The organism is Cytobacillus sp. FSL R5-0377 (genome assembly GCF_038004385.1).
In the GTDB taxonomy this organism is placed as follows: Bacteria; Bacillota; Bacilli; order Bacillales; family Cytobacillaceae; genus Cytobacillus.
Genome location: NZ_JBBORA010000001.1, coordinates 2,979,045 through 3,036,715, shown reverse-complemented (window position 1 = coordinate 3,036,715; position 57,671 = coordinate 2,979,045). Strand labels below are relative to the sequence as shown.

The window sequence follows — 57,671 nt, the reverse complement described above, 5'->3', positions numbered from 1 at the left end:
AACACATCGTACTTGCCTAGACGCAGTTCGCGGATAATTTCAATCCGCTCGAGAGTCTTCACTTCTGAGTGCAGATACTGCACTTTAATGCCGATTTCTTTTAAGTAGTCTGTCAAGTCCTCAGACATTTTCTTTGTTAATGTCGTGACAAGTACACGTTCATTTTTCTGAATGCGATCCTGAATTTCACCAATAAGGTCATCAATTTGACCTTCGATTGGCCGGACATCAATTGTAGGATCAAGCAAACCGGTAGGGCGGATAATCTGCTCAACCATTTCTGGAGTATGCTCAAGCTCATAAGGACCAGGAGTTGCCGAAACAAAGACAGCCTGCTTCACATGCTTTTCAAATTCGGCAAACGTAAGTGGCCTGTTATCCATAGCTGATGGCAAACGGAAACCATGGTCCACAAGCACGGATTTTCTTGCCTGGTCACCATTGAACATCCCGCGGATTTGCGGCAGAGTTACGTGCGACTCATCTATGACAATTAAAAAGTCTTCCGGAAAATAATCCAGAAGGGTATAAGGTGTTGACCCAGGCGGTCTTAATGTAAGGTGGCGGGAATAGTTTTCAATGCCGGAACAAAAGCCCATCTCCCTCATCATCTCAAGGTCATAGCGGGTCCGCTGCTCGAGGCGCTGGGCTTCAAGCAGCTTATCGTTTTCCCTTAATTCAGCAAGGCGCACTTCCAGCTCTTTTTCAATGTTTTGGATGGCGATCCGCATTTTTTCTTCACGCGTAACGAAGTGGGATGCCGGGAAAATCGCAACATGCTCACGTTCACCCATAATCTCTCCGGTAAGGGCATCCACTTCACGGATCCGGTCTATCTCATCTCCGAAAAATTCCACACGGATACAGTGTTCATCCCTTGATGCCGGGAAAATCTCGACAACATCTCCGCGTACACGGAAGGTGCCGCGCTGGAAATCGATATCATTGCGCTCGTATTGGATGTCAACGAGCCTGTGAAGAAGCTGATTCCTCTCAATCTCCATGCCGGTTCTTAGGGACAGCACCATTTCACGGTATTCTTCAGGAGAACCCAAACCATAAATGCAGGAGACACTGGCAATAATGATGACATCTTTTCGCTCAAATAATGAAGAAGTAGCCGAGTGGCGGAGCTTATCAATTTCATCATTGATGCTTGCATCCTTTTCAATAAAGGTATCTGTAGAAGGCACATAAGCCTCAGGCTGATAGTAGTCATAATAGCTGACAAAATACTCAACCGCATTGTTCGGAAAAAAGTCCTTGAACTCACTGTATAGCTGCCCTGCGAGTGTTTTATTATGGGCAATAACAAGCGTAGGCTTATTTACTTCTTTTATAACATTCGAAATTGTGAAGGTCTTACCCGTTCCTGTTGCACCCAGAAGTGTCTGGTGCTTCTTGCCGGAATTGATTCCCTCCACAATTTTTTTGATGGCCCCAGGCTGGTCGCCCTGAGGGGAATATTTTGAAACTAATTCAAATTGATCCTTCACCTAAAAGCCTCCCGTTCAAATTACTTTTATCTATATAGTAAACACAAACCAGCATTGAAATAATTTAAGATCCGGGATGCACGCTGATTTGTCAGTTTTTTACTCAAAACTCCTATCATCATTCTACCACAAAGAGCCTAAAACAAACCAATAATATGCGAACGGATATTCGTTTTTTTATTTTACTGAGTAATTATTGCTTGGGAAATATGCCGAATTATCGAGGGGATTGTCGAAGAATGGTTAATCAAACGTTTGATTGACTGCCTTGAGTTTAATCAAACGTTTGATTGAACTCAATTAAAAGCTGATAGGACGTATGCCTAAAAAATAGCTAATAAATCATTAAATAAAAACCTGTCGATAGTTTTTTTCGACAGGTTCTGCAAAATTTATTCAGCACTTGGCTTTATTTGCTTTAATTTTTGGGCATACCAAAAACCAACCGTCAGCGAAAATGCGTCTATAACAATTAAGGCAAATGAATTGGTATAGCCTTTATATACAGAAGCAGCAATAAGCCCCACTGTCAGCACCAGCCCAATTACACGATTATAGCTGACTCTCGTAAAAAACAATACCAGCAGTCCAGGAAGCAAGAGAGCTGACAAGTATTTTAATGCCATTTTTAAACACCTTCTTTTGGTTTTTCACAAAAATTCAAGGTTTCTACCATTAGAATAGCTGTTCACAGGAGGTTGTACAAGTTTTTTCAGGGTTATTCCAAGCGTACTTTTACATAATAAGAAGAAGAACATTTTATGGAGGAATGAATCATGGCCAGAAGAAAAAGACGCCCGATAGTACCGGAATCAAGAGGCGCATTAGATCAGCTGAAAAATCAGGTAATGGCAAACCAGGGGTATCATGTTGACAAGGAAAATCCTGATGCTGTGAAATATGAAATTGCTGAGGAGGCAGGTGTACCTTTGAAGCAAGGTTACAATGGAAGGCTTACATCCAAACAGGCAGGAACAGTCGGGGGAAAGATTGGCGGCAGTATGGTGAAGGAGCTTATCCGGATGGCACAGGAACGGATGAAGGAACAGTAGTTATATGTGAACTTCGGGAAAAGAATGAGGAATTTTCGGAAACTTAATACTTAATTAAAGGAAAAAACTCAGCAAATCAGGGAAACACCCACCAGTGAGAGGAAAACACTCACAAAAATGAGGAAAAGCTATCCCGCAAAAGGATAGCTTTTATTTTCTATTCAGCCGTTTTCCGCTCCAGAAATTCCTGTTTAATGGCTTTAAGCAAATCCGGTTTCGTTATCAGCTGTAAGGCAGTGAGTGCAAGCCCTTTTGCTCCGGTTACCAGCGCTTCGTCTCCTTTTGCAGATGCTGCTGCTTCCCGGAATGGAACAGTATGGGCAACGAGATCATCAGCACCGATTTTGATATAAGGGTGAATGGTTGGCACCACCTGACTGATATTGCCGGCATCCGTAGAACCGATTCCATCTCTGTCCCCTTCTACAACCTTTTCTCCCAAGTCCTCTATCACTTCTTTAAACACCTGGTCATATGTCTTGTTTAACAGGAGGTTATCTACTTCATTTTGAAAAGCAATAACATTCAGCTTTGCTCCTGCTGCCAGGGCGGCACCTTCCGCGACAGCTTTCACCTTTCTAGTTACCTCATTTAAACTCGTTCTGGTGGAAGCACGAATAAAGAATCGGGCTTTTGCATATTCAGGGATAATATTCGGCGCATCGCCGCCGTGAGTAATTATTCCATGGATACGCACATCATCCTTTAATTGCTGTCGGAGGGCATTGATTCCGTTAAAAAGCTGAATAACCGCATCCAGTGCATTTATTCCTTCCTCCGGTGAAGCTGCTGCATGGGCAGGCTTGCCGATAAACTCAAAGTCAAGCGGATCAACTGCCAGTGATGAACTGGTCAGGCGGGTATGGTTTGAGGGATGAACCATAAGAGCCGCATCAATGCCTTCAAGCAAGCCATGTTTCACAAAGCTGCCTTTGGCACTCCCATTTGGCCCGCCTTCTTCTGCGGGGGTCCCCAATACGACTGCTTCTCCTCCCGTATCATCAATAACCTTGCTTAACGCAATGGCTGCTGCTGCACTTGTCGTGCCAATAATATTATGGCCGCACCCATGGCCCAATCCGGGAAGGGCATCATATTCTGCAAGGAAAGCAATGGACGGTCCCGGTTTAACGGATTTCTTTCGGGCCAGGAAAGCAGTTTCATGCCCGGCTACTGCCCGATCTACTTCAAACCCTTCCTTCTCAAGGATGCCCGCTAGCAAGCCAGAGGCAAAAAACTCCTCATTCCCTATTTCCGGATTCGCATGAATCTGATGGCTCGCTGAAAGATAAAGTTCTTTATTATCCTCAACATTTTTCTTGATTGCTTCTTTCAGTTCAACTAATGCTTTTACAGGTGCCGTCATCATTTTTCCTCCTTTGTATATTAATTACCAGCCAATATCACTTAATGGAATGAAAGTCGGAATCATGCTTCCGTCATATTCTTTTGTGATGAAATCAGCTACATCATCTTCCTGGTAAAGTTCAGCAATTCTCTTAAGCGTTTTGTTATCTTTGTCTTCTGTTCTGACAGCAATGATATTTACGTACGGCGTAGCGGTTTCGCTTTCAATAAAAACAGAATCCTTAGTTGGGTTCATGCCTGCGTCTACGGCAATTCCGTTATTAACGACTGAAGCAGAGACATCTGGAAGAGCACGAGGTGTCTGCGCTGAGACCATTTCTACAAATTCAAGGTTCTTTGGATTTTCAACGATTTTATTCAGATCAAGATTTCCATCATAGTCCTCGGATAGTTTGATCAGGCCGGCTTCCTCCAGTAACAGAAGCGCTCTTCCCCCATTTGAAGCATCATTTGGAATGGCAATTTTGCCGCCTTCCGGAATGTCTTCGACTGATTTTACTTTTTCCGAATAAAGGCCCATTGGTGCTAAAACAGTTGTCGCGATCGGTGAAAGATCCATATTATGCTCTTTAATAAAAGTGTCAAAATAAGCGACTGTCTGGAATGCATTTACATCTAGATCACCTTCGGCAAGGGCAACGTTTGGCTGTACATAATCAGAGAATGTCACAACCTCAATTTCAATGCCTTCTTTTTCAGCCTTCTCAGCAATAAAATCCCAAATGCGTGTATCTGATCCGCTGACACCCAATTTAACTTTCTTTGTTTCTTCTCCGCCTGTAGTACTTGAGCATGCGGCAGTAAAGACAGCCAATGCTAAAATAATGAATGATATAAATAGTTTGTTCATGATGTATTTCCCCCTATGTTATCTTCTTCTGATTTTTTTGGATAAGAGATTTCCGAATGACTGAAGGCCCTGAACCATGACCACTAAGATTGCAACAGTAATCAGCATGACGGTTGTATCGAATCGCTGATAGCCGTATGTAATGGCAAGGTCACCAAGGCCGCCTCCTCCAACTGCCCCAGCCATGGCAGATGCTCCTACCAGACCAATTGTCGCAATGGTAAAGCCCAATACCAGCGAACTAAGTGCTTCAGGAATCAGGAATTTTAAAATGATCTGTCCTGGTGTCGCTCCCATTGCTTCTGCCGCTTCAATGACGCCTGGATCCACCTCGAGCAATGAATTTTCTATTAATCTCGCAATGTAGGGTCCTGCATAAAAGACAAGAGGCACTACGGCTGCGGCGGTTCCAATCGATGTTCCGACAATCATCCGGGTAATTGGGATAATGGCTACCATTAAAATGATGAAAGGAACTGATCTAAAAATATTAATAATGCTGTTTATGATGTTAAAAACAACGGTGTTTTCCAGCAGATGCCCTTTCCTGGTCACAACAAGCAATATGCCAAGCGGGAGTCCGATAAGAGCTGAAAACAGCAGTGAAAATGCCACCATTTGGACCGTTTCGATTAAGGCTTCAATGATTTTTTCCTGGTTAACTAGCACGTGCAGTCACTTCCTTTATTGAAACTTTTTCCTGGCTGATGTACTGAATCGCCCTTCTGATTTCACTGTCCTGCCCCTGGAATTCGACAATGAGATTGCCAAACGGGGTTCCCTGCAGTTCTGTAATATTTCCAAACAGAACGTTGAAGTCAATATTAAACTTTTTAGCAACCTGTGAAAGCAGCGGCTGGCCGGCAGAATTCCCGACAAAATTGATTCTGAATACCTTTTGAAGCCCCTGCTGCTTTTCAATCACTTGCTTAATGGATTCAGGTATTTGATCATTCATAACCGTGCTGACAAAGTTTTTCGCTGTTGGGGTTTGGGGTGAAGAAAAGACATTGAAGACAGTTCCTTCTTCAATAATCTTCCCTGCCTCGATGACAGCGACACGATCACAGATCTCCCTGATAACAGACATTTCATGAGTAATGATCAGAATCGTAATGTTGTATTCTTTATTTATTTTCTTCAGCAGCTGCAGGATCGAGCTGGTTGTCTGCGGATCCAGAGCAGAAGTTGCTTCATCACATAATAGAATGGAAGGCTGTGTTGCGAGCGCCCGGGCGATTCCGATCCGCTGCTTTTGTCCGCCTGACAGCTGATCAGGATAGCTGTTCGCCTTGTCGGCAAGCCCCACGAATTCTAATAGTTCATGGACACGCTTTTTTATTTCACCCTTCGAGACCTTAGCCAGTGTGAGCGGCATCGCCACATTGGCAAACACTGTTTTCGAGTTTAAGAGATTGAAATGCTGAAAGACCATACCTATGTTTCTTTTCACTTCGCGAATTTCTCTAACAGATAAAGCCGTCAAGTCATGGCCGCTGACAATGACCTTTCCTGAAGTCGGCTTCTCCAGCCAATTGACACAGCGGATCAAAGAGCTCTTTCCCGCACCGCTGAAGCCGATCACCCCGAAAATCTCCCCCTTATTAATCTTTAAATCTATTCCATCCAGAGCAGCTACCTGCTGACCTCCGCTTTTATAGACCTTCTTTAAATTCTGAAACTCTATCATGCAGCCTCTCTCCTTTGTGGTGGTTGGTGACAGGCACCTATACCAATTTGATGAACTGGTATAGGTACCTGTCACCTTTCATTGTCTAACTATTCCAATCCGAAAACTAAGAATTATATCCTGAAATTTACCCCTTCCATCAGAAGAGGTTTTTTAAAGTCCTCTCCTTATCTTCCAGGCTTTTGCCTGCTGGATTTGGCACAGTGCAGTCTGCCTGCTGCCGAAGCTTCATTGGGCCAGGTCCCTCTGCTTCTCTTGATAAGAATTATTCATATGTTTATGAATAGAATCTTGATGCAATATTTCCGCGTAAAACAAAAACCCTCTTCTAAAGAAAGAAGAGGGCAGCATTTATCAATGGTCCTCTTCTTATCTTTCAAGCAATGCTTGCTGGATTTGGCACGGTACAATTTTGTCCGCTGCCGAGGTGTCATAGGGCCAGTCCCTCAACCTCTCTTGATAAGAAGATTTTTAATATGCGGTTGTTAATATGCTTAATACTTTACCATCTTAAAGTAAAGAAAGTCAATATAAAGTTTAAATATATTTTATTTGATTACCGCCTCCTGGTCTGAATCCGCTCTGTCATTAACCCGTATGCTATGTACTCTTCTAAAAAATGATAGTTAAATCCTATGTGTCTATACCTCTATCTCATGTATAATAATGGAAAAGTGTCATTTCTCAATAAAGGAGGGACAAAATGATTATGACCGAGAATCCGGCAGATTTATTCGCCGACAAAGTCGAAGCGAGGAATCTGCAGCTGGCCATTCAGCATTCCAGCGATGTGATTGCAAGAGTGACAAAAGAAGGCGTTGCTTTATATGTCTCCCCTTCCTGCCTATCAATGCTGGGGTATACGCAGCAGGACTTTTATCGAAGCAGCCTTTATACATACTGCCATCCCAATGACCGGGATCTTCTTAGAGATGCATTGGCAGATCTTGAACAACTCCCGCATAAACGGGAGACTTTTCGTTTCAGACATAAGGAAGGCCATTACCTATGGCTGGAAGCCAATTTTACAGTCATTAATGAGGATAAAGAAATGATGTGCATCATCCGGGATATGACACAGAGAATTATCATGGAAGAGGAAATTCTTGAAACACAGGAGAAGTACCGCTTTCTGGTGGAGTACTCCAAGGATACGATCGGAATGGTGACACAAAAGGGGATTTGGACCTATATCAATAATGAAGGAAAGAAGCTCTTTGGGTTCACGAGCATCAAAGAGATAATCGGCACCTCCCTCCACGACTACATCCCTCCTTCAGAACATTCCACCCTCGATGATTTTCTGCAAACAAAGCTGAGCGTGAATTTTGAGCTTAATCTGATCCGGACCGATGGACAAGTAAGAAAAGCTGAAGTCCAGCTGATTCCAACCACCTTCAAGAACAGAAAGGTATACCAAATCATTATCAAAGATGTAACCGGACAAAAGAAGACTGAAGAAAAGCTGCAGAACGCTGAAAAACTTTCCGTTGTCGGTCAGCTTGCTGCAGGCATTGCCCATGAAATCCGCAACCCGCTTACAGCCATTAAAGGCTTTACGCAGCTATTATACGAAGAACATAAGGGTAATTTCGCAGAGGTCATTCTAAATGAGCTGGAACGGATTGAAGGCATCGTCAATGACCTGCTCGTTCTCGCCAAACCTCAAATAACCGAAATGGAAGAAACCTGCCTGACAAACGTTGTAAAAAGTGTGATTACCCTTTTAAACAGCCAGGCGGTTATGGAAAATATCCTGATCGAATTAACTCAATCACCCGGCGAGTTCTTTGTGAAATGTGAAAAAGATAAAATTAAGCAGGTCCTGATTAACATCATCAAGAACTCAATTGAAGCCATGCCAATGGGCGGCAAAATAAACGTCGATATCCGTCAGGAAGACCAATCTGTCATCATCAGTGTCGAGGATGAAGGAATCGGCATACCGGAAGAACGCCTCGCCAAACTGGGTGAGCCTTTTTACAGTACAAAAGAAAAAGGCACCGGCCTTGGCATCATGATCTGCAAAAAAATCATTAAAAACCACGGCGGAAACCTTTACATCCACAGCAGGGAAAAGGAAGGAACAACGGTCCGCATTACTTTACCGATTGCCTAAATAAAAGAAGCCAGCCGCCTAAACTGGCTTCTTATTCTTGGAGAATAAATTCCTGTTCCGCTCTTTCACCCCCAATATGTACCCTCTCCTTGTAAAAAATCTCATCCTCTGACACCAGCAAAACGGTTGAACTCCTTGTTCCGTAGCCATCGCTTTTGATAAATAAAGGAGACAGAATCCGTTCCCATTCAAGTGAAACTCCTGTTTTGGGAAGCAAATCATCGGGTACAGGGTCTGTATTCCGGAGAAGTGTGAACAGGTCTTCTGTTAAGTCCCCGGCTGGATTATCTATAATCTCTGATAAACCCTCCTTCCCCTTTTTCACCTTCGGCCATTCGGTGTTCAGCACATGATTACTGACTCCGTATATTCCCGGCTGAAGCTGCTCTATTCTATCTTCCACATTCGAATAATAATAAAGCTCCTCCATATTTCCTGCCAGCAGATTGTAGCCGGGATAGCTGCTCCGCCGTTCAGATGCCCTGTGCATAAAGTCAGCAGGCGAATCACTGCCCTTCAAAAAATCAGCCACCAGATCTCCTCTTGACCTCTTGTCTTCTGTCACTTCATTCGGATCGCGGTAATTTGTCAGCGCTGCAAAACGACCATTCTTTGTGACCCCCATCCATGTTCCCAATTTCCTTAAATCCCGGCCGGCAAGAATGTGGGGATGATCCTCCCAATAATGCGCCGGGGCAGTTGGACGCTCATAAAATTCGTCCCGATTGGCGGCCAATATCAGCTTGTATTTTGGATGTACTTTGTATCCAAAGAGGATTAAACACATGCAGATCACTGCTTTCATTTTTATTTTTATTTTATACTTAAGGAAAAATAATACCAATATGAAAAAGCTCCTTCATGCAAAGGAGCTTTCAGACCGTAGACAAACCCCAGTTTCATTTTGTGAAACTGGGGTTTTATCATATTTTTCAGTTGGCATACCTCAATAATTAAGCTGGACATGGTCCTCGCCATGTCCAATTTGCCAGTTTCTTAAGGTTCATAGCAGCGAAAGTAAGCATCGCCTGCATTGAAACTTTTTTAAGCCCTCTTAGGGTCGTCCAACGCATGCCATGCTTTTCTTTTGCATCCGCAAAGACACGTTCGATCGTTTCTTTGCGCTTTGCATATAACGTTTTATTCAGTTCGGTATGTCTCAGATGTTCCACTTCATCTATGTAACCCTGCCATAAATGCCGATGAATCATTTTAGTGTGATTTTGGCTTTGAGTACAACGTTCTAAAAGAGGGCATTCTTTACACTTTTGTGGATTTGAAGTGTACTGTTTGTAGCCATCTCTAGTCGTTGTGCGGTAAGGAAGGATTTGTCCTTCAGGACAAATATAGCAATCAAAATGTTCATCATATACGTAGTCGTACTTTTTAAGATATCCGTCTTTTGTTCTCGGACGAGTGTAGGGCATAACGGGTCTAATCTCTTGATCCATAAGGAATTTTGCTATGTGGGGTGTCTTATATCCAGCATCAACTGCGATAGATTCAGGCTTTCCAACTTTATCCCTGACTTGAGTGACGAGTTGGTCTAACATGCGACTATCATGAACATTTCCACCAGTGACAAGAGAACCTAAGATAAACCCACGAGAATCACATGCTGTATGAAATGAATAAGCAAATAATTTCTCCCGTTCATCTTTTACATAATAGCCACTTTCAGGATCTGTTGTACTGACCTTTATTTCTTTTGACTCTTCTTTATTCTGTGGGGGGAAGGGCTTTTTTCCGTGTTCCTCACGGTCGATATTAATTTCTTCATCTAGCTGAGCTTGGTAACTTCTTGTTTCAACACGAGCTATTTTCTTCTCAAACTTCTTTTTATTCGCATTCGCTTTTACATGGGTAGAATCAATAAAAGCAACTGATGGGTCGACCAATCCCTTTGTCATGGCTTCTTTTAAGATACGATAGAAGATTTGTTCAAAAAGGTCCGTATTGTGAAAGCGTCGTGCGTAGTTTTTACCGAAGGTTGAAAAATGAGGAACTTTCTCTGTGAACCCATACCCAATAAACCAACGATAGGCTACGTTGGTCTCAATCTCTTTAATTGTTTGACGCATCGAGCGTATGCCAAATAGATATTGAATGAACACCATTTTAACAAGGACAACAGGGTCAATACTAGGTCTCCCATTGTCTAAGCTATACTTATCTTTTACTAGGTCATAAATGAATTCAAAATTAATAGCTTGTTCGATCTTTCTAACCAGGTGATCTTCAGGCACTAATTGGTCAAGAGCGACCATTTCTATTTGATTTCTTCCATCTTCTACGTGTTTTGATAACATTTGAATCCCCCACAAAAAATCTTTTCAATCTAATTATACAAAAAAAGCTTGTAGACGTGGTCTGCAAAGCAGACTTTGTCTACAAGCTGAAAGCTCCTTCATGCAAAGGAGCTTTTCCATCTTTACGTAACCCTCTCCTCGAGCCGTGCTGCTTTCCTCGCCCTTAGGAACCTTATTGTATTTAAAACAATTGTTTTGGTCACAGCATAGGTAGGGATCGCAAGAATCATGCCGAGTATTCCGGCAAGATTGCCTGCAACCAGCAACAGGATGATAATCGTGGCCGGATGTGTGTTTAATGTTTTTCCGAGAATCAGCGGAGAAAGCACATTCCCTTCAATCTGCTGGGCGATCACGATGACTACGACAACCAGGAAGGCTTTTGTCGGCGAGTCAAAAAGTGCAACGATTACGGCAGGTGCACCGCCAAGAAACGGTCCGACATAAGGTATGATATTAGTTATAGCCACAATCAAAGCCATAACCAGGGCGTACGGCAGATCGATGATTAAATAGCCGATAAATGAAAGAGTACCCACAAATAATGCGACTGTGATCTGTCCCTGAATATAGGAAGAAAGGGTCTCACCTGTTTCCTTAAGCGTTTTAACCCCTTCTTCTCTGTAAGAAGCAGGAAGAAACTTCGAAACAGCTGCAGGAAATTTATCACCATCTTTAAACATATAGAATAACAGGAATGGCACCGTTACAATCGTAATGGCAATATTCGTGACCAGGCTCACAATGCCGGCTACTCCCTGAGTCAAACGGCTTGGGAGCGTATTGGCGTAATCCATAATGCGTGCTTCAATTTCTTGTATCGATACGTAATCCTGTGCCAAAAACCATTTGAACTCTTCCGTGTTAGACATTGTATTAACAAAATCTCTTGTCGTTTTCGCATATTCCGGCAGATCATTGAATAATTCTGTAACCTGTCTGCTGATAAGCGGAGCAATATTGCCAATGACGAGCATGACTAAACCGATCACCGCTGCATAGATGATTAAAATTGCTGCCGTTCTTGGAACTTTATAGCGCTGCAGCAATCTAACCAGCGGGTTCAATAAGAAATATAGAAATCCCGATATAATGATTGGAAAGAATAGAGTAGATACAAAGATGCCGACAGGTTCAAACAGAAATGAAATTTTTGTTGATACATAGATAATGGTTAAGATAATCAGCAATTGCAAAGTCCAGTAGTGCAATTTTTTCTTTGCCACAATGTCACCTTTTTCTTTAAATGGATTAACTAAAGAATATCATATTCGCCTGTATACTCCTACGAAGATGCTACCTCTATTACGATTAGGAATTGAAAAGGTTTCGGATAGTTTCATAAACACACAATAGATACATTCACACAAATATATCCCATTTTTTGTTTAAACATACCCCCGAAAGGGTACAAAGAACTATAATCCGCAAACTCTACTTATAAGCCAGGAGTGAACAACTTATGAGTACGATAGATATTTTCAAGAAAGAACTGACTTTATTGATAGCTGAAATGGATCGCTGTAAGAATGCAAAAATAAAAAAACAAATTCTTAATGATATTCGCCACATACAGAGTGCCGTCCAGAACTTGCTAAACGAGCCAGAACAAAAAACTGCCACTTAGGCTTAATCTCTTATGACTAGCTTGATCACCCGCCTTTTACAAAGATACAACTCTTTCTATTAATGCTTTATAAAAATAAAAAGGCATCCCTTAACTAAAGTGGATACCTTGATAACTTATTTCAACTTTGACATAGTAATGATTACATCAGAGCAAAAGTGCAGTGCCAAGCCATTCAACTGCACATTGCTTTATTTAAATGCCGTCCCGAATCCAAAATTCACAGCATAAATTTTCTATACCGCTTCACTATCCCACTTCTTCTCATTCTGCACAAACAAAAGCCCCAGTTCGTGATGGTCCCCTTCGTAAAGAGCACGCTGAACGAAACGAACCTGTCCGTTCACATCAAATACCTCTAGCTTGCAGTGAGCCCCATTCTTTTGCAGAGCTTCATAGAAGCCTTTCTCATCATGGATTTTTACACCATTGACTTTTGTAACAATTTCTCCCACTGAGAGAGACATTTTATCAGCCGGGGAATCGGGAACTACTCCAAGTACCATGATTCCCTGATTGCGCTTGGAAAAGAAAAACGGTGCCTGATCCTCTGCCATTCTCTGGCGGAGGGAAATGAATTCACGCCCGATAATAGCAAGGGCCGCTACACCTACTGCTGCAAGCGGATACCAGAAGCCTGCAGATGAAATCAGCAAAAGCAGTATGCCAAACACAGTGACTCTTTGTCCATGCAGCGCTGTTGCTTCTTTAGGAAGTGTTCCCTGGATTCGCTGATGAAACCCGATCGAAAAAGGAACAAGAATGAGCGAATACGTTTCGCCGCCCATCGGGATCAGTGGCCACCACTCAAACGGAAGCTGCAGAGCTTCTCCCGGAATCAATAGAAACACAGGCACCATCCAAATCCTTTTGGATTCGTGAATGCCTATTGTTTGTCCCCGTTTACTCCTTACAAGGCGGGGAGATGTGCTTTTTCGGCCATTTCTTTTAATCAGGAATCCTTCCGTAATTACAAGAAGTGCAAGAAGAACAGTGATGGATGGGAAGATGGAAGAGCCAAGATCTAATGACGACTGGGCGAATGACGGCAATGGCCATTGCTGTTCAAGAGCGAACATTGTTGCGAAAAAAGCAAAGCCCAGCGTATAAACAGGAGCCATCCATCTTACTTTCGCTGTAAAGCTCCACAGGAATGTAAGAGCTGCGGTAAACACAATCGTCTCCAATGGCAGAACAAGACCTGCACCCACCATTACCACGCTCACTGCAAGACCAGCCAGAATTCCAAGCGGAAGAAGCTGCCTCAGCTCAAAATAGGCATTTTCAACGCGGACAGAAAAGTCGTTGCGCTCACGCTTTATCCGGGAAACCCCCAGAAAGGCAGCCACAAAAAACAGGTAATAAAATACCGGATTCAGCAGCAGCTTTCCCATTCCTTTAAAAAACTCAAAAATCCACTCCTCTATCAAACTTGCCACCAGCCTCTATTAATAAATTCTCATGAATTATGTAAACAACAGTAAACTCTATTACTCTATATTCTACCAAAAGCATCTTACAAAACCTATTACAATCTCATTTTAAATAAAAAATAGCAGAAGGAAAATTCCTCCTGCTTTAATTCGACAATATTCGGGTGGTGCCTGTCACCAATTTTATTTTGCGATATATTTCAGAGCTGTTTGCAGCTGAAGGTCATTCTGGTCTTTTTTTATTTCCTCGATCGCGGCCGCTTCAAGTGCTGCTGCGGTTTTTTTGTCTATCCGGCCGGTTGCTTCCATTTCTCTTTGCCGTTGAAAGGCTTTGACTGCTGCTGCAGTGGAATCATTGAAATAGCCATCTGTCCTGCCCGGTGCATATCCAAGGCCAGCCAGGATTTCCTGTGCATTCTTCACCATTTCATTATTCATATCGATTTCCAAAGGCTTTTCCACCTGCAAAGGATGAGTTTGATAGATGTCCGGCTGTTTCACCTCCAGGGTAGGCTTGATTCCTTTATTATGAATCCAATTTCCGTCCGGCGTCAGCCATTTAAATAAAGTGAGCTTTATATTGCTGCCGTCACCCATCGGAACAGGCTGCTGAACAGTCCCTTTTCCAAATGAGTTTTCACCGATAATCGTATAACCCTGAGCTTCCTTTAATGCACCGGCAAGAATCTCAGATGCCGATGCACTCCCTTTATCAACTAGCACAGCAATCGGATAGGCTTTTGGCTTTTCAAGTGTGGAGAAATACCTCATCTTCTCCCCGTTCCGTTTTTGAATTTGCAAATAAGGTTTTTCAGCCGTAACCAGTTCCTTCAGGATTTCCTGAACAGAAGTCAATAGGCCACCGGGATTTCCGCGCACATCGATGACAAGCCCTTCGATCCCTTCCTGCTCCATCTCACTCAGCTGTTTTGCAAATTCTTTGGATGTATCTTCGGAAAATGAGGTAATTTCCAGATACCCGACCTTTTTTCCTCTTTCCTTCTTAATTTCTGAGTAAACGGTAATTTGAGGAATTTCATCCCTTTTCACATCCACCTTTATAGGCTCTTTTAATCCCTGTCGCGCAATTTCCAGCTCTACCTTTGTGCCTTTTTTTCCACGGATCTTCATGGTCGCTTTATATAAATCAAGACCCTTCACATTTTCTCCGTCTACTTTTAAGATTTCATCTTTTGGCTTCAACCCTGCTTTTTCAGCCGGTGAGTCTTTAAAAGGAGCCACAATAATGATTTTTCCGTCCACCATACTGACTTCCGCCCCGATTCCTTCAAAAGAAGATTCCAATGTATCACTAAATTGCTTTGCGGTTTCTTCATCCATATAAACCGAGTATGGGTCTTCCAGGGTTGCAAGCATGCCCTGGATGGCTCCCTCCACAAGCTGCTTTTCCTCTACTTTTTCCACATAGCTATTTAAAATCAGCTGATAGGCCGTTTCCATCTTTTCAATCTTCTCTTGTTCAATTTGTTTTCCATCCTTGGAATCTATTAATTGGTTTGGGGCTTCCGCCTGCGGAGTCTCCTTTGCCAGCCACTGCATGCCTGCATATGTGCCACCCGCCCCTGTCAGCAATGATCCCGTCATCAGCACGGCGATCCATTTTCTGCTCATCGTCATCTCCCTTTCCGGTTGCTCCATTTCCCGTATATTTTCAGCGCCTGCGGCCATCCCCGATTTTCATAAATAAAAACAACCCGCAAAGGGAGCGGGATGTCTTCGCTTATTTCATCCTATGTCTGGCATGGACGAGTTATGATTTCTTTTGCTGCAGACTATTTTAAAAACAAACGTCACATAGGATTAAAGACCCTCTTTGCGGGTAAAAGAAAAGTGGAAGAAGCTATGCTCCTTCCACTTAACACTATTTTTTATAGAGGCACGATGCCAACTGGATTAATTGCATTTGTTTTGCCTGCATTCCAAGAACCTCTGTGAAGTTCGAAGTGAAGATGCTGGCCGTAAGATTGTCCCGTATTCCCCATGATGCCGATTTGCTGGCCTTTAGAAACAGTCTGGCCAGAGCCGACAGAACGGCTACTCATATGAGCATAAACGGTAGTATAAGTTTGCCCGCCTATAGAGTGAGCAATGAAAATTGCATTTCCATAGCTGCTGGAGTAATAAGAACGGATAACAACCCCATCTGCTGCAGCCACAATCGGAACTGTGCCGCCTGAAGCAATGTCTACTCCAAAGTGATTGCCTAATGAACGGCCGCCAAAGCCTGAGGAAAGTCTTCCTGAAGCCGGTTTTGTCCAGGCACCGCTTGATACGGAAGGTGGTGTAACCTGAGGGCTGCCTGATGAGCCGCTGTCAGACGATGAGCCACTTCCTGCTGATGGTGAGCTGCTCTTCTTAGCCGCCGCATCTGCTGCCGCCTTTTGTTTTGCAAGTTCAGCTTGTCTTGCTGCTTCAGCTTGTCTTTCCTGCTCCAGCTTGATCGCTTTTTGAATAGCCGCTTCCTGTGCTGCAAGGATTTCATTTTCTTCTGCCAATTCAAGCTTATGAGCATGCATTTCCTCTTCTTTATGCTTCAGAGATGCAAGTAGTTTATCTTTCTCTGCTTTTTGAGCATTTAAGCTCTTTTTCATGTTTTCTAGCTCAGCACGCATTTTTTCTAATGATGCAAGCTCTTCTTTTACCTGAGCCCGTTTTTTCTCAAGCTCGTCTTTATCAGCCTGATGCGCTTTTAGAATATCCTGGTCAGCTTCTACGATTGTTGCAACTGCTCCAACGCGTTCAACAAAGTCTCCAAAACTTTGCGCACCCATTAAAACATCAATATAGCTCACCATTCCGCCAGTTTCCTGGTAGTTGCGTGCACGGTCTTTTAATAGTTCGTTACGCTTTTTGATGCGCTCTACTAATACTTTAATTTCTGCTTCAAGCTTTTCTATTTCTTTTTTAGAATCTGCAATTTCCTGATTCTTTTCTTCAATTTTTGCTAATGCATCACTGATCGCTTTATCCAGACGTTCAATCTCACTTTGTACTGACTGCTGCTCGCCCTGGTTTTCGCTGATCTTTTTGTCTGTATCGTTTAACTTTGATTCTACTCCGGAACGCTGCTGGTTAATTTTTTCCTTTTGGCTGTTTAGATCGTTTAGTTTATTTGCTGCAGATGCCTTCTCAATAGGCATTCCAACTGTTATGCTGCCAAAACCCAGAACGGCAGCTAATGATAATGTGATGATGGATTTCTTCAATTTCCGATTTCTCCTTTCAATGAACACCATATGTACAGGTCAATCGTTTTATTTTTTTACTATGTCTGAAACATTTAACACGTCTGAACCGTCTATTATTATGAGGCTTGAAGGCGCCTGGACAGGTTCCCCCCGCAGGGCCTTCTAAGCTGGTTTTAAACTTTCAGGAACTTTCTGACTGACATCAAGCTTCCCCATACACCAATGAGTGCCCCCATCAGGATAAGCAGTCCGGAAATCTGATAAACAAATGGACTAAATTCCAGCAGCTTGATAAAATGTCCCTCTAGCTTAGGAGCCAAATAATCAAAGGCATAATAGTAAGCCGTTGAAACAAGTACAATCGGAATAATCGATCCAAGCAATCCAAGCCATAAACCTTCCAGGAAGAATGGCCATCTAATGAAGGAATTGGTTGCTCCTACCAATCTCATAATCTCGATTTCTTTTCTTCGCGACATAATCGTAATTTTAATTGTATTGGAAATCAGGAACATGGCAGTAAATAATAGGCCGATAATTAAAACAAGGCCAACATTTCGGCCGGCATTGATAAAGTTAAATAGCTTTTCAACCTGTCCCTGCCCATATTTTACTTTTGCGGCATATTCCATTTTTTCTATCTGCTTCGCAGCTTTCATTGTGTCTTCCGGGTTTTTCGTCTTTACGATAAATACATCGTTCAGCGGATTATCCTGTTCAAACAGTTTGAAGGCTTCTCCTTCTTCACCAAGGCTGTCTATTAAACTATCAAGCTCTTTTTCCTTAGTTGAATATTCAACTGTTTTTACTTCGGTTAATCCTTCGATTTTCTGCCGTAAAACTTCCTGATCCTGCTCATTTGCAGCAACATCGATGTGAACGCGGATTTCTACGTCCTCTTCAATGGTTGTAGCCACCTTGTTGAGATTCATCATAATGACGAAAAATACACCAACTAAAATGAGGGTTACTGTGACTGCACTTGCCGAAGCAAACGTCATCCAGCCGTTTCGCCCGAGGCTTTTAAAACTTTCGCGGAAGTGCCGGCCCAATGTTCTAGCTTTCATAGCCGTAATCACCTCTTTGCTCGTCACGCACAATTCTTCCGCCTTCAATGGCTATAACGCGGTGTTTAATCGTGTTGACAATTTCTTTATTATGAGTTGCCATGACCACAGTTGTTCCTCGCGTGTTGATTTCATCGAAGATATTCATGATCTCCCATGAAGTATCCGGGTCAAGGTTTCCTGTAGGCTCGTCCGCAATTACGACTTTTGGAGAGTTAACGATTGATCTGGCGATGGAAACACGCTGCTGCTCTCCGCCTGACAGTTCAGTAGGAAGCATCCTTGCCTTATGTTTTAAACCTACTAGATCCAATGTCTCCATGACTTGTTTTTTTATATTCTTCGGATGCTCTTCGATCACCTCAAGAGCAAAAGCAACATTCTCATAAACAGTCAGTGTCTGGAGGAGCTTGAAGTCCTGGAAAACGACACCGATCTTACGGCGCATAATCGGCACTTTTGAATTCTTTAATGTAGCCAAATTCACTCCGTCAATGGTTATCGTTCCGCTCGAAGGCTTTTCTTCCCGGTACATCATTTTAATAAAAGTGGATTTACCGGCTCCACTCGGTCCCACTACATAAACAAACTCACCTTGCTTAATATGGATATCAATCCCGCTGGCAGCTGTAACACCATTGGGGTACCTCTTATATACGTCTTTCATTTCGATCATATATATCACCTAGCAATCTAGTGTGTATTAAGAATTTAATAGACCGACGGCTTTTTTCGCTAAAAAACGACATCCTTTCGACATAGAGGATGACAAAATACTTGTAAATACTACCTAATTAGCCATCTAAAATTCTCACACAACCCATTATAACATCATAAGTTGTCAAATTAACGGAAAAAAATATTACAGTTTCTTTTCAATCCTGATACTTTTGTTACTTTCTTCCTTATTTTCTTTAATATCCTAGTGGTTTACTTTCTGAATCGACTGATTTTTCCTTCTTTTTTCATATTGAAATTGACTCGATATTTGTCATAAATTGTGTAAAGTTGAAAATAGGCAACACTGAGGGTGAGAGTTTAACTATTTCAGGATTTAATGCTTTTAACACCTTTTTTGGCTGCTGCGGGGAGTCTTTCTTGGATTATGATGTTGCTAGTTTTTCCGTGGATATCTTTGGTTTTGACGCGGCTTGTTTTCACTTTTGCCTGATATGCGGTGTCCATTAAGAAGAGTAATCGAAAAAATAAAAACGCCCTGGTAAACAGAACGTTTTCATTCGAACCCTCTTATTTCTTACCTGCCAGCCAAGACGCTACAGCAGAAGCTTCTTCACCTTGAAGCAATCCTTTAGGCATAGCTCCTTTACCGTTGGCTATTATGTTTTCAATATCTTCCTGTGATAGGTTTGCACCGACTTTATCAAGAGCAGGCCCTACACCGCCTTCAAGATTTGCACCATGGCAGCTTGAACATTTCTGTTCAAAAAGCTTTTGTGCATCACCAGCGTCAGCCGTATCAGTTGTTGTTTCACCGCCGCCGTTTGTAGAAGTGTCCTTGTCTTCAGCAGCATCGTCTCCTCCGCCGCAGGCTGCAAGAACTAAAGATGTACCCATCAGTAGTGCCAATAGCTTCTTTTTCACCTATAATTCCCCCTCAGGAAAAAATACTAAGTACAGCTATATTATACCAACGCTACGCTCGTTTGAAACCCTCGCCCAACACCTCGGAAGCATCCGTAACAATGATAAATGCAGTAGGATCAATGGTTTGAACCAGTTGTTTCAATTTTGTGAACTCCGTCTGATCCACCACACACATCAGGACCGGACGTTCATGGTCGGTATAACCGCCGTATGCTGATAGTTTTGTCACACCGCGGTCAATTTTATTCAAAATTCCTTCACGAACATCACTTTGTTTTTCCGTTATGATTAACGCCATCTTCGTCCTGCTGAAACCAAGCTGGATGAGATCAATTGTTTTACTTGTTACATATAAAGCGATCAAGGCATATAAACCCTGCTCTATATCAAAAATAAGAGCAGCTGACAGCACAATCAGCCCATCAATAATGGCAACACAAGTGCCAAGAGACAAACCTGTATATTTGTTAATAATCTGTGCTGCAAGGTCTGTCCCTCCTGTTGATGCTTTACCCCTGAAAACAATTCCTAAACCCAGGCCGACTCCAATTCCGCCAAACAGAGAAGCCAGCAGCGGATCATTTGTCCATGGTTCATAATCTTTTGTCAGAAAAACGACAAAAGGCAGAAAAATGGTTCCTGCCAGGGTTTTAACCCCAAATTGCTTTCCGAGCAAAAGGACTCCGGCAATAAAAAGCGGAATGTTAAATGCCCACTGAACATATGCCGGCTCCCAGCCGGCAACAGCATCCAGAATAGTACTGATTCCGCTTACCCCGCCTGAAGCAACTCGGTTGGGCAGCAGGAACATATTAAACGCAATCGCCACGATTCCTGACCCAATAAAAACATATAGATACTCAAGCAGCCTATCCGCGTTTGTACTATATGTAAATCCTCTTCTATTCTTACCCATTTCTTCGCCCTCCGGGTCTTCTATTCGATTTTTACCGTCAGTGAGTATAGCATGAAGGTTGCTGCCTGTAAATGACAGTAAACTGCGGCATTAAAGGAATGTAGTTCTCCCTTTTACCTTCCATTATGTTGTGATAAAATTGGTCAATTTATCAAGCAGACAATCTTTATGAAATGTTTATGAACATTGTTGAAAAATGCTGCCGGGCGCCTTCCTATCAGCATGAAATTCAGTGGCATGTGGTATAATGTCGAAAAGGAGGTGAGAAAATTGGAGAAGATTCTTAATGAAATTTTAACTACATTGAAGGACCATTCAAAGAGGTTTGATTCGATTGACCATGAAATATCTGATGTTAAAAGCAGGATCGGAAATGTTGAAAGCAGGCTCGGGAATGTCGAAAACAGACTTGGAAATGTTGAAAGCAGGCTTGGAAATGTTGAAAATAACGTTGATAAACTTTCTAAGCAGATAGAGAACAATGCCACCGAATTCAGAAGCCATTTTAAACATATTGAAACAAAGCTGGATCAGCATGAAGAGACCTTCCATATAATTTCCGATACATTGATGGGTACAAAAATTGATATTGAACACCTAAGTAAAAAAAGCGGAGTCCACGAAACAGAAATTAACCAGCTCAAAAAGCGTATCCACTCCTAGAGCCCTCCATCCACCGGCTAGCTCATTTAAAATTCCATAAAAAAAAGCCTATGCCGGTAATATGCAAGCATAGGCTTTTTTGTATATAATCCTGAGGCAAATCCAAATAAGAAAAACTTTTAAAGAAATAATTCACTCCCAACCTCAAAAATATAATAAATCCCATATAGCACACTTGCTGCTGAAGAGATCCTTATGAGATTTAAGTGTATTTTCTTTTGAGCTTTAGAAGTAATCAAAAAGGGCAATCCTAGAACAGTAGTAAAGAGCAGCATGCCAATAATTGTCCCTGCTCCAAAAATGAGGATGAATAGAAAAGCTTGCATCTCAGTTTGAGCCTGTGCAGTTGTTAATAGAACTAAAGCGGCACTTCCAGCCAGACCATGAATTCCTCCAATGATAAAAGACTTCTTGTGAAAATGCTGTGTGTTGGTCTTTAACTGTTTATGGTCCTTAAAACCAGTAAAACCAAGATATATAAGCATTATGCCCACTGCCAATTCAAGAGAAAGAGCAAGATTGCCAGGAATATGCTGATTAAGTGCAATTACCGTAATGCCCATTAACAGGAGCATTAACGTGTGCCCCAGCCCCCAAAAGATACCTGAGAGTGAAGAGCGAACTAAACGCTTAGTCTGGCTTGCAATTGTTGAAACAGCAATAACGTGATCAGGCTCTGTTGAATGTTTTATTCCTAATGTGAAGCCAAGCAATAATATAGAAAATAATCCGCCTTCAAGCATCTAAATTCCCCCAGCTGCAAAATTCCATTTTTCCAATACAGTTAAGTTCCTTCATTATAAAGCTGTTCCTTCCAGCAATTTATTCATGCTTCCGCTCTTATACCCAGCCAGATCCATAGCTGTATATTTAAATCCAATCGATTTTAATTGCACAGAGATTTCTTTATGATACTTTAAGAGTTCATTCATATCTGACGGATCCACTTCAATTCTTGCAATTTCATGGTGAACTCTGACACGGACCTGCTTGATTCCAAATCCCTTAATAAACTGCTCTGCCTCATCCACTTTCCTCAGCTTCTCAATTGTGATTGTTTCACCATATGCTATTCTGGAGGATAAACATGCAAGTGAGGGTTTGTCCCATGTATCAAGTCCCAGCTCCTTAGAGCGGATCCTAATATCTTCTTTCGTTATATCAGCTTCGGCCAGAGGGCCTCTTACATTTTTTTCAATAGCAGCCTTCACACCAGGCCGATGTTCTCCTAAATCATCTTTAATGAGGCCAAAAGTCAGGTTATGATAACCTTTTTCAATCATAATTGGATACAAATTCTCAAACAGTCCCTTTTTACAGTAATAGCATCTGTTTGAATCATTTTCCGAATATCCGGGAATCGAGAGTTCAGACATCTTAATAATTTGATGCGGGGCATCAATTGCATTGGCAATTCGAATAGTTTCTTCGAGCTCAGAAGGAGGAAAAGATTCTGAGTCAGCTGTAATAGCCAGCACATTTTCTTTGCCTAGAGTATCCACAGCCACCTTTAATAAGTAGGTACTATCTACCCCTCCTGAAAATGCAATAATAATCCGTTCCATCTCTGAAAGTATTTCCTTGAGCCTTTGCTCTTTGACTAAACTGTTATGTATATTCATTTGGACACTTCCTCCTCTTATTGCTCTCCAATCACAAACCTGACAACATTTGGGTGGGATTTAAAATCCTTTGTTCCTGCACCATATCCAATTTTCCGGACTTTCATGGAAGGCATGCTGCCGAACTCATTGGCCAAGGTACGGACAATGGCAGCACCAGTGGGTGTCGTCAATTCACTTTGAATGTCAGTTCTCCGCAAAGGAATATCTTTTAGAATCTCCAAGGTTGCCGGGGCTGGCACAGGATAAAGGCCATGCGCAATATTGATATATCCATTTCCTGCAGCAACCGGAGTGCAGACTACTTTTTCAATGTTTAATGCATTGTAAGCAATCGCGGTCCCTATAATATCAATCATGGAGTCTACACCTCCAACTTCATGGAAATGCACCTTCTCGAGAGTGCTGTCATGTATTTTAGCCTCAGCTAACCCTATCGTTTCAAACATTTTAAAGGCCGTTTCTTTTTCAGTCTCTTCAAGGTCTGATTCTTCTATTGCTTTTTTTATGTGTGTATAGTGGCGGTGAGAGTGTTTCTCTTCTTCTGTATGAATGATTAATTCCGTACTGGAAATTCCCTTTTTTACAACCTTTTTTGTCTCTAACGAAAACTCTTCTTTGATCACAGATTTAAGCTTTCTTTCTATAATTGATAAATCAACGCCCAATTCAGTGAAGGCTGCCAGGGACATATCTCCGGCAATGCCCGAAATACCACAATCAATAAATAATATGTTCATTACAGCTACCCCCTTTTTTAAAGTTCAGATTCTTAGCATCAAAGAAGCTGAATAGCCTGCACCAAATCCATTGTCTATATTCACGACCGTGACGCCGGAAGCACAAGTGTTAAGCATGCTTAACAATGATGTAATGCCATTTAAATGTGCCCCATATCCTATGCTGGTTGGAACAGCTATAACCGGAGAAGAGACCAAGCCCCCGACAACACTGGGAAGTGCCCCCTCCATTCCTGCTACAACAATCAATACATCACATTTTTTAATCTCATCCATTTGTGCAAATAAGCGATGGATTCCAGCTACTCCGATATCATAAAAACTTGCGTAATGATGTCCCATAGCTTCAATCGTCACTTCTGCCTCCCGGGCTACAGGAATGTCAGAAGTTCCTGCACAGATAACGCCTATTTTCTTCTCCGTTTTCAGCTCATAACCTTCAGGCTTATATAGTAGTGTTCTGCCGGATGAGTCATACTCAGCTCCCTCCACCTGCCTGCATACTTCCTCTGCAGATTTGGCGTCAACCCTTGTAGCTAAAACGGTCTTTCCCTTATAAACCAAATGCTTAAATATATGTAAAATTTGCTCTGCTGTTTTACCTGCCCCAAAGATCACCTCAGGAAATCCTTGCCTGAATTCACGCTCATCGTCCACTTTCGCAAATCCGTAATCTGTAAATCCCTTCAATTGTTCTTCGGCTTCCTCAATTGAAAGATGGCCATTTTTTAATTGTGTTAGAATATGTGTAGTATAAGATTGCATTTATTTCTTCCTTTCTTTTCTTTATCTAAAATTCACTTAAGGAGGCTCATAAAAAATGCAGCATGGCCAAGAGCATACTGATCATGACATGATCAAAATTGAAGTAAATCTGGACGACATCCCTGGAGAATGGCTGGGACATGTTATGGACTTATTGTTTCAATCCGGGGCCAATGATGTCTTTTATATACCGATTTACATGAAGAAAAATCGGCCGGGAACCATGCTTCAGGTTTTGTGTGAAAATAAGCTGAAATCCAAGATGATGAATATCATTTTTAGAGAAACCACCACCTTGGGATTACGATATTACCCGCTTTCTGTAAATCGTCTTGGCCGGACATTTCGAAAGGTCGAAACCCCATGGGGGGCTGTCTCTGTTAAAGAGGGGCTGATGCAAGGTGAAATTGTTCAGCAAGCCCCAGAATTCAGTGATTGCAAAGCTATCTCTGAGCAATACGGAATTCCATTAAAACTAGTTTTTCAAGAGGTATGGAAGCAGCTGAAATAAAAATCTAACAACCTAGCCAAAGGACCTCCACCTATCCTAATGGGAGGTTCTTTGGACTTGAAGTAAGTTTCCGAAACCGCCAATAACTCAGAAGTTTATTAATTCGGAAAATTCCTTCGCTTTTTCAGTCAGCTCCAAATAATCCTCATCTGAATTTAACCTTTTTGCATTTACTAACGAACCGCCTACTCCTGCGGCAACAGCCCCCGCTTTTAAATAATCCCGGATATTGTTGACATCTATCCCCCCGGTTGGCATCATTGGGATTTGCGGAAGCGGTCCCTGCAGGCTTTTGAAATAAGAGACACCCATGACATCAGCCGGGAACACCTTAATAATATCTCCTCCATTTTCATAGGCTGTCAGGATTTCAGTTGGCGTGAGGGCGCCTGGGATACTGAGGACACCGTATCGTTTTGCCAGTTTAATGGTTTCCGCATTAACGATTGGCGAAAAAATGAACTCCGCTCCAGACATAATAACAGCACGCGCTGTTTCTGGATCCAGCACGGTCCCTGCTCCTACAATTGCCCGGTTTCCGAACTCTGCTTTTACTTTTTCTATTAACGAGCAAACTTTTGGGGTTTCTACGGTTATCTCAAATGTGCTGATACCGCCGGCCAGCAGCGCATGAGCAATTGGCAAAATCTGATCCTGGCGTGCACCGCGAATAACCGCAACAATCTTGCTCTTCTTTAACTCTTCTATCTTGCCCACAGTTTTCCTCCTTTTTATCTCGTAACATCTTCCAGGCTGCCATCCATAAAGGACTCAAGATCTGACCGATTAGGCAAGCCTTCTGCATCGCCATTCACCATTGTTACCATGGCTCCCATCGCGTTGCCCTGCAGTGCTGCTTCTTCCAGTGTTTTTCCGTCAAGCAGTCCTGAAAGGACACCAGCAGCAAATGCATCACCCGCTCCAACCGGATCGATTACCCGCTCAACTGTAAAGCCTGGAATTTTCTTCACCAAGCCTGAAGATGAAATCAGTGATCCTTCCTTTCCCAATTTCATAATGACTGTTTCAATTCCAAGATCGTGAAATCTCTCCACATATTCCTCAGGTGAACATGTGCCGAATAAAAACTCTGCTTCGGAAATCCCCGGAAGGACTATATCACTTTCAGAAGCATATTTTTTCAAAAATTGCCGTGCTTCTGCTTCATCACGCCAAATTTTCAAACGGAGGTTTGGATCAAACACGATTTTCGTTCCATTTTCTTTTGCTATCCGGATTGCTTTTTCAAACATCTCCCGGCATGAAGGGCTGAGTCCTGGTGTTATGCCAGTAAGATGAAGATACTCAGCATCTGAAATCGACTCTTCCGAAAGCCAGTCAGCATCCATCCGGCTGGCAGCAGAATCTTTTCTATAATAATAGACACGAGTGTCTTTCAAGCGCCTGAATTCTTTAAAAAATACGCCAGTCGGGGCTTCTTGATCGCGCGTCACATAGGAAACATCCACTCCTTCGCCGCGGATGAATGACAGCATTGCATCACCAAATTCATCCTCCCCAACACGGCTGAGCCATCTCGAACGGTGTCCGAGACGGCTCAATCCGATGGCGACATTGGACTCTGCCCCGCCAAATTTCAAAGAAAAAGAATGGGCATGCCGAAGCATTCCTTCCTCATTTGGTGTAAAAAGAGCCATCGTTTCCCCGATTGTTACAACATCCATGTCTATCAGCCCTCTTTCTTCTATAAATCACCTATTACATAATTCGATAGTGTTCCGATGTTTTGAATGGTAATACTCATTTTGTCACCGTCTTTTAGCCACACCTTTGGATCCCGCCCCATTCCAACTCCTGGAGGCGTTCCTGTTGCAATTAAGTCACCTGGCCTAAGCGTCATAGACTGTGATAAAAAAGAAATAATCTGCGGGATGGTAAAGATCAGGTTGCTTGTATTGGAATCTTGCATAATTTCCCCATTGAGTTCGAGTGAGATTGATAGACTATGCGGATCCCCTGCTTCATCCTTTGTCACGATCACAGGTCCTGTTGGCGCAAAAGTGTCTGCTGTTTTGCCCCGGGACCACTGGCCGTCTTTAAATTGCAAATCGCGTGCACTAATATCATTCATGATTGTGTAGCCAAATACATAATCGTTTGCCTTTTCTTCCGTTACCCGCTTGGCTTCTTTACCTATTACAATGGCTAACTCAGCCTCAAAATCGACTTCATTTGAATTAATGGGTATCTCTACAGCATCATTATGGCCGACAATAGCGTTTGCATATTTCGAAAAGATCACCGGCGAGGAGGGCGGTTCCATACCGGTTTCCCTGCAATGGTCAATATAATTCAGTCCGACACATATGATTTTTTCCGGCGATGGAATAGGCGGAAGAAGCTTCACATCAGAAATTGGAAAAACAGCATCTTCACTGTCACGCTCAATCAGGTTTTCAGCAAGCGGCAGCAGCTCTTTACTTTTTTCGATGAAGGTTTTCAGGCACGAAGGATATTGATTTCCGTCCAGCAAAGTTAAGCTGATGACTTTTTCTCCCTTAACAACGCCTATATGCTTCTGTGAATTAATAGTGAAGGCAGCCAGTTTCATATTCAGCACCTATCCTTTCTTATGTCAGGGCATAAGGTGTTTTTTCACCCTTTAAGACCTGAACGATATTTTTCGCAGCCTTTTGGCGAAGCTCCACCATGGCTTCCTCTGAATACCAGGCGCTGTGCGGAGTAATAATGACATTGTCCATATGAAGAAGCGGGCTATCGATGCTAATTGGCTCATCTTCGGTTACATCAAGTGCTGCACCTGCTATGATGGCTTTTTCAAGCGCTTCTATCAGGGCCTTTTCATCAATGATCGGACCTCTTGCAGTGTTAATAATGACAGCATTTTTCTTCATTTGGCTAAATCGGTCTGCATTTAATAAATGGAAGGTATCCTTAATAAGCGGAACATGTACCGATAAATAGTCGGCTTCCCTAATGATTTCCTCCAGCTCCATTTTCCGCACCCCGGCTGATGCCATATCCTCTTCGGAAACAAAGGGGTCATAGGCGGCCAATTTAAAACCAAGAGGCTTTACCTTTTCAATAAACCTCCTTGGAATGCGTCCGAACCCTAGAACACCAACTGTTTGATTATTAAAACGGTGAATTGGGACACAGGCTTTGAAATCCCAATTTCCTTTTTTCACTTCATTATTTAACAGGGATACTTTACGTGCCCAAGATAATAGAAGAGCTAGGGCATGGTTCGATACCTCTTCCATCCCATAATCAGGAACATTAGCTACGATAATGCCTTTTTCATTGGCTGCATCTACATCAATGGTATTCACACCAACACCATAGCGGGAAATCACCCTGGCATTTCCAAGGGATTCTATTACACGTCTGGAGATTGGTGCATATTGATTTAAAAGGGCATCTGCATGCTTAGCCTGCGCGATTACCTCATCTTCCGTTTTGCATTGTGCTTTGACGAATTCTATATTAAGGCCGCTTTCGGTAAATACTGCTTCCTCATATTTGAGATTTTCAAATTCAAAGTCTGTTATAAGTACTTTATATGTCATTCTTTTCACCTCTTAAATAATAGTAGAAATCCCTGGAACGGATTGGACCGCTCAGGGATTGAAAATTATTTGGCCAGCGTTTTTTCAGCCTTCGGAACACCAAGCCCTTCTGCACCCAGCTTTGAAGTAACAGCTTCGGGATAATATCGTTCAATCATTTGAATACCGATGGAAGCACGGCGTACACGCTCTTTTACGAGTGAGATATTCGTGCTTTCCCATTGCTTTCCGGAAGGATAAACATCCGGGTGATTGCGAAGGCCAAATTTGATATAAACCGGAGCGAGAACCCGAATGATTTCCGGGATTTCGTAGTAGCGCAGGAAACCGCCGAAATTATCCGGAACCTCCACATACAAATCAATCGGAATATCAATGGCCTGACGGATTGCTGCAAGCTTTGCGAGCGGTAATGCAGAAGGTACATTATACGTATCTGCTCCGATATCCTGCATCAGTTTTACTGAAACAGGGTTCGCTGAGCCCATTTGCACAGATACCTTTACAACGAAGTCTTCCGGAAGCTGGCCTTTTTTCTTCATCTCCTTTGTTAAGAGAAGAAGTCCCTCATCAGCTACAAGTGCTCCTCTTAAGCCCAGTTCAGCACCGCGCTTTAAATCCTCCATAGCATAAACAAGCTGATCCGCTCCCTCGTGGCGAAGCGCCTGTGATTTCCCCCCCGCTGTAAACGGGGCTGCACTGATATCCCAAGTGCCTCTTGGACCAACAAATAAGCTTAGCTCCATTCCCCGTTCTGCTGTCAGTTCGCACATTTCTTTGATTTCCTCATCAGTCTGGAGCATAATGCCGCTTCCCTGAGAGACACGGTGTATCGTCAAGCCGAGCCGGTCAATTTCTTCAAGCGTAGCTTTTAATGCTTCAGGTCCTTCAACACTCGGAATTTCCACACGGTATTGGGCACCGTCCGGGAATCTTTTTGCGGAAGTGGGCAATTCTCGAAAATCACTGGATGGATAGCCTAATTGTTCAAGCAGTTCGCGGGATTCTTTCATAATTGAACGCCTTCTTTCGTTTCGATGATTTTTAATAGATTACGAACATTTTCACGCAAATTTGCAGGATATACATCAAACGGTGCACGATGGCCTGCTGCTGTATCAAACCAGCGCTGATGAACTGCTTCTTTCATGGATGTGAAAAAGGTCGGACAATACGTGTAAACATCCATCAGGCTGGAAATCTGCAGGTGACTGCTCTGGGCTTTAGCCAGATCCCCTCTTTGATAAGATTCATATAAATCCACCGAGACCTCAGGTGCAAATACTGCGCTGCCATTGATGCTGCCAGCTGCGCCAATCATCAGGGCAGGGAGCATGTGCTCGTCAAAGGCTGAAAAAACCAGGAAATCAGGACGGACTTTTTTCACTTCTGTCATTACCTGGCGAATATGGCCAAAATCACCGACCGTTTCTTTAATTCCAGATATATTCTGATAGTCTTTGGCCAATTTTATGATTAGCTCAACCGGCAAGTTTTGGCCGGTTAATTGCGGAATATTGTAAATAAACACAGGCAGCTCTGTACGGCTGGCAACAGTTGAATAGAAGCGATAAAGCTGATCATCTGAAAGCTTCCAATAATAAGGGCTGACAACCAGTACCCCATCTGCTCCCAGTTCCTCTGCATAAGAAGTCAGTTCAAGGACTTCCTTAAGAGCCGTATGTCCTACACCAACCATTACTTTTACACGTCCGTGAATATGCTTAATCATTTCCCTTACGTACAGCTTCCGCTCTTCAATGGAAAGAGAAGAAAATTCACCCGAGCTGCCCATCAGCAATATTCCATGAATATTCTGTGAAATCAGCTTATCAAGATACCTTCTATTCAGCTCCAAATCCAAATTTCCCGCTTCATCAAATAATGTGACAACCGGGGGGATAATACCATGAAAGCTCATCTTTATTCCTCCTCACTTACCATTCGGCGATGCTGCCATCTTCATGGCGCCAAATAGGGTTTTTCCAATCATGTCCGGCTTCAGCTGCCTGCTTTACTTTTTCCTCGTTAATCTCTATACCGAGTCCAGGCTGATCCGGGATGTTTACATAGCCATCTTTATAGGCGAATACGCCAGGATTATTAATATAATCGAGAATGTCCATCCCCTGGTTATAGTGAATGCCAAGGCTTTGTTCCTGGATGATAAAATTTGGAGTGGAGGCATCCAAATGCACCGAAGATGCCAGTGTCATTGGTCCAAGAGGACAATGCGGCGCAATCGACACATCATACGCCTCTGCCATTGCGGCAATTTTCTTTCCCTCCAGGATGCCGCCTGTATGCGAAAGGTCAGGCTGGATAATATCCACATATCCATCCTGCAGAAGCTGCTTGAATCCCCAGCGTGTATACATCCTTTCCCCGGTGGCAATTGGACAGGTTGTATGCAGGGCAATCTCACGAAGAGCCTCATTGTTTTCCGGCAGCACCGGTTCTTCAATGAACATGGGGCGATAGGGCTCCAGCTCTTTCACCAATGTTTTGGCCATAGTTTTATGAATGCGGCCATGAAAATCAACCCCAATGCCGAAGTCCCTGCCGAGTGCCTCACGTATGGAAGCCACACGCTCAATAACCGCTTCCACTTTTGAAAAGCTGTCTATGTAGTTCATTTCTTCAGAGGCGTTCATTTTTATCGCCTGAAAGCCCTGCTCCTGCTTTTCTATTGCCGCCGCAGCAACATCAGCCGGCCGGTCCCCTCCAATCCAGGAATACACCTTAATCTTTTGGCGCGCCTTTCCGCCGAGCATTTCATAGACTGGTATATTGTAATACTTTCCTTTAATATCCCAGAGCGCCTGCTCAATCCCGGAGATCGCACTCATCAAAATCGGCCCGCCACGGTAAAAACCGCCCCGATACAATGTTTGCCATATATCTTCGATGTCATTAGGATTGCGGCCAATAATATAGTCTGATAGTTCATTAACAGCTGCCTTCACTGTTTCAGCGCGCCCTTCGACAACAGGCTCTCCCCAGCCTGAAATGCCTTCATCTGTCTCTATCTTCAAAAACAGCCAGCGCGGAGGAACTTTATATAATGAAAGCTTCGTAATTTTCATATGGGCACCTCACAACTTTTTTATAAAAAGGAGATTTCTAGTTTGGAAATCTCCTTTTCAGACTCTGAATGTTTTTCCTTAATCAGCCGGTTTATGAGCCTTTTATGAAAACGGTTTTAATCGCTGTATAAAATTCTTTTGCAGCTTCACCTTGTTCACGTGAGCCTGTGCTTGAGGCCTTCATTCCGCCAAATGGAGCCTGAAGCTCTACACCGGCGCTTTCCGCATTGATCCGGACGAGACCTGCTTCAATTTCATCGATGAATTCCAGAATGGAGCTGATATCGGAAGTAAAGATCGAAGCGCTCAATCCGTATTTTGTATTATTTGCCAGGTCAATGGCTTCCTCCAGATCAACGGCTCTAATAAGAGCAATCACAGGTCCGAAAATCTCTTCCTGAGCAATCGTCATGTCTGGTGTCACGTCTTCAAAAATCGCCGGTTTTACGAAGAAGCCCTTATCAAATTCGCCGCCAGTCAGTACTTCGCCGCCATGAACCAGTCTGGCACCTTCATTTTTTCCGATTTCAATGTACTTGTTAAATGTGTTGAACTGGCTTTCACTTGCACATGGTCCCATCCAAATTCCTTCTTCAAGTCCATTGCCTATAGTGATTTTTTCAGAAGCCTCAATTAACTTCTGCTTAAATTCGTTATAAACATCTGATTCTACAATTACCCTGCTTGAAGCCGTACATTTTTGTCCAGAAGAGCGGAAACCGCCGCTGATGACTGCTTCAACCGCCTGGTCAAGATTGGCATTTTTCGTGACAATCACAGGATTCTTTCCGCCCATTTCAAGCTGGAACTTGATGCCGCGGGCTGCTGCTGCTTTCGCTACACCCTGCCCGACAGTTTCTGATCCTGTAAACGTAATAGCGTTCAATTTTGGATGGTCAATCAATCCCTGGCCAATAACAGCGCCTGAGCCTGTTACAAAATTTAAGACACCTTCAGGGAAGCCGGCTTCTGCAAAGCATTCAACCACCTTTGCAGCTGTAACAGCTGCTTCACTCGCGGGTTTGAATACAACCGTATTTCCATATACAAGAGCAGGTGCGATTTTCCAGATAGGAATGGCTACAGGGAAGTTCCAGGGAGTGATAACTCCTACTACTCCAAGCGGTGCACGCTTTGTGAACATAAGGGCGTCTTTATCTGTTGATGGAATAACGTCTCCATCTTTGCGCATTCCTTCCCCTGCATAATAACGAAGAATGGCAATGCCTCGGGCAGTTTCCCCTTTGGCTTCAGGCAATGTTTTTCCCATTTCTCTTGTCATGCTTTCGGCAATTTCATCCAGTCTTGATTCAAGGATGTTTGCTGTTTGGAACAAGAGCTGGCCTCTTGCGGCCTGGCCAAGCTTACGCCATGCTTTCTTGGCATTAAAAGCTGCTTCTACAGCCCCATTCAGCTCTTCCTCCGCAGACTTTTGCACATAGCCTACCGCTTCCTTTGTAGCAGGATTAATGCTTTCAATAACATTTCCGGATGCAGATTCTATCCATTGGTTATTAATAAAGTTCCTGAATGTTTTGGTTTCAACAGTTGTTTTCATAATTGAACTCTCCTTTAAATTAAAATGTTGGGCCAATACGCCAAATTCCAAAGTCATGCTGTTTCAAGATTTCTGCTTTTGTCAATTTGCCATTTGCGACAGCCTGAATCTCCTTCATAATACGTCCGCCGACTTCTCCGACAGTCTCTTTACCGTCTACGATGGTTCCGGCATCAAGATCCATGTTTTCGTTCATGCGTTCGAACATTGGTGTATTTGTCGAGATTTTTATCACAGGGGCAATCGGCGATCCGGTAGGTGTTCCGCGTCCGCTTGTGAATAGGACAATTTGCGCTCCGCCTGCCACCATACCTGTTAACTGTTCGATATCATGCCCCGGCGTATCCATCCAGACCAGCCCTTTTTTGGTCGGTCTTTCTGCATAGTCAATCACTTCTTCCAAACGCGTGGTGCCCGACTTTGTTGCAGCTCCTAGCGACTTTTCTTCAAGAGAGCTTAGGCCGCCTTCAATGTTGCCCGGGCTTGGATTGCCGGTACGGATATCAACACTCATTTGAATGGAGCGGTTCTCCATCATTTTAATGACGGCATATGCTTTTTTAGCAACCGAGTCATTCGCTGCCCGATTGGCAAGCAAATGCTCTGCACCAATTAGTTCGGTTGTTTCAGCTAAAATGGCGGTGCCTCCCTGTTCAACCAGCATGTCGCTTGTTCGCCCAACAGCCGGGTTTGCCGAAAGGCCTGAACATGCATCAGAACCCCCGCATTCTGTACCGACTATCAATTCGCTGAAATCACATAGCTCCCGCTGCACCATGGATGCATCCTGTACCATTTTCACAGCAATTTTTGCTGCTTCGGCAATCGTTTGAAGCGTTCCGCCATGTTCCTGTATGGATACAGTCTCAACCGGCTTGCCGCATTTGGCTATTTCATCACCAATACGGTGTGCCTGATGGGTTTCACACCCTAGGCCGAGGACGATCACACCGTAAACATTGGGGTTCATTCCCAGTCCGGCATAGGTTCTCGCTGTCTGGTCATAATCGGTTCCAACCTGCGCGCAGCCATGCTGATGGATGAATGTAACAGTTCCGCTGACCAGCTCCGTCACCCGCTGTGCCGTTTGCGTCGCGCAAGTAATAGTAGGCAGGATCAGCACATGGTTTCTTACTCCGACACGGCCATCTGGACGGCGGTAGCCCCAAAACTGAAGCTTTTCATTGAACAATCTTGTCACCCCTTCCTCTTTTGCCTTCAAGATTATGAACATGCACATGTTCTCCGGCATCGATTGGGGCAATAGCCGCCCCAATCACCTCACCATACTTAATAATGTCATCCCCCTGGGGAATGGCCCGGACTGCAAATTTATGGCCAAATTGGATCGGCTCAAGAATACGAACTGTTTTTTCGATGCCATCTGCTTTGACCATCACTTCCGCTCCCGCAGGTATATCTGATAGAGCTACAGCCACACTGTCTCTTTCATTTAAAAAAAGTGTTTTGTACTCACTCATTTCCTCACCCCTTGGCGGCTTGCTCCACTTTTTCACTTTGGACAACCGGGTTATTCAGGATTCCTATACCAGGAATTTCGATTTCAATCCGGTCATTTTCCGCTAAAGTAAATTCGTTAGGCGGTACAACGCAAGTTCCTGTAAGAAGGACGGTTCCGTCAAATATTTGGTTATCAAGCACCAGGTACTGAACCAGCTCATCCAGTGTGCGTTTTAACTGGCTGACTTGAGCATCTCCAAAAAATACAAGCTCTTCATCCCGGTAGATGCGGCAGATAATCTGAAATTCATAAGGATCTGAAACAGTCTCCGCCAATACAATAGCCGGCCCAATGGAGCAGGAGTTCTTCCAAACCTTTGCCTGCGGGAGGTACAGCGGATTTTCCCCTTCTATATCCCGGCAGCTCATATCATTTCCGGCTGTATAGCCAAGCACATTACCATCTTTATCAATGACAAGCCCCAGCTCCGGCTCCGGGATTTGCCAGTTGGAATCGGACCTTAGATATACAGGATCATTCGGACCTACCGTTCTCGCTGATGTTGATTTAAAGAAAATTTCCGGCCTCACTGCATCATAGACTTTGTCATAAAATGTTTCACGATCGAGCTTCCCTTGTGTAGCTTCATAATTTCGCGCTTCCCTGCTTTTCTTGTATGTCACGCCGGACGCCCAAACTTCTGGAGCATCAATCGGTGTGGTTAACCTGAGGCCTTCAAGAGGCTGTTTATCTGATTCCTCAGCAACTTGTTTTACAATATCAAACGCTGTTCTGTTTTCTTCACGTGCTGTGGCTATCAATGACATAAAGTCGCTGAATGGAAGGTCTGCCACTTCGTTTTCATTTGTTACACCTGCCAATTGTTTTTCGTTTCCCTTTAGGTAGCGAATAATTCTCATTTTTCTCTCCTCCTGAATGACTATTATTTATGTTTTAAATCTTCAATTAATTCAATGTGTATTTAAGCTACATTCTAAGTGGTAGGGAGAATCCCTCTAAGGATGCTCCCAGCAGAATATTTTGATTTAAATTTTTTGGTACTCATACCCAAGGTCCTGCGATATGCTGGTGCTGCACTCTTTCAGGAGTCCCACGTGGTATTCACGGACTTCATCCGTTACTTTCGAAGCAGGCATGGACATGCTGATCCCTGCTATTACCTCACCGGAATAGTCTTTAATCGGAACTGCATAACAGACAATGCCCGGTTCGTTTTCTTCATTATCCACTGAATAGCCTGCCTCGCGGACATGAGCGATCTCCAAGAGTAACTCCTCTTTTGAAGAGATTGATTTTGGAGTCTGTTTTGTGTACTGATAGTTTTCAAGAAACTGATCCAGTTCGGCATCTGTTTTTGTTGAGATGAGCGATTTGCCTACCGCACTTGTATGAACGGGAACCCTGCGTCCGATGCGGGAGTAAAGAACGGTAACTCCGCTTCCTTCAACCTTATCGATATAAACACCTTCCTGCCCATCGAGAATAACCAGATGAACCGTTAAGTTTGTCATCGCGGATAGCCTTTCAAGATGCTTTCTGGCTACTTTCCGCAGATCAAGATTACTCAGGACCATGTTGCCCCGTTCGAAAAGCTTTAGCCCCAGACGATATTTTCCATTTTCCTCATTTTGAGAAATGTATCTCTGTTCCTGCAAAGTCTTTAGCAGCGAATGAACCGTGCTTTTATGAAGATTCATTCTTTTGCTTATTTCTGTGATGGATAATTCTCTATCCCGCTCGTCAAATAAATCCATAATTTTCAATGCACGTTCAACTGATTGGATAATAGGCATTTTTGCTCACTCTCCTAGTTCTATTTAGCCTAATTTTACAGGAATTTTGACGAGCTTGCCTCTTTAATTTGCAACAGTACCTGTCTCTTGAAGCAAAACATCTGTCTCATAATCCAGAACTGCATCCTCGGCTACGGCCAGCGGAACCACCCCGTTTGCAGCATCCGTATGGCCGTACATGCGATTGCTTGCTGCAACCAGCTTCTGGCGTGCCTTCATTCGCTGCTTTCTCTCCTCTGCAAGAGACTGGCGATCTGCTTTTAAGCTGTCAGTAAAGGAATGGACAACCTCCCCTGCGAAAAGCCGGGATTTGTCTACAAAATCAATGCGGCGTCCCCTCAGCTGAAGATGTACAACATCACCTGTCTGAAGGAAGCCAATGCCGCCGCCCTCGTATCCTTCCGGGGTCATATGTCCAATCGCAGCACCGTATGTAACACCCGAATAACGCCCGTCACTGATAATGGTTGCAAGCTTTTTCATGACCCGGTTGGCATTAATATGCTGCATCGGTGTAAACATCTCCGGCATTCCAAAGGCTACAGGACCCTGACCGGCAATGACAACTGAAATTTTCAATATGCCTTTTTCAGCCATTTCATCAAATAGCTTTTCGTATTTTTCTTCTTTTAATAGTTCCCATTCCGCCCTGTTGTTATATTTCAGTGTTTCCAGCAGGAGGTTATGGTCAAATAGCTTATCCTTTTTAATATCGTTAAGCAGATTCGAGTCAAGCAGGCTTCTGTTTGCATCATCTTCATTTTCAAAGTAAAGAACAAATGCCAGTTTATCATCAAATTGATCAAGCTGCGGCGTCGGCATCCCGCTGATTTTTACCACTGCGCTTTCAAAGAAATTGCCCTGCAGAACATCCACTCCGCTAAATGCCCTGCGCGGTGCTTCAGCAGATAAGATAACAGGATTTTCTTTTACATTTAATGCCTGGAGGCTTCTTGTGATGGAGAGACGCTCTCTCCAGGTTCTGGCTGCAACTGTCGGCGCATCCTGATCCATCGGTACACCATGTTCAAGTAATTCGTAAAAAAGAGTTTCCATTCCCCTGCTCGTTCCGCTGCAGCACTGCATAGCGAGCGAATAAATATCACGGCCTTCTGTCAGGCTATAGTCGAACAAATCCGGAATTGGATGCTCATGATGGATGCGGTCCAAATCCCATAGACTAAACTTGTATCCGCCATAGAGCATGCCTGCAACAATATGCATCATCAGATTAGTGGAACCGCCGGATGCACTATGAATGCGGACCGCATTTCTGATATTGGCAGCCACAATATTGGAAACGCCATACTTTTCTTCATTAATCATGGTGGCAAAGCTATCAAGAACTGAATTGATCTGCCTTTGAGTCGGCGGATCTGTCAGCAGCTCCACCGCCGGATGAACAAGGCCCAGTCCAGCCACAAGATGCCTGGAACTATTTCCGGTTCCATTAAAGGCACAAACCCCTCCCTGACCGTCGCATGTCGCAACTGCCAGCCTCATCTCAAAATACTTATGCTGTTCCTTTGTTAGGATGCCCCTCTCATAGGCACGCTCGAAAACGCCCTGGAAGGCTGTATTGGATGAACACTGCAGGATATATGCCATTGTGTCACGTAAATCGGCAGCCACATCAGCTGCACCATCTGCTTCTGCTTTTTTCGCCAATTCTTCGAGCTCTGCGATGACATCATCAGGGATTGAGCCTCCTTCGAGCACATGAGCAGGCGCAAAGGTTGCAAAAAACGGAGCTTCACCGCGGCTGCGTCTTACCCGGTCGACATGTGCCAGCGCACTGACAACGCCCAGCGGCTGTTTATCACACCCTTGAATGACGAACGCACCGTGATAACTATGTGCCTCAAGCTGATTAACCACCATTTGGGCAACCGCATTCCTGCTTTGCAGGGAATAGCTCATCCCCTGATTGCTTTGGGCAGTGCCGTCACACATAACCGGTGTGGAAAAATAAAAAGGAACTCCTCCGTTTTGCCAAATGCGGATGGCCGCACGCGCAGAGGTTTGATAGTCCATAATGTGTGCAGGATGGTCAGATGAACCTCCGATAATGGCAATTCGCGGAGCATTTACTTCCAGGCGGTTGTAAATTTCCTCGAGTGTCCAATCCGGCTTTCCGCCTTCATAGGAGGAGCCGAGTGTCTGTTTGGCGCGGTCCAAAAGTCCGGCTACCGTAATCGGTTCATTAGCTTTTCCCTGCACATTGTCACGGTATGGATTTACAGGATTATCTATAAGCGGGTATAAATGTGTCATATGAACACTCCTTATCTATCAATCTGCAAGTTTTCTGCAGAGACTCTTCGAATTAATTGAGCACTAATTCCCTGGGCTCGGACATAACTTCTAAATGGCTGTTTTGTTTCGCTTCCTCAATCAGACTCTCAGAGATCCAGATCTCTCCGATATCCAATGTATTCTTGATTCGAACAGCTTTTACCTTGTTTAAATCAAAGGCATTGCAGGTTTTAATCGCAGCCTTGACAGCCAGCTCTTTTGTTTCTAGCACCATAGGAAGCTTAATCACTTCTATCACTGTACTGGTCAATGCATTTGCATAGCCTTTTTCCCATATAATTTCATCCACTACAGCTTTGGTGGTCATATCTGCCATCCCAATGCCATTTGCGTTTCCATGCGTTTTTTCGGTCAGCCCCAGGACAACTGTTCTTTTTATATCCGGTCCGCCAGAGGCATACGGCGTGGCAAAGTTACCCGTAATATTCGGGTCCATCCCATCGCCGGAAATATCTTTTCCAAGCTCATCGACAATCAGCACATCGAACTCATCAAAATGGATTTTGGGCATCAGGGACTTTGCTTCCTTTAACAGCTCCGGCTCGGCTGTTTCCAGGTCCTCCGCCGGTACAGCAATAACTTTTGCTACTTTGTCATAAGCATTCTCAAGCGATGCCAATCCGAAAATGATTGGCGCTTTCGCTAAAGAAATTTTGGCCATTTCCGGCACATGCTCTGCCATATATTTAAAGCTATAGGCATGGGCAGCTTCCGCTCCTTTTTGCTTTCCGAGCCCGATTGTAATCATTTTCATGAGCCCGCTTTCGACTGGTCCGCGGAATGCTGTATGTGGCTTAATCCGGTTAATGACGACAATTTTGTCAGCTTCATAGGCATTTCGGTCAATGTAGACCGGAAGCCCATTTGGAAGTTTGCCAATTTGGACAACCTCCATAGAAGATTTAACAGGAGCCTCTACAGCTTCCTCCGTCACGCCAAGCTGGTGCAGCACATCAATCTGGCCTTCAGCTGTAGCACCGCCATGGCTTCCCATTGCCGGAACTATAAAGGGATGCCCGCCAACACGTCTAATTTCCCTGACGGTTTCCCGCACCAGAACAGGCAATTCAGCCAGCCCCCTGCTTCCTACTGCAATAGCAACAGAATCACCGTCATTTATTTTGGCCAGCACATTGGTTTCATTTAGGGTTTTCCGCACCTCAGCCGCCACATCTTCCAGTTGGGGTGCGGTAAATTTCTGTCTTACTTTCACCATTTTGGGAAGGGGGATATCTTTTAATATTTCATTAATAATGTCCATTATTATTACTCCTTCATCAATTCAGCCATGCAAGCGGAACTGTAATAATTTCCGGGAATAGGATCAATAGAAGCAGCACAATGACATGAACGAGCAAGAATGGCCAAATTCCTTTCGTTAGGTCCACCAGGTTAATCTTACTAATACCACAGCCCACGTATAACACCGTGCCAACCGGAGGAGTGATTAATCCAATACACAAGTTGATTACCATAACAATTCCAAAATAAACTGGATCAATTCCGGCCATTTTAACAAGCGGCAGCAAAACCGGTGTAAAAATCAGGATAGCAGGTGTCAGATCCATTACCAGGCCAATCAATAATAGGAATATCATTATGACTATCATTAACAGCAGAGGGCTGCTGACAAGAGAACCCATGTAACCCGCAATCTCTGCAGGGACATTTGCGACGGTAATAAGCCAAGCTGATACCATGGCAGCAGCAGCCACAAACATCACAACACTCGTTGTTTTTGCCGAAGCGATTAAAACCTGATACAGCTCTTCCAGCTTCAGTTCACGGTAAATGAATAAGCCAACAAACAAGGCATAAAAGGCAGCTACCACCGCAGCCTCAGTTGGGGTAAAAACACCGCCCCGCAGACCGCCAATAATAATAACCGGGAGCATCAGTGCAAAACTGGCCTGCTGGATCGCCTTCAGGATTTCTTTAGCTGATTTCCTTGGCGGCAGTTCACTTGTATCCTTCCTTGACATAAAGAACCAGCCAATCATGAGCCCCACTCCCATCATAATTCCAGGAATGATGCCGCCCATGAATAAATCTGTAATGGATACTCCGGCGGTTACTCCGAATAATATCATCGGAATGCTTGGCGGTATAACAGGGGCTATAATACCGGATGCACAGATGATGCCGGTTGAGGTGTTTACGTTGTATCCTTTGGCAATCATCATGGGAATTAAAATCGCCCCAAGCGCTGCTGTATCCGCAACTGCCGAACCCGATAATCCTGCAAAAAGAATGCTGGCAATAATGGCTACAAAGCCAAGGCCTCCACGAATGTGCCCGACCAGAGCCATGGAAAAGTCTACAATCCGCTTGGAGATCCCTCCTGCATTCATCAGTTCACCAGCTAGAACAAAAAAGGGAATGGCCATTAATGAAAAGTTGTTAGCTCCATTGATCAAATTCTGGGCAACAATTTGGCTATCGAACGTACCCATGGCAAACATCAGCATAACCGCGCTGGCAAGCAGGGCAAATGCAATCGGCACCCCTAATGTCAGCGAGCCAAACAGTGACCCTAAAAAAACTCCAATCATATCGGATTTCTCCCTCCTCTCCTATACCGTTATTTAGCAATGATCCTTTCTTCCTGGTCAGGGTCAGCTTCTGCTGGAACATCTTGTGAGGATTGGATAATGGTCAGGTTATCAGATGCTCCCCGGATAGCCTTAAAAAGGCTTGCAATTATGATCAACATCATCCATATGCTGGATATAACTCCTATTCCATATAAAAAGGAAAGGGGCATGCCTGTTGCTGGTCCAGTACTGTTCATATTGAGAAGCGTCATTTTCCAGCTTCCCTCCAAGATCAGCCAAAGCAAATAAAGAACGATTGCATTACTGATTAGAAAGGCAACTTTCTGAAGTCCCTTTGGCAGTGCATTGACAACAATGTCCACGCCAAGGTGCATTTTATCCTTTAGTGCAGCAATGGCTCCCAGGAAGACCATCCAGACAAAAAAGTAGCGTGACATTTCTTCTGACCAGGTGAGACCAGAATTAAAAACATATCTCAAAACAACATTTCCAAAGACGGAGAGGGACATGGCTGCCAGTGAAAAGGCAATCGCGATGTTTAATAGTTTGGTAGAAAAAGAGTTAATTTTGCTAAACACAGCTTTCTCCTCCCTGCAATTTTAGCTTGGAGGAATAAAGAGGTTTTTATCCTCCAAGCTTATGCTAGTTACTCTGCTTCCGCACGGATGCGGTCAGCTAAGTCCTTCGCCCATTCAAATTCACTGTAGATCTTTTCATATAAAGGCTGTGCTGCTTCTTCCATCTCTGCTGAGAACTTTTCTGAAGGAGCTGTAAACTTTAATCCATTTTCTTCGAGAAATTTCTTATCTTCTTCATAGCTCTTTTCAAGGAGTTCAAATTCATAATCTGCTGCTTCCTTTGACGCCTTTTCGATAATTTTCTGCTGCTCTTCCGTCAGACCGTTCCAAAAATTACTGTTGATGATATACAAGTTAGGGCTGAACATATGCTTTGATTCCAGAATATCGCTTTGTACTTCATACCAGCCGGATGCCCGGACTGTAGCAATTGGGTTGTCCTGGCCATCTACCACTTTTTGCTCCATCGCTGTAAATACTTCAGAGATTGGGAGGGGTGTCACATTGGCACCAAGTAATTTTCCCAGTTCAATATAGTTCGGTATATTCGGCATTCTAAGACGGAGTCCATCAAGATCTTCTAAACTATCAATCGTTTTGTTTGAGGAAATCATTCTAAATCCATTTGCACTCCAGGCAAGGGGCTTTACACCATGCTCAGATTCAAGATCTTCTGTCAATTCGTCGCCAATCGGCCCATTCAAAACCTTTTGGGCATGGTCGAAATTTTTAAATAAAAATGGCCATTCCGGGGCGGCCATTTTCGGAATATCCGCCTGCATAATCAAACCCGGAATACCCATTTCAATGGTTCCGTTGCGGACACCATCATAGAATTCCTTTTCGGCACCCAATGTACTGTTCGGGTAAAGCTGAACTTCCAGCTCGCCGTTAGTCTCTTCTTCTACGATTGTTTTAAACTTTTCTTTCAATGCTACGTTTTGGGGATGGTCCTCAGCAAAGTAATGAGCTACCTTAATGACCTTTTTCTTTTCTCCTCCTCCTGCTTCCTCGCCGCCACAGCCTGTGAGGAATAAGAAGCTTGCAAGCGCAGTGACTGCCAATCCATATAACTTCTTGTTTTTCATCTTCATCTCCCCTTCATTCGTTTTGCTGCAACTATCTAAAGCTGTTAAATGTTCTACAATATAAAACAGAGTTTTGTAATATATACAAAAAGGAAACAGCTATTTCTTTATGAAAATGCTGTTTAATATCTGCAATGAACTGACTTGCCCATTTATAAGAACAGCAGGGAAATCTGCGGAACGACGATAATGAGCAGCAGTGTAATAACCATGGCAAAGAAAAACGGCACAATTGCCTTGGATAACTGTTCCAGTGACAGCCCTGAAATCCCAGCACCCACAAACAGGTTTACACCAAGCGGCGGTGTTATGAACCCAATTGCCAGGTTAACGATCATAATAATCCCGAAGTGAATCGGATCGTATCCAATTTGAATGGCAACTGGCAGGAGGATTGGCGTTAAAATGATGATTGCTGCAATCGTGTCCATAAAACACCCTACAATTAAGAGCAATAAGGTAATGAGCATCATGATGATAAGCGGTTCGCTCGAGATGGATATCATAGCTTCAGCAATTTGATTTGGTATTTGTTCAAGTGTCAGTAACCGTCCAAATGCTGTAGCAGCTCCAACAATAACCAGAACTGATGCAGTCGTTAAGGCAGAATCAACAAATATCTGCGGCAAATCCTTGAGCTTCAATTCTTTATATACAAACACACTGACGATTAAGCCGAAAACAACAGCAACAACTGCTGCTTCTGTTGGTGTAAAGATACCGCCATATATGCCCCCTAAAATAACAATCGGGATCATGAGCGCCCATTTAGCCTGCCAAAGAGCTGTTAGGATGCCTTTTAATGTTGTTTCTTGATTTGAACCCGTGTAACCCATTTTTTTAGAGTGGATATAAGAATAAACCATTAATCCAATTCCCACTAATATCCCAGGAATGATTCCGGCAATAAACATATCCCCGATTGAAACACTCCCGGAAACACCGTATATAACCATTGGAATACTCGGTGGAATGATGACGCCAATTGACCCCGCTGCTGCAACAACTGCAGTTGCAAAACGTTTATCGTAGCCTTTTTGAACCATTGCCGGTATCATAATTCCCCCGATTGCTGCAACGGTTGCCGGACCGGAACCGGATATAGCTGCAAAGAACATACAGGTGATGATGGTTGCCATCGCAATCCCGCCTGTTTTATTGCCGACCATTGAATCAGCTACATTAAACAGGCGTTTGGATATTCCGCCCTTCCCCATAATTTCGCCGGCGATAATAAAGTATGGAACAGCCAGCAGCGGAAAAGAGTCAACTGAGTTGGTTAATTCTTTCATCAGGAATTCCACTGGCATGCTGCCGGTATATAAAATGGTGAATAATACAGCCAATCCGATTGCGATTCCTATTGGAACAGTTAAAAATAGAAATGCGGCAAATGAACCAAATAATACCCCCGCCATTCAGATCCTACCCCCTTTAAAGTCTAGATCACATTTATATTTTGTTCGGCATCTTTTGGCAGTACATGTGTTTTATCAAAGTTTTTAATCGATATAATATTGCCGATGATATTTTGAATCAGGCGGATGCCCGCAAGCCCCATGCCAACTGGTGGAGCAAGGTATACAATGCCTGTCGGAATTTGAAGTGCAGGTGTTGTCTGTCCAAACATCAGCAGCTGGGATGCAATACCGTAGCCATAGAACACTACATATACACAGAATACTAAAAAGAGGATATTAGAGATGAGTGAAAAATAGATTTTTGTTTTATCTTTAAAAAGAATAAGTGCTGCATCCACTTTAATATGGCGATGATGCTTGACAGCATAGCTGATACCGATATAGATAAGCCAGATAAAGCAGTACCGCGCAAGCTCTTCTGACCATGACAGTGAATTTGACATCACATAGCGCATAAAAACCTGTATGAAAATGACAGCAACCATGATAGCCGATAAAACGAATAGTATGTATTTCTCAAAGTTATCATCCAGCCACCTTAGTACTTTAAGCAAACTGATCGCCTCCCTCTTTCAGAAGCGGCCGGCCATCAGGGGACAACCGGCTGCTCGTTTTATATTTATTTTGCCTTATCAATTTCAGCAAAGAACTCGTCTACAATTTCAGCTCCGATTTTCTCTTTGTATTTATCAATAACCGGCTTCACAGCTTCCTGGAACTTCTCAAATTCACCCTCTTTGATTTCTGTAAAAGTCATTTCTTTCTTTAGCGTTTCAAGTGACTCGTCGGCAACCTCGCGTGTGCGCTCACGGTTAAACTTACCTGCTTCTACTGCTGCTTTCGAGATGATATCCTGCTGTTCTGCAGAAAGCTCTTCCCAAACCTTTTTGCTGAATAAGAAAATAAAAGGTGTGTACACATGATTTGTATTGGAAACATGTTTTTGAACTTCAGGATATTTACTTAATAAAATCGTTGGATATGGGTTTTCCTGTCCGTCGATTGTCCCCTGCTGTAATGCTGTGAATAATTCTGTGAATGCCATTGGAGTTGGGTTTGCACCAAGAGCTTTCCAGGCATCTAAATGGATTTCATTTTCCATGGTGCGGATCTTCAATCCTTTAACATCCTCCATACCTGCAACTGGTTTTACATCATTTGTTAAGTTACGGAAACCATTTTCCCACCAGGCCAAACCAACTAATCCCTGCTGATCAACCATCTCAAGCATCTTATCTCCAAAAGGGCCATCCAATACCTTATCTGCCACTTCTTCATTCGGAACCGTGAACGGAAGATCGAAAACACCATATGCCGGAATAAAGTTTACAAGCGGTGAAGTAGATGGAATGGTTGCATCAAGCGTACCGAACTGAAGCATTTCAATCGCTGACCGGTCATCGGCAATCTGGCCGGAATGATAGACTTCCACTGTTAAATCATCTGACTCTGCTTCAACCAGCTCTTTAAATTTCAAGGATGCCTCATATTCCGGATGCTTGTCATTGACCCCAATACTAACTTTGATTGTCCGCTTTCCCCCTTCTCCACTGGCACTATCAGATCCTTTTTCAGTAGCACCGGTCGAGTTTGATCCACCTCCGCATGCTGCCAATACCATCGTACTGAACATAAGAATACTCAAAAATAAAATAGACAACTTCTTCATCAATCTTCCCCCTCAATATTTTTAAAAATGATAGTACTCTATGTTTGCGCTATCATTGGAAGTTCATAAACGCCGTTCGAATTAATAAAACGCTTTCAAAACACTTCGAAAATTTTGTAAGTCTATCACCCCTTTATGCATTTTGTTTTACATTATAAAACTCTGTTCTGTATTTATGAACATATTTGTATTTTAACGTCAGCTTATTTTATTTGTCAAACTATTTTTTATATTCCAAAATGAACGTGTATTTAAAACTATTTCAATAAAGTGGTTAGAATATATGATGCTATGAAGCATTAAAGGGGAAAAGGATTTAATGATATACTGAAAAAACATTTTTAATGAAGAATTTTCGGCGTTTTTATACTTGGCCATTCTCTGAAAATCAACTTTCAGCTTTTATTCTGCACAAAAAAGCCAATGCCGGTCTCTCTGCCGGCATTGGCTTCTTATCTCCTGGTATTAATCCTCAGGCAAAATCAATTTTGACCGCAAGTATGCGTTAATAAACTGATCCAGGTCACCGTCCATAACTCCCTGGACATTACCTGACTCCGTGTTGGTACGGTGGTCTTTCACCATGGAGTATGGGTGGAAAACATAAGAACGGATTTGGCTTCCCCAGCCGATGTCTTTTTGCTCACCGCGGATTTCAGCCAATTCTGCTTCCTGCTCCTCGATTTTCTTTTGATAAAGCTTTGCTTGGAGCATCTTCATGGCACGTTCCCGGTTTTTGATCTGGGAACGCTCTGTCTGGCAGGTTACCACGACATTTGTCGGCAAGTGGGTGATACGGACAGCAGAGTCAGTTGTGTTGATATGCTGACCGCCGGCACCGCTTGCACGGTATGTGTCAATTTTGAGATCTTCTGTTCGGATATCAATTTCAATTTCATCATTGAATTCCGGCATGACTTCACAGGAAACAAATGAAGTATGGCGGCGTCCTGATGAATCAAATGGAGAGATCCTTACAAGACGGTGCACGCCTTTTTCTGCCTTCAAGTAGCCATACGCATTATGCCCCTTGATGCTAAGCGTAACACTCTTGATCCCCGCTTCATCCCCCGGCAGATAATCAAGGGTTTCCACCTTAAAGCCTTTCTTTTCAGCCCAGCGCGTGTACATGCGAAGCAGCATACTGCCCCAGTCCTGTGACTCCGTTCCGCCTGCACCTGGATGCAGTTCAAGAATGGCATTGTTTTTATCATATTCTTCGCTTAAAAGAAGCTGAAGCTCGAAATCATTCAGGCGCTTCACTAAGTCCTTAAGCTCTTCCTCAAGCTCAGCCTGCAATTCTGCGTCGCTCTCTTCTTTTACCAGCTCATAAGTTAATTCCAGATTCTCAAAGGCTTCGTATAAATTGTGGAATTCCACTACCTGGTCCTTCAGTGAGTTTGATTCACTGATAACAACCTGTGCTGCCTGCTGGTCATCCCAAAATCCGGGCTGCAGCATGATATCGTCAAGCTCAGCGATGCGTGCCTCTTTGTTTTCTAAGTCAAAGAGACCCCCTAAAGTCCGCTAAAATCTTAGCTGTTTTTTCAAGTTCATTCCGAATATCTGCTAATTCCATTTTGGTCACCTCAAAAAATATTTTTTCCTATTATAGCGTGATTTTCTGTAAAAGCCTATGCCAGGCTTTTTCCAAAGAGAGGAGCCGGCAAAGATGTTGCCGGCTCTTGTGGTTTATTTCTCTGCACCACAGCAGTTTTTATACTTTTTGCCGCTTCCGCAGATACATGGATCATTGCGTCCAACATCCATCTGCTTGACGACAGGTTTTTTCTTAACCTTTTCACCATCTTCTTTTGGGTTGACGGCCTGTCCTTTGGCCACTTCCTGGCGCTCAAGGTTGTTGCGGATTTCAGCTTTCATGATGTACTTGGCTACATCCTCTTCAATGGATGCAATCATGTTTTCAAACATGGCAAAGCCTTCTGCCTGGTACTCGCGAAGCGGATCGGTCTGGCCATAGGCGCGCAGATGGATTCCCTGGCGAAGCTGATCCATTGCGTCGATGTGATCCATCCACTTGGAGTCAACGGCCCGAAGCACGATGACCTTTTCAAATTCACGCATTTGTTCAGGGCTAAGCATTTCTTCTTTTTCATCATAGCGTTCTTTCACCTTGGCAAAAATGGTTTCGGCGATTTCCTCCGTATCTTTGCCGCGGATGTCATTTATAGTAAGGTCACCTTCATTAAGAAGGTTTCCATTTACATAGTCAATGATCCCCTGCAGGTTCCAGTTATCCTCATCTTCATGTCGAGGTGCATATCCTTCTACATTGCGCTGGATGCTGGTCATGATCATCTTTTCAACAATCTCTCTCAAGTTCTCTGACTCCAGAACTTCGTTTCGCTGACCGTAAAGAATCTCACGCTGCTGACGAAGAACATCGTCATAGGAAAGCAGCTGCTTACGGGCATCGAAGTTGTTGCCCTCAACGCGTTTTTGCGCAGATTCAACAGCTCTTGAAACCATCTTACTCTGGATTGGCTGAGAGTCATCCATACCCAGGCGTTCCATCATCGATTTCATATTGTCAGAACCGAAACGGCGCATCAATTCATCTTCCATAGAAAGGTAGAATTGCGTGACACCCGGGTCTCCCTGACGTCCGGAACGTCCGCGGAGCTGGTTATCAATACGTCTGCTTTCATGACGCTCTGTCCCAATAACACAAAGACCGCCTATTTCTTTAACACCTTCACCGAGCTTAATGTCCGTACCGCGTCCTGCCATGTTAGTGGCAATCGTTACAGAACCCTGTTTACCTGCGTCAGCAATAATTTCAGCTTCACGGCCATGGTTCTTCGCATTCAGGACGTTATGAGGAACACCTTTTTTGCTCAGGTATTTTGAAATGATTTCAGATGTTTCAATCGCAACTGTACCGACAAGCACAGGCTGTCCTTTTTTGTGGCGCTCGGCAATATCTTCTACTACCGCACGGAATTTGCCATCCATTGTGGCATAAATTAAATCCGGCCGGTCATCACGGGCAATTGGACGGTTTGTTGGAATCACGATAACATTCATATTGTAGATATTGCGAAATTCCTCTTCTTCCGTTTTCGCTGTACCAGTCATACCTGCCAGCTTTTCGTACATACGGAAATAGTTCTGGAAGGTAATCGTTGCAAGAGTCATGCTTTCGTTCTGGATTTCCAGGCCTTCCTTCGCTTCGATTGCCTGGTGAAGCCCATCGCTGTATCGGCGGCCCTTCATCAGACGGCCGGTAAATTGGTCAACGATTACAATTTCATCGTCCTGAACAACATAATCAACATCCAGGTGCATGCTGGAATGCGCTTTTAACGCCTGTGTAATATGGTGGTTCAGTGCAACATGCGAAATGTCGAAAAGGTTATCGATTCCAAAAGCCTTCTCTGCTTTCGTCATCCCTTCTTCAGTCAGCTGCACGCCTTTTGTTTTTTCATCATACGTGTAATCTTCATCTTTTTTCAGGCGGCTGACAAACGCATTTGCCTGAATATAAAGCTGTGTAGACTTTTGGGCGGAACCGGAAATGATCAGCGGTGTACGCGCTTCGTCAATAAGGATGGAGTCAACCTCATCGATTACAGCATAGTGAAGAGGGCGCTGGACCTTCTGCTCTTTGTAAAGAACCATGTTATCGCGAAGATAATCAAATCCCAGCTCATTGTTTGTGCTATATGTGATATCAGCTGCATAGGCAGCCTGCTTTTCTTCTTTGGAAAGTCCATTCAGGTTAAGGCCAACAGTCAGTCCGAGGAATTCATAAAGCTGACCCATTTCAGTGGCGTCACGGCTTGCAAGGTATTCGTTGACTGTCACAACGTGAACGCCTTTTCCAGTTAGGGCATTGAGGTAAACCGGCATCGTTGCAGTCAGGGTTTTACCTTCACCTGTTTTCATCTCGGAGATGTTGCCGTCATGAAGGGAAATCCCCCCCATTAACTGAACCGGATAAGGGTATAAGCCAAGAACGCGCTTCGCTGCTTCACGGACAACCGCAAAGGCTTCAATCAGCAAGTCATCAACGGTTTCTCCCTTTTGGTAGCGGGCTTTGAATTCTTCCGTTTTTTCGCGCAGCTGCTCGTCCGATAATTTTTCCATATCAGATGCAAGCGCATCGATTTGTTCTGCCATTTTGGTGAGGCGTTTTAGTTCGCGTTTATTTTGATCAAACACTTTATTTAAAATCCCAAGCATTAAAAACGCTCCTTTATGTTGGATAGGACAGCTCTTTATCTTGTGCTGACCATATCTGGTTTCAAAGTTAATATCATTGCACAGGTAGTATAGATTCGCTTTTTCTCGGCAGAATCCTCCCATAAAAAATCACAATATTTCTTATTAATATTACCACTTTGAGAGGGGGGTGACAACTTATGGCGCATGCGGGCTATTCCAGATCTTTAATTTGCTGATATTCTGGTTTCGGTAAATACACTCTTCCTTTTTTTGAACCGGAATGCGGCAGTTTACTGGCTGAGAGAAGTTTTTTGGCTATATTTCCTGAAGAAATTTGGAGGAATCTGCAGATGTGCCTATTTTTCAATGGAGAATCATTGTTTAGGAGGAATAAGTCCTTAATAGCTGAAACGTGAGCACTCTTGTCTTTGGATTGGCATTTGGTGCAAAACCATGTTCCATAATGGCGTTTCATTGGATATGAAGAGCAAACTCTGCAGATAACTCCTGTTTGTATATCAGATCTTGAGATTTCATAATGCTTTAGGATATCAAAATTTTTGGGGGTGTGTTCTTTTAGAAGAGAGCGGGCGATTTTCTTCATATCTTTTGGAGATAAGACTTCCTTTTTATATGCAGCCTTTATATTTTCAATACTTTTCAGAAGGAATTGAACATGAAGAACTCTTTGGTGCATTTTCGCGTGGCCTGGTGCGGTTTTAAGAATGGTAGAGGGTTTGCTGATGATGATGAAAAACTCAATCGGGATATTGATATTGCGTTTTAATAGCCATTTTTTGATTTCAGAGCATTGTACTCTGGCTTGCTCTGCCGGATTTGGATAGCCTTTGACTTCACCTTTGCGATTTGTTTGGATTAATTGGTTGAAATCAGGATCAAAATATAAAGTTCCGCCATAGTTTTTCACTTCTAAAATTAAAGCAAATGAATGGCTTAAGATTAGCGTGTCAATCTGAAAAAAATGTGTCCCGTTTGAGAGGCGCAGATCATGGAGGATTACATACTCTTTTTCCGGCAGTTTGCTTAAGTGGAAGTCAACGGCTTGCTCACCTTTATAACCTGCTAATCTCTTCGTTTGATCTGATTCGATCATGAACCTCTTTGGGTGATTTTTTGAAATTCTTTTCAGCAATGCGTGATTTTTTTGGATTCGGACAGGGATAAATCGGTCTTTTTCAATCAAAAGCAGCACTCCTTTTTGGTTATGACAATACAATTCGTGTAAGGCATCAGATTTCCCTGCTGTTTGGCCTCATTTTTGCCTCACTTTCGATGTCTAAATGGGATATCAGTCTGTTGGCCAGGTATATCGGTCATATTTCCTAGTTATCGGCTTCTTTCTAGATTTATCGGTCAGTTTTTCAATTTATCGGTCAGTTCGGGAAACATCAACATTCCCGTAAAAATAAAAAAAGAGAGCAGCAATGCTCTCCATTTTACGAATTCGATGATTCAATCAATTCAATAATAGTTTTCTCGACAGCGTCATAAATCTCGCCATAATAATTAGAAACCCGGTTTGCGCTAATGCCGTATAACTCTCCGAATTCTTTCTGGGTGAGATTTTCCTTTACAGGGGCTATTGTACTTACAAGGTATCTCAGGCCAGCTACATAGTTATCAGGCTTTTTAACCTGTTTGCCGGTTTTCTCGAGGTACTCCATCCAAAGTGAAATCCCCATGCCGATCAGCCATGGTTCCTCTTCAGCCTTTTCCATATCGTTCCGGAACATGTCGGCAACCTGCTCAGCACCCTTGGTAGGCCAGTCGAAATTGTCCATATTGGGGCCAGCCAATGATTTTGGCGTGTCATTCATTAGGTCAATGAGGAACTCAGCCGTGTATTCTTCAGGATTCTCATATCCGGATTCTTCGAAGGAATACTGAATGTAATCTGCAAACTTCGCAGCATTATCTCCCGGCAGGTCAAATATTGCAGGAAATGCCACATACTCTTCTCCATAAGGAAGCAGCATGGCAAAGGCAAAGTTCCCTTCAGTAACTTCCATATCACCAAATAGGGAGACATTGAACACCTTCCCGGTCAGACAATCCTCGATAACTGCTTTATCTTCAGTCACTTCAATTAATTTTCCAGCAGCAGCTTTACTGTCCTCCCACGACTTTAAAATGTTTTTTGTACGAGGGCGAATAACGGAAGGCAGCTTGTAATGAATGAACTCATCCATTACAGAGTCCATATCTTCAAGTTCTCCAAAAAGAATGTACCAGAAAGAGTGCACAAATTCATAGAACTCTTTTTCCTGCGGCTCAATGTCTTCAAGTATTTCCAGAAGATCCTTGAAATCCTCTTTCATGTCTTCCGCAAAATGAGTTAGTGCATAGACCCTTGCTTCCTTTTGAAGCTCAAGGACTTCGTGGTTCAATACATCCTTGATTGAAACCGCATCTCTGCTGCCGCAGCACTTTTTATATTTTTTTCCGCTCCCGCATGGGCACGGTTCGTTTCTGCTTACTTTTACTGTTGACATCTTTTAAATCTCTCCTACCAAATTCGTTTAACTCTACTATCCTAACATTTATCAGCCATTTAGGCATTAATCAAGAGGATTTTACATTTGGCAGGTTAAGGAAGCTTATTTTATTAGTTGGAATTAGCTGATTTTCCTCAATTGAGTCCTGTCGGCTTTCCAGCAGTTCAATAATAAAAAAACGGAGAGCATCACACTCTCCGCTTTCCCTTTTTCACAGTTTTTTCATATATGCCAGGACATCCAAATCAATTTTTCCCGCTTCCTGTTCGCGGGCTTCGAAATTTTCGGTATGAATAAAGGCCGTTAATGCTTTGATTAGCTGTTCATCACCCTGGCCGGCCTTCAAATACTCGAGCCTGGTTAACTCCCGTACGAGCCCCTCTTTTATCTCACCTTCAATCGCCGTAATCCGTTCAGCCTTTGCCGGCGCAAAATAGAGCTGCTGCAGATGATAAATCCGGATCAGCTCGTTAATCGGCTCCGGATGATCATCAACCCTTAAGTCTATGTAGCGGTCATTAAATCCACCATATCCACCGGCTTCTTTCACTACAAGAAGAGCTGCGGATTGCTGGCCCCGGCTGTCACCGCCGGCTGCCTGGCCTGCATTCAAGGCGGCGAGCAGACGCTCAGCCAGAGTGCCGTCTGTGCTGATAAACGTCTGGCCCATAGCCTCAACCGTTGTTTCATCCACCAGGATATTTCCCTGCGCGGCAAAATGAGTCCCTACCATGCCTCCAGCCCAATCATAGCAGCCTTCTCCAGTGAATGTTGCCGGGTTGCCCATGCTATCCAGCAGTCCGACCTGACGGAGCTCTTTCTCGGGATCATCTTTCGTAATGATTTCCAGTGCTTCTTCAGCCGTTTTACCTTCTTCCATCAATTGCAATGCACGGGGTCCGTATGAAGTATTGGCGTAGGACTGTGTCGCAACGGCTCCAATACCTGCTTTTGCAAAGGGCACTACTGCACCAACGCCGAGAAATTTTGATTGAACCGCGATTCCCCATTCTTTTTCCTTCGGATCGTATCCAACGATGGAAAACGTCATATTAATTCTCCTCCTATCCTAGAACAAGTCCTCCGTATACGAGTGCACCCGCGATCACATAAGCCGGATGAACCTTAAGCCTTTCCATTAAAAAAAAGCTAACCAGCCCGATAAAGAGCGTCTGCCAGATGCCTGCACCTTCGTATGCTGAAAATAAAAAATCATATGTCATAATGCCAAGCAGAACCGCGATAACTGGCCGGATATAAGTAGTCATCCGTTTGACCCGTGGTGATTCCTTATACTTCATAAGAAGCCCGAGCAGGGTAATCATCAAGATCAGTGATGGAGCTACAGTGGCAAATACTCCAACAATGGCTCCGAGGATTCCACCCTGTTCATATCCGATATAACCAGCCATTTTTGTGGCGATCGGACCTGGCAGTGCATTGCCCATTGCCAGCATTTCACTGAATTCATTAGTTGTAAGCCAGCCATAATGGTCGACCACTTCATTTTCAACCAATGGAATGGACGCCGGTCCCCCGCCGTATCCTAGAATCCCTGGAATGAAGAATGCCAAGAAGATCTGAACGTAAATCATGCGAGATTCCTCTCCTTTTTTGCTTCATTTTTACCAGCCTTATCTTTCTTCAGGAGAGCCGCTGTCAGTAAAACAAATATGATAATCGCAGGATGAATGTTAACAAATTCAAGAAGAACTAAGCTCACGGCTACAAAAAGAAGGGTCCAGCCCCAGCCCAGCGATGATTTCGAGGACTTTTTAACAAAGTCCCAAGTCAGTGTGGCCAGCATCACGGCCACAACAGGCACGACTGCCTTTGTCATGCCGGCTACCCATGGCTGGTCTTTGAATGTATTTAATGCGGTAAGAAGAGTAATCATAAGGACAATTGTTGGTACCATCGTCGCTGCAAGAGCAGTGACCATTCCAAGTAAGCCGCCAACACGATAGCCGATATAGCCAGCCATTTTTGTGGCAATCGGGCCTGGGAGAGCGTTGCCCAGTGCCAGCACATCGCCGAATTCATCCGTATCCATCCATTTATATTTATCAACAACCTCTTTATGGACAAGCGGAATAGATGACGGACCGCCGCCATAGCCGAGAATGCCTACTCTAAAAAAAGCCATAAAGATGTCAACCTGCTTCATGATGCCTCCACCTCTTTTCGTTGTTTTCGGTACCAGGTACCTGTACCACCACTAGACCAGTTGGGTATCACTGCCTCCGTGTCCGGGAAAAGCAGATGAAGGAGCGGCTTTTGTCCGGTCCGCTCCCCTTTACCTTTTATATGGTTATTTTACGCTTATATGCGTGCGGCTTCCTCACTTTTTATTACCAGGCGGCGATTGATCCGTCTGTTCTCGATTCTGTTCCGCCTATAAGCACTCCAGTTTTCGGGTCACGCCAGATAATCTGGCCGCGGCCGAATCCGCCTGTGTCAACAGTCACCTCGATTTGATGACCTTTGCGAACCAATGCCTGAGCAATATGATTAGGGAAGTGCGGCTCCACCTGGACCTTTTTCCCTTCAATCCACTGCCACCTTGGGGCATCAAGGGCTGCCTGCGGGTTCAAGTGGAAATCAACTGTATTCATAACCACCTGCATATGGCCCTGCGGCTGCATATAGCCGCCCATCACACCGAACGGTCCAACGGCCTCGCCGTCTTTTGTCAGGAAGCCAGGGATAATCGTATGATACGTTTTTTTGCCTGGCTTCAGGGCATTATGGTGCTCCGGATCAAGAGAGAAGTCGTGCCCGCGATTCTGAAGGGCAATGCCTGTTCCCGGAACGACAAGGCCGGATCCAAAGCCCATATAATTGCTTTGAATGAAGGAAACCATATTCCCTTCACTGTCGGCTGCTGCCAGGTAAACAGTTCCCCCGCGCGGCGGCTGATATGGCTCAGGCGTTACGGCTTCTTCGCCGATTTCGCTGCGGCGGGATTCACCATACTCCTCCGAGAGCAGTTCTTCAACAGTCACTTTCATTTCCGCAGGATCTGTAATAAATGCCTTGCCGTCTGTGAAAGCTAACTTCATCGATTCAATTTGTTTGTGGTATGTATCAACCGTATCTTTATCACCGAATTCAAAGCCTTTAGCAATGTTTAACCCTAAAAGAGCTACAAGCCCCTGGCCGTTCGGCGGGATTTCCCACACATCATAACCGCGGTAATTTACGTTAATGGGATCAACCCATTCTGCCTTGTAATCAGCAAGGTCTTCCTTTGATAAAAAAGCATTGTATTTTTTTGAAAAAGCATCGATTTTATCAGCGATCTCTCCGCGGTAAAAGCTTTCTCCGCCTGTTTCGCCAATAGCTCTTAAAGTAGCAGCATGCCCTTCAGAACGCCAAACCTCGCCTGCTTCAGGTGCCCTGCCATCCGGAGCAAAAGTTTCAAACCAATGCTGGAATTCGTCGTCCGTCAGAATCTGTTTGAACTTTTTATACGCATACTTCCAGTACTTGCCGAGGATCGGCGTTAAAGGATAGCCCTTTTCCGCATAATCAACGGCAGGCTGAAGGACTTCTTTTAACGGAAGCCTGCCGAACCGCTTGGAAAGCTCAGCCCACGCTGATGGAGCACCAGGCACTGTAACCGGCATCCAGCCGTGCGTCGGCATTTTTTCGATGCCTCTTTCCTTTAGGGCTTCGATGGAAATGGACTTTGGAGCAGGGCCGCTTGCATTCAATCCATGCAGTTTCCCTTTCGTCCAGACGAGTGCAAATGCGTCGCCGCCGATTCCGTTAGAAGTCGGTTCAACCACAGTAAGAGCCGCTGCTGTGGCAATTGCTGCATCTATGGCATTTCCGCCTTTTTTCATGATATCTAATCCAGCCTGAGCTGCTAGCGGCTGAGACGTTGCGACCATGCCGTTATTTGCCATGACGGTCGTTCGCTGGGATGAATATGGATGGTGCTGGAAATCAAAATTCATGGAGGTCACCTCTGGAATTATTGGTTAGTTTCGATTATAGCAAATTATTAAACTATTAACGTTTTAATTGGATTAAAAAATTTCGGATCTTGAAATATCTGCGATGAAAGGAGCCGTACCCTTATGGCTACAGCTCCTTTTTTGAGTTTGCTTTTTATTCAACCGTAACCTTTTCAAGCATGTACAAACCTGATGGATGCATCCAGAAACCTTTGACATTGCTGCCGATGACGGCAAGGTCTTCATCATTGCGAAGGAAGACAATTGGTGCTTCTTCCATCTCAATTTTTTGGGCTTCTGCATAGAATTCAAGACGTTTCTGTTCATCTGTTTCCTGGCGGCCCTTGTCAATCAGCTCATCCACTTTCGGGTTGCTGTAGAATGAGCGGTTTCCAGGATTGCCTCGTGCGTCACTGTGGAACAGAAAGTACTGATTATAATCCGCATCTCCGGTCATGTTAGACCATCCAAGGATAAACATATCATGGTCGCCTTTTGCTGTGCCCTCAAGGTAAGCGCCCCACTCCACTACTTTGGTTTCCACTTCAATGCCAATGCCTTTTAATTGAGACTGAACGACTTCTGCCACGTCCATACGAGCTTTATTATCATTTGTCCAGATCGTTGTTTTGAAGCCGTCCGGGTAACCGGCCTCCGCTAAAAGCTGCTTCGCTTTTTCAAGGTCATATTTATAGCCTTTAAGATCAGCGTTATGACCCCAGATGGCAGGTCCCATCGGAGCTGTTGCCACTGTCCCTACATTATTATAGACACCTTTTACAATCGCTTCTGTATCAATCGCATAGCTAATGGCCTGGCGCACTTTTACATTATTGAATGGTTCTTTTTCTACGTTAAAGCCGAT

General features: G+C 43.7%; 54 protein-coding genes and 2 riboswitches (2 of these 56 cut by a window edge). Of the genes, 5 read left to right on the top strand and 49 right to left on the bottom strand.

The annotated features are described in order from the left end of the window. On the bottom strand, positions 1 to 1,496 hold the 5' portion of the coding sequence (gene uvrB, locus NSQ49_RS15420; RefSeq protein WP_251284528.1) for an excinuclease ABC subunit UvrB. It extends 484 nt beyond the left edge of the window; the window shows 1,496 of its 1,980 coding nt (coding positions 1-1,496); its start codon is at positions 1,494 to 1,496; its stop codon lies off the left edge, out of view. A gap of 392 nt (positions 1,497 to 1,888) precedes the next feature. Further along, complete coding sequence (locus tag NSQ49_RS15415) at positions 1,889 to 2,122, bottom strand: DUF2198 family protein (protein ID WP_159863707.1); 234 nt, start codon at positions 2,120 to 2,122, stop codon at positions 1,889 to 1,891. Between the two features lie 150 nt (positions 2,123 to 2,272). On the opposite strand from NSQ49_RS15415, the gene NSQ49_RS15410 reads away from it, so the two are divergent. After that, complete coding sequence (locus NSQ49_RS15410; protein ID WP_159863708.1) at positions 2,273 to 2,548, top strand: alpha/beta-type small acid-soluble spore protein; 276 nt, start codon at positions 2,273 to 2,275, stop codon at positions 2,546 to 2,548. Positions 2,549 to 2,705: 157 nt separating this feature from the next. On the opposite strand, the gene NSQ49_RS15405 is transcribed toward NSQ49_RS15410, so the two are convergent. The 4 genes from NSQ49_RS15405 to NSQ49_RS15390 are packed head-to-tail and all read right to left on the bottom strand — an operon-like array spanning position 2,706 to position 6,456. Beyond that, on the bottom strand, positions 2,706 to 3,914 hold the full coding sequence (locus tag NSQ49_RS15405) for a M20 family metallopeptidase (protein ID WP_251284533.1): 1,209 nt from the start codon (positions 3,912 to 3,914) through the stop codon (positions 2,706 to 2,708). Between the two features lie 24 nt (positions 3,915 to 3,938). Beyond that, positions 3,939 to 4,766, bottom strand: a complete 828-nt coding sequence (locus NSQ49_RS15400; protein ID WP_251284529.1) for a MetQ/NlpA family ABC transporter substrate-binding protein — start codon at positions 4,764 to 4,766, stop codon at positions 3,939 to 3,941. Between the two features lie 18 nt (positions 4,767 to 4,784). Beyond that, the gene (locus tag NSQ49_RS15395) at positions 4,785 to 5,435 is read right to left on the bottom strand and encodes a methionine ABC transporter permease (protein ID WP_159863710.1); all 651 of its coding nucleotides are present in this window, start codon (positions 5,433 to 5,435) and stop codon (positions 4,785 to 4,787) included. Continuing rightward, complete coding sequence (locus tag NSQ49_RS15390) at positions 5,425 to 6,456, bottom strand: methionine ABC transporter ATP-binding protein (RefSeq protein ID WP_159863711.1); 1,032 nt, start codon at positions 6,454 to 6,456, stop codon at positions 5,425 to 5,427. The genes NSQ49_RS15395 and NSQ49_RS15390 overlap by 11 nt, the downstream gene beginning before the upstream one ends. Before the next feature lie 164 nt (positions 6,457 to 6,620). Beyond that, positions 6,621 to 6,721, bottom strand: a riboswitch (SAM riboswitch). Positions 6,722 to 6,822: 101 nt separating this feature from the next. Then, a riboswitch (SAM riboswitch) is annotated at positions 6,823 to 6,922 on the bottom strand. A gap of 237 nt (positions 6,923 to 7,159) precedes the next feature. Here NSQ49_RS15390 and NSQ49_RS15385 point away from each other — a divergent pair. After that, complete coding sequence (locus NSQ49_RS15385; RefSeq protein WP_251284530.1) at positions 7,160 to 8,575, top strand: PAS domain-containing sensor histidine kinase; 1,416 nt, start codon at positions 7,160 to 7,162, stop codon at positions 8,573 to 8,575. Between the two features lie 31 nt (positions 8,576 to 8,606). Here the strand turns inward: NSQ49_RS15385 and NSQ49_RS15380 are convergent, their stop codons facing one another. The 3 genes from NSQ49_RS15380 to NSQ49_RS15370 form a co-directional block, all read right to left on the bottom strand. Continuing rightward, a complete protein-coding gene (locus NSQ49_RS15380) occupies positions 8,607 to 9,362 on the bottom strand; it encodes an NRDE family protein (RefSeq protein WP_251284531.1) in 756 nt (251 codons plus the stop codon). Between the two features lie 166 nt (positions 9,363 to 9,528). Continuing rightward, positions 9,529 to 10,884: an IS1182 family transposase gene (locus NSQ49_RS15375; protein ID WP_251285007.1), complete on the bottom strand. Its 1,356-nt coding sequence runs from the start codon at positions 10,882 to 10,884 to the stop codon at positions 9,529 to 9,531. A gap of 122 nt (positions 10,885 to 11,006) precedes the next feature. Next, positions 11,007 to 12,110: an AI-2E family transporter gene (locus tag NSQ49_RS15370; RefSeq protein ID WP_159863714.1), complete on the bottom strand. Its 1,104-nt coding sequence runs from the start codon at positions 12,108 to 12,110 to the stop codon at positions 11,007 to 11,009. 236 nt (positions 12,111 to 12,346) lie between these two features. Between NSQ49_RS15370 and NSQ49_RS15365 the strand changes: the two genes are divergently transcribed. Beyond that, the gene (locus NSQ49_RS15365) at positions 12,347 to 12,511 is read left to right on the top strand and encodes a hypothetical protein (protein WP_159863715.1); all 165 of its coding nucleotides are present in this window, start codon (positions 12,347 to 12,349) and stop codon (positions 12,509 to 12,511) included. 236 nt (positions 12,512 to 12,747) lie between these two features. Here NSQ49_RS15365 and NSQ49_RS15360 read toward each other — a convergent pair whose 3' ends face one another. The 7 genes from NSQ49_RS15360 to NSQ49_RS15330 form a co-directional block, all read right to left on the bottom strand. Next, positions 12,748 to 13,941 carry a PDZ domain-containing protein gene (locus NSQ49_RS15360; RefSeq protein WP_251284059.1) on the bottom strand — a complete coding sequence of 398 codons (1,194 nt, stop codon included), beginning with the start codon at positions 13,939 to 13,941 and terminating at the stop codon, positions 12,748 to 12,750. 186 nt (positions 13,942 to 14,127) lie between these two features. Further along, on the bottom strand, positions 14,128 to 15,576 hold the full coding sequence (locus NSQ49_RS15355; RefSeq protein ID WP_251284118.1) for a S41 family peptidase: 1,449 nt from the start codon (positions 15,574 to 15,576) through the stop codon (positions 14,128 to 14,130). 257 nt (positions 15,577 to 15,833) lie between these two features. Continuing rightward, positions 15,834 to 17,171: a murein hydrolase activator EnvC family protein gene (locus NSQ49_RS15350; RefSeq protein WP_341070806.1), complete on the bottom strand. Its 1,338-nt coding sequence runs from the start codon at positions 17,169 to 17,171 to the stop codon at positions 15,834 to 15,836. Between the two features lie 155 nt (positions 17,172 to 17,326). After that, positions 17,327 to 18,220 carry a permease-like cell division protein FtsX gene (ftsX, locus tag NSQ49_RS15345; protein WP_159863719.1) on the bottom strand — a complete coding sequence of 298 codons (894 nt, stop codon included), beginning with the start codon at positions 18,218 to 18,220 and terminating at the stop codon, positions 17,327 to 17,329. Next, positions 18,210 to 18,896: a cell division ATP-binding protein FtsE gene (gene ftsE / locus NSQ49_RS15340; RefSeq protein ID WP_159863720.1), complete on the bottom strand. Its 687-nt coding sequence runs from the start codon at positions 18,894 to 18,896 to the stop codon at positions 18,210 to 18,212. Before ftsE ends, ftsX begins: the two co-directional genes overlap by 11 nt. 572 nt (positions 18,897 to 19,468) lie before the next feature. Continuing rightward, on the bottom strand, positions 19,469 to 19,822 hold the full coding sequence (cccB, locus tag NSQ49_RS15335) for a cytochrome c551 (protein ID WP_159863721.1): 354 nt from the start codon (positions 19,820 to 19,822) through the stop codon (positions 19,469 to 19,471). Positions 19,823 to 19,874: 52 nt separating this feature from the next. Beyond that, positions 19,875 to 20,741 (bottom strand): YitT family protein, encoded by an 867-nt coding sequence (locus NSQ49_RS15330; protein ID WP_159863722.1) that lies wholly within the window; start codon positions 20,739 to 20,741, stop codon positions 19,875 to 19,877. Between the two features lie 270 nt (positions 20,742 to 21,011). Here NSQ49_RS15330 and NSQ49_RS15325 point away from each other — a divergent pair, with 270 nt between their 5' ends. After that, positions 21,012 to 21,404 (top strand): hypothetical protein, encoded by a 393-nt coding sequence (locus NSQ49_RS15325; protein ID WP_251284060.1) that lies wholly within the window; start codon positions 21,012 to 21,014, stop codon positions 21,402 to 21,404. A 119-nt stretch (positions 21,405 to 21,523) separates the two neighbouring features. On the opposite strand, the gene NSQ49_RS15320 is transcribed toward NSQ49_RS15325, so the two are convergent. Genes NSQ49_RS15320 through larB form a run of 4 tightly spaced genes read right to left on the bottom strand, consistent with a single transcriptional unit; the run spans position 21,524 to position 24,531 of the window. Then, the gene (locus NSQ49_RS15320) at positions 21,524 to 22,147 is read right to left on the bottom strand and encodes a HoxN/HupN/NixA family nickel/cobalt transporter (protein WP_159863724.1); all 624 of its coding nucleotides are present in this window, start codon (positions 22,145 to 22,147) and stop codon (positions 21,524 to 21,526) included. Between the two features lie 54 nt (positions 22,148 to 22,201). Beyond that, the gene (larE, locus tag NSQ49_RS15315; protein ID WP_251284061.1) at positions 22,202 to 23,026 is read right to left on the bottom strand and encodes an ATP-dependent sacrificial sulfur transferase LarE; all 825 of its coding nucleotides are present in this window, start codon (positions 23,024 to 23,026) and stop codon (positions 22,202 to 22,204) included. A 17-nt stretch (positions 23,027 to 23,043) separates the two neighbouring features. Then, a complete protein-coding gene (locus NSQ49_RS15310; RefSeq protein ID WP_159863726.1) occupies positions 23,044 to 23,766 on the bottom strand; it encodes a LarC family nickel insertion protein in 723 nt (240 codons plus the stop codon). A 24-nt stretch (positions 23,767 to 23,790) separates the two neighbouring features. After that, the gene (gene larB, locus NSQ49_RS15305) at positions 23,791 to 24,531 is read right to left on the bottom strand and encodes a nickel pincer cofactor biosynthesis protein LarB (protein WP_159863727.1); all 741 of its coding nucleotides are present in this window, start codon (positions 24,529 to 24,531) and stop codon (positions 23,791 to 23,793) included. A 55-nt stretch (positions 24,532 to 24,586) separates the two neighbouring features. Between larB and larC the strand changes: the two genes are divergently transcribed. After that, the gene (gene larC / locus NSQ49_RS15300) at positions 24,587 to 25,042 is read left to right on the top strand and encodes a nickel insertion protein (RefSeq protein ID WP_159863728.1); all 456 of its coding nucleotides are present in this window, start codon (positions 24,587 to 24,589) and stop codon (positions 25,040 to 25,042) included. An 87-nt stretch (positions 25,043 to 25,129) separates the two neighbouring features. Here larC and NSQ49_RS15295 read toward each other — a convergent pair whose 3' ends face one another. The 29 genes from NSQ49_RS15295 to NSQ49_RS15155 all read right to left on the bottom strand — a co-directional run. Continuing rightward, positions 25,130 to 25,759 carry a bifunctional 4-hydroxy-2-oxoglutarate aldolase/2-dehydro-3-deoxy-phosphogluconate aldolase gene (locus NSQ49_RS15295; protein WP_159863729.1) on the bottom strand — a complete coding sequence of 210 codons (630 nt, stop codon included), beginning with the start codon at positions 25,757 to 25,759 and terminating at the stop codon, positions 25,130 to 25,132. Positions 25,760 to 25,773: 14 nt separating this feature from the next. After that, on the bottom strand, positions 25,774 to 26,727 hold the full coding sequence (locus tag NSQ49_RS15290) for a sugar kinase (RefSeq protein WP_251284062.1): 954 nt from the start codon (positions 26,725 to 26,727) through the stop codon (positions 25,774 to 25,776). A gap of 20 nt (positions 26,728 to 26,747) precedes the next feature. Continuing rightward, positions 26,748 to 27,614 carry a fumarylacetoacetate hydrolase family protein gene (locus NSQ49_RS15285; RefSeq protein WP_251284119.1) on the bottom strand — a complete coding sequence of 289 codons (867 nt, stop codon included), beginning with the start codon at positions 27,612 to 27,614 and terminating at the stop codon, positions 26,748 to 26,750. Positions 27,615 to 27,633: 19 nt separating this feature from the next. Then, positions 27,634 to 28,593 (bottom strand): C-terminal binding protein, encoded by a 960-nt coding sequence (locus NSQ49_RS15280; RefSeq protein ID WP_251284063.1) that lies wholly within the window; start codon positions 28,591 to 28,593, stop codon positions 27,634 to 27,636. Positions 28,594 to 28,658: 65 nt separating this feature from the next. After that, positions 28,659 to 29,606, bottom strand: coding sequence for a U32 family peptidase (locus tag NSQ49_RS15275; protein ID WP_251284064.1), 948 nt, complete (start codon positions 29,604 to 29,606; stop codon positions 28,659 to 28,661). Further along, entirely contained in the window at positions 29,603 to 30,514 is a 912-nt protein-coding gene (locus NSQ49_RS15270; protein ID WP_159863735.1) for a dihydrodipicolinate synthase family protein, read from the bottom strand. Before NSQ49_RS15270 ends, NSQ49_RS15275 begins: the two co-directional genes overlap by 4 nt. Before the next feature lie 16 nt (positions 30,515 to 30,530). Then, complete coding sequence (dgoD, locus tag NSQ49_RS15265; protein ID WP_251284065.1) at positions 30,531 to 31,679, bottom strand: galactonate dehydratase; 1,149 nt, start codon at positions 31,677 to 31,679, stop codon at positions 30,531 to 30,533. A gap of 91 nt (positions 31,680 to 31,770) precedes the next feature. Next, entirely contained in the window at positions 31,771 to 33,237 is a 1,467-nt protein-coding gene (gene gucD / locus NSQ49_RS15260; protein ID WP_251284066.1) for an alpha-ketoglutaric semialdehyde dehydrogenase GucD, read from the bottom strand. Between the two features lie 19 nt (positions 33,238 to 33,256). Beyond that, positions 33,257 to 34,471: a UxaA family hydrolase gene (locus tag NSQ49_RS15255; protein ID WP_251284067.1), complete on the bottom strand. Its 1,215-nt coding sequence runs from the start codon at positions 34,469 to 34,471 to the stop codon at positions 33,257 to 33,259. Next, positions 34,419 to 34,718 carry a UxaA family hydrolase gene (locus NSQ49_RS15250; protein WP_159863741.1) on the bottom strand — a complete coding sequence of 100 codons (300 nt, stop codon included), beginning with the start codon at positions 34,716 to 34,718 and terminating at the stop codon, positions 34,419 to 34,421. Before NSQ49_RS15250 ends, NSQ49_RS15255 begins: the two co-directional genes overlap by 53 nt. Positions 34,719 to 34,722: 4 nt before the next feature. Then, positions 34,723 to 35,619 (bottom strand): fumarylacetoacetate hydrolase family protein, encoded by an 897-nt coding sequence (locus NSQ49_RS15245; RefSeq protein ID WP_159863743.1) that lies wholly within the window; start codon positions 35,617 to 35,619, stop codon positions 34,723 to 34,725. A 126-nt stretch (positions 35,620 to 35,745) separates the two neighbouring features. After that, positions 35,746 to 36,513 (bottom strand): IclR family transcriptional regulator, encoded by a 768-nt coding sequence (locus tag NSQ49_RS15240; protein ID WP_159863745.1) that lies wholly within the window; start codon positions 36,511 to 36,513, stop codon positions 35,746 to 35,748. 63 nt (positions 36,514 to 36,576) lie between these two features. After that, on the bottom strand, positions 36,577 to 38,787 hold the full coding sequence (locus NSQ49_RS15235; protein WP_159863747.1) for a dihydroxy-acid dehydratase domain-containing protein: 2,211 nt from the start codon (positions 38,785 to 38,787) through the stop codon (positions 36,577 to 36,579). A 52-nt stretch (positions 38,788 to 38,839) separates the two neighbouring features. After that, entirely contained in the window at positions 38,840 to 40,090 is a 1,251-nt protein-coding gene (locus tag NSQ49_RS15230) for a lactate racemase domain-containing protein (protein WP_159863749.1), read from the bottom strand. 16 nt (positions 40,091 to 40,106) lie between these two features. Continuing rightward, positions 40,107 to 41,381: a TRAP transporter large permease gene (locus NSQ49_RS15225; RefSeq protein ID WP_159863751.1), complete on the bottom strand. Its 1,275-nt coding sequence runs from the start codon at positions 41,379 to 41,381 to the stop codon at positions 40,107 to 40,109. Positions 41,382 to 41,410: 29 nt separating this feature from the next. Further along, the gene (locus NSQ49_RS15220) at positions 41,411 to 41,962 is read right to left on the bottom strand and encodes a TRAP transporter small permease (protein WP_159863753.1); all 552 of its coding nucleotides are present in this window, start codon (positions 41,960 to 41,962) and stop codon (positions 41,411 to 41,413) included. Positions 41,963 to 42,030: 68 nt separating this feature from the next. Continuing rightward, positions 42,031 to 43,050, bottom strand: a complete 1,020-nt coding sequence (locus NSQ49_RS15215; RefSeq protein ID WP_159863755.1) for a TRAP transporter substrate-binding protein — start codon at positions 43,048 to 43,050, stop codon at positions 42,031 to 42,033. A gap of 152 nt (positions 43,051 to 43,202) precedes the next feature. Then, positions 43,203 to 44,468 (bottom strand): TRAP transporter large permease, encoded by a 1,266-nt coding sequence (locus NSQ49_RS15210; protein ID WP_159863756.1) that lies wholly within the window; start codon positions 44,466 to 44,468, stop codon positions 43,203 to 43,205. 23 nt (positions 44,469 to 44,491) lie between these two features. After that, positions 44,492 to 45,025 (bottom strand): TRAP transporter small permease, encoded by a 534-nt coding sequence (locus NSQ49_RS15205; RefSeq protein ID WP_159863758.1) that lies wholly within the window; start codon positions 45,023 to 45,025, stop codon positions 44,492 to 44,494. A 65-nt stretch (positions 45,026 to 45,090) separates the two neighbouring features. Then, complete coding sequence (locus NSQ49_RS15200; protein ID WP_159863760.1) at positions 45,091 to 46,140, bottom strand: TRAP transporter substrate-binding protein; 1,050 nt, start codon at positions 46,138 to 46,140, stop codon at positions 45,091 to 45,093. Between the two features lie 465 nt (positions 46,141 to 46,605). Further along, positions 46,606 to 47,719 (bottom strand): peptide chain release factor 2 gene (gene prfB / locus NSQ49_RS15195; RefSeq protein ID WP_251284068.1). Its coding sequence is split into 2 segments (ribosomal slippage): positions 46,606 to 47,646 and positions 47,648 to 47,719, totalling 1,113 coding nucleotides; the frame shifts between segments, so codons are not numbered across the junction. Positions 47,720 to 47,832: 113 nt separating this feature from the next. Continuing rightward, positions 47,833 to 50,346, bottom strand: coding sequence for a preprotein translocase subunit SecA (gene secA, locus NSQ49_RS15190; protein WP_159863764.1), 2,514 nt, complete (start codon positions 50,344 to 50,346; stop codon positions 47,833 to 47,835). A gap of 193 nt (positions 50,347 to 50,539) precedes the next feature. Continuing rightward, positions 50,540 to 51,532: a nuclease-related domain-containing protein gene (locus tag NSQ49_RS15185; protein ID WP_251284069.1), complete on the bottom strand. Its 993-nt coding sequence runs from the start codon at positions 51,530 to 51,532 to the stop codon at positions 50,540 to 50,542. A 253-nt stretch (positions 51,533 to 51,785) separates the two neighbouring features. After that, positions 51,786 to 52,841 carry a YecA family protein gene (locus NSQ49_RS15180; protein WP_159863768.1) on the bottom strand — a complete coding sequence of 352 codons (1,056 nt, stop codon included), beginning with the start codon at positions 52,839 to 52,841 and terminating at the stop codon, positions 51,786 to 51,788. Positions 52,842 to 53,055: 214 nt separating this feature from the next. Beyond that, complete coding sequence (locus NSQ49_RS15175; RefSeq protein ID WP_159863770.1) at positions 53,056 to 53,895, bottom strand: DUF1028 domain-containing protein; 840 nt, start codon at positions 53,893 to 53,895, stop codon at positions 53,056 to 53,058. Between the two features lie 13 nt (positions 53,896 to 53,908). After that, positions 53,909 to 54,439: a chromate transporter gene (locus NSQ49_RS15170; protein WP_251284070.1), complete on the bottom strand. Its 531-nt coding sequence runs from the start codon at positions 54,437 to 54,439 to the stop codon at positions 53,909 to 53,911. Then, entirely contained in the window at positions 54,436 to 55,011 is a 576-nt protein-coding gene (locus NSQ49_RS15165; protein ID WP_159863774.1) for a chromate transporter, read from the bottom strand. The genes NSQ49_RS15170 and NSQ49_RS15165 overlap by 4 nt, the downstream gene beginning before the upstream one ends. Before the next feature lie 184 nt (positions 55,012 to 55,195). Next, positions 55,196 to 56,806 carry a gamma-glutamyltransferase family protein gene (locus NSQ49_RS15160; protein ID WP_159863776.1) on the bottom strand — a complete coding sequence of 537 codons (1,611 nt, stop codon included), beginning with the start codon at positions 56,804 to 56,806 and terminating at the stop codon, positions 55,196 to 55,198. Positions 56,807 to 56,960: 154 nt separating this feature from the next. After that, a protein-coding gene (locus NSQ49_RS15155; protein ID WP_251284071.1) for a glutathione ABC transporter substrate-binding protein crosses the window boundary here: on the bottom strand, positions 56,961 to 57,671 show its final stretch. It continues 843 nt past the right edge of the window; the window shows 711 of its 1,554 coding nt (coding positions 844-1,554); its start codon lies beyond the right edge, outside the window; its stop codon occupies positions 56,961 to 56,963.

Bases quoted from the DNA above. Each gene is read 5' to 3' on its own strand.
- NSQ49_RS15415 (WP_159863707.1), bottom strand. From the start codon at position 2,122: ATGGCATTAAAATACTTGTCAGCTCTCTTGCTTCCTGGACTGCTGGTA.
- NSQ49_RS15410 (WP_159863708.1), top strand. From the start codon at position 2,273: ATGGCCAGAAGAAAAAGACGCCCGATAGTACCGGAATCAAGAGGCGCA.
- NSQ49_RS15405 (WP_251284533.1), bottom strand. From the start codon at position 3,914: ATGACGGCACCTGTAAAAGCATTAGTTGAACTGAAAGAAGCAATCAAG.
- NSQ49_RS15400 (WP_251284529.1), bottom strand. From the start codon at position 4,766: ATGAACAAACTATTTATATCATTCATTATTTTAGCATTGGCTGTCTTT.
- NSQ49_RS15390 (WP_159863711.1), bottom strand. From the start codon at position 6,456: ATGATAGAGTTTCAGAATTTAAAGAAGGTCTATAAAAGCGGAGGTCAG.
- NSQ49_RS15385 (WP_251284530.1), top strand. From the start codon at position 7,160: ATGATTATGACCGAGAATCCGGCAGATTTATTCGCCGACAAAGTCGAA.
- NSQ49_RS15380 (WP_251284531.1), bottom strand. From the start codon at position 9,362: ATGTGTTTAATCCTCTTTGGATACAAAGTACATCCAAAATACAAGCTG.
- NSQ49_RS15375 (WP_251285007.1), bottom strand. From the start codon at position 10,884: ATGTTATCAAAACACGTAGAAGATGGAAGAAATCAAATAGAAATGGTC.
- NSQ49_RS15365 (WP_159863715.1), top strand. From the start codon at position 12,347: ATGAGTACGATAGATATTTTCAAGAAAGAACTGACTTTATTGATAGCT.
- NSQ49_RS15355 (WP_251284118.1), bottom strand. From the start codon at position 15,576: ATGAGCAGAAAATGGATCGCCGTGCTGATGACGGGATCATTGCTGACA.
- ftsX (WP_159863719.1), bottom strand. From the start codon at position 18,220: ATGAAAGCTAGAACATTGGGCCGGCACTTCCGCGAAAGTTTTAAAAGC.
- ftsE (WP_159863720.1), bottom strand. From the start codon at position 18,896: ATGATCGAAATGAAAGACGTATATAAGAGGTACCCCAATGGTGTTACA.
- NSQ49_RS15330 (WP_159863722.1), bottom strand. From the start codon at position 20,741: ATGGGTAAGAATAGAAGAGGATTTACATATAGTACAAACGCGGATAGG.
- NSQ49_RS15320 (WP_159863724.1), bottom strand. From the start codon at position 22,147: ATGCTTGAAGGCGGATTATTTTCTATATTATTGCTTGGCTTCACATTA.
- larE (WP_251284061.1), bottom strand. From the start codon at position 23,026: ATGAATATACATAACAGTTTAGTCAAAGAGCAAAGGCTCAAGGAAATA.
- NSQ49_RS15310 (WP_159863726.1), bottom strand. From the start codon at position 23,766: ATGAACATATTATTTATTGATTGTGGTATTTCGGGCATTGCCGGAGAT.
- larB (WP_159863727.1), bottom strand. From the start codon at position 24,531: ATGCAATCTTATACTACACATATTCTAACACAATTAAAAAATGGCCAT.
- larC (WP_159863728.1), top strand. From the start codon at position 24,587: ATGCAGCATGGCCAAGAGCATACTGATCATGACATGATCAAAATTGAA.
- NSQ49_RS15290 (WP_251284062.1), bottom strand. From the start codon at position 26,727: ATGGATGTTGTAACAATCGGGGAAACGATGGCTCTTTTTACACCAAAT.
- NSQ49_RS15285 (WP_251284119.1), bottom strand. From the start codon at position 27,614: ATGAAACTGGCTGCCTTCACTATTAATTCACAGAAGCATATAGGCGTT.
- NSQ49_RS15280 (WP_251284063.1), bottom strand. From the start codon at position 28,593: ATGACATATAAAGTACTTATAACAGACTTTGAATTTGAAAATCTCAAA.
- NSQ49_RS15275 (WP_251284064.1), bottom strand. From the start codon at position 29,606: ATGAAAGAATCCCGCGAACTGCTTGAACAATTAGGCTATCCATCCAGT.
- NSQ49_RS15270 (WP_159863735.1), bottom strand. From the start codon at position 30,514: ATGAGCTTTCATGGTATTATCCCCCCGGTTGTCACATTATTTGATGAA.
- dgoD (WP_251284065.1), bottom strand. From the start codon at position 31,679: ATGAAAATTACGAAGCTTTCATTATATAAAGTTCCTCCGCGCTGGCTG.
- gucD (WP_251284066.1), bottom strand. From the start codon at position 33,237: ATGAAAACAACTGTTGAAACCAAAACATTCAGGAACTTTATTAATAAC.
- NSQ49_RS15255 (WP_251284067.1), bottom strand. From the start codon at position 34,471: ATGTTCATAATCTTGAAGGCAAAAGAGGAAGGGGTGACAAGATTGTTC.
- NSQ49_RS15250 (WP_159863741.1), bottom strand. From the start codon at position 34,718: ATGAGTGAGTACAAAACACTTTTTTTAAATGAAAGAGACAGTGTGGCT.
- NSQ49_RS15245 (WP_159863743.1), bottom strand. From the start codon at position 35,619: ATGAGAATTATTCGCTACCTAAAGGGAAACGAAAAACAATTGGCAGGT.
- NSQ49_RS15240 (WP_159863745.1), bottom strand. From the start codon at position 36,513: ATGCCTATTATCCAATCAGTTGAACGTGCATTGAAAATTATGGATTTA.
- NSQ49_RS15235 (WP_159863747.1), bottom strand. From the start codon at position 38,787: ATGACACATTTATACCCGCTTATAGATAATCCTGTAAATCCATACCGT.
- NSQ49_RS15230 (WP_159863749.1), bottom strand. From the start codon at position 40,090: ATGGACATTATTAATGAAATATTAAAAGATATCCCCCTTCCCAAAATG.
- NSQ49_RS15225 (WP_159863751.1), bottom strand. From the start codon at position 41,381: ATGATTGGAGTTTTTTTAGGGTCACTGTTTGGCTCGCTGACATTAGGG.
- NSQ49_RS15215 (WP_159863755.1), bottom strand. From the start codon at position 43,050: ATGAAAAACAAGAAGTTATATGGATTGGCAGTCACTGCGCTTGCAAGC.
- NSQ49_RS15210 (WP_159863756.1), bottom strand. From the start codon at position 44,468: ATGGCGGGGGTATTATTTGGTTCATTTGCCGCATTTCTATTTTTAACT.
- NSQ49_RS15200 (WP_159863760.1), bottom strand. From the start codon at position 46,140: ATGAAGAAGTTGTCTATTTTATTTTTGAGTATTCTTATGTTCAGTACG.
- secA (WP_159863764.1), bottom strand. From the start codon at position 50,346: ATGCTTGGGATTTTAAATAAAGTGTTTGATCAAAATAAACGCGAACTA.
- NSQ49_RS15180 (WP_159863768.1), bottom strand. From the start codon at position 52,841: ATGTCAACAGTAAAAGTAAGCAGAAACGAACCGTGCCCATGCGGGAGC.
- NSQ49_RS15175 (WP_159863770.1), bottom strand. From the start codon at position 53,895: ATGACGTTTTCCATCGTTGGATACGATCCGAAGGAAAAAGAATGGGGA.
- NSQ49_RS15170 (WP_251284070.1), bottom strand. From the start codon at position 54,439: ATGATTTACGTTCAGATCTTCTTGGCATTCTTCATTCCAGGGATTCTA.
- NSQ49_RS15165 (WP_159863774.1), bottom strand. From the start codon at position 55,011: ATGAAGCAGGTTGACATCTTTATGGCTTTTTTTAGAGTAGGCATTCTC.
- NSQ49_RS15160 (WP_159863776.1), bottom strand. From the start codon at position 56,806: ATGAATTTTGATTTCCAGCACCATCCATATTCATCCCAGCGAACGACC.